The 55,305-nt window shown below is 69.7% G+C and carries 61 protein-coding genes, 1 tRNA gene and 2 pseudogenes (2 of these 64 only partly in view); 32 read left to right on the top strand and 32 right to left on the bottom strand.

The genetic code is table 11. The features are described 5' to 3' along the window. The 5 genes from BLT21_RS14335 to BLT21_RS15710 all read right to left on the bottom strand — a co-directional run. Positions 1-1,106, bottom strand: partial view of a cellulase-like family protein gene (locus BLT21_RS14335; protein ID WP_091503278.1) — the 5' portion only. 229 nt of this gene lie to the left of the window's left edge; 1,106 of the gene's 1,335 nt are visible here — the first part of the coding sequence; it begins with the start codon at positions 1,104-1,106; the stop codon falls past the left edge of the window. Positions 1,107-1,110: 4 nt separating this feature from the next. Further along, the gene (locus tag BLT21_RS14330) at positions 1,111-2,049 is read right to left on the bottom strand and encodes a carbohydrate ABC transporter permease (protein ID WP_091503276.1); all 939 of its coding nucleotides are present in this window, start codon (positions 2,047-2,049) and stop codon (positions 1,111-1,113) included. Then, on the bottom strand, positions 2,043-2,936 hold the full coding sequence (locus BLT21_RS14325; RefSeq protein ID WP_091503274.1) for a carbohydrate ABC transporter permease: 894 nt from the start codon (positions 2,934-2,936) through the stop codon (positions 2,043-2,045). Before BLT21_RS14325 ends, BLT21_RS14330 begins: the two co-directional genes overlap by 7 nt. A 64-nt stretch (positions 2,937-3,000) precedes the next feature. After that, on the bottom strand, positions 3,001-4,320 hold the full coding sequence (locus BLT21_RS14320; protein ID WP_091503272.1) for an ABC transporter substrate-binding protein: 1,320 nt from the start codon (positions 4,318-4,320) through the stop codon (positions 3,001-3,003). A gap of 126 nt (positions 4,321-4,446) precedes the next feature. Further along, positions 4,447-4,608 (bottom strand): hypothetical protein, encoded by a 162-nt coding sequence (locus BLT21_RS15710; RefSeq protein ID WP_176786926.1) that lies wholly within the window; start codon positions 4,606-4,608, stop codon positions 4,447-4,449. A 212-nt stretch (positions 4,609-4,820) separates the two neighbouring features. Here BLT21_RS15710 and BLT21_RS15705 point away from each other — a divergent pair, with 212 nt between their 5' ends. After that, a complete protein-coding gene (locus tag BLT21_RS15705) occupies positions 4,821-5,198 on the top strand; it encodes a hypothetical protein (RefSeq protein WP_176786925.1) in 378 nt (125 codons plus the stop codon). A 41-nt stretch (positions 5,199-5,239) separates the two neighbouring features. Here BLT21_RS15705 and BLT21_RS14310 read toward each other — a convergent pair whose 3' ends face one another. After that, the gene (locus BLT21_RS14310) at positions 5,240-5,695 is read right to left on the bottom strand and encodes a DUF805 domain-containing protein (RefSeq protein ID WP_091503270.1); all 456 of its coding nucleotides are present in this window, start codon (positions 5,693-5,695) and stop codon (positions 5,240-5,242) included. A 130-nt stretch (positions 5,696-5,825) separates the two neighbouring features. Between BLT21_RS14310 and BLT21_RS15900 the strand changes: the two genes are divergently transcribed. Together BLT21_RS15900 and BLT21_RS15895 are read left to right on the top strand one after the other, a co-directional pair. After that, the gene (locus BLT21_RS15900) at positions 5,826-6,869 is read left to right on the top strand and encodes a hypothetical protein (protein ID WP_256336092.1); all 1,044 of its coding nucleotides are present in this window, start codon (positions 5,826-5,828) and stop codon (positions 6,867-6,869) included. Continuing rightward, the gene (locus BLT21_RS15895) at positions 6,866-7,249 is read left to right on the top strand and encodes a GntR family transcriptional regulator (RefSeq protein WP_256336091.1); all 384 of its coding nucleotides are present in this window, start codon (positions 6,866-6,868) and stop codon (positions 7,247-7,249) included. The genes BLT21_RS15900 and BLT21_RS15895 overlap by 4 nt, the downstream gene beginning before the upstream one ends. A 108-nt stretch (positions 7,250-7,357) precedes the next feature. On the opposite strand, the gene abc-f is transcribed toward BLT21_RS15895, so the two are convergent. From abc-f to BLT21_RS14285, 4 genes are all read right to left on the bottom strand, one after another. Then, positions 7,358-9,001, bottom strand: coding sequence for a ribosomal protection-like ABC-F family protein (abc-f, locus tag BLT21_RS14300; protein ID WP_091503268.1), 1,644 nt, complete (start codon positions 8,999-9,001; stop codon positions 7,358-7,360). 61 nt (positions 9,002-9,062) lie between these two features. After that, positions 9,063-9,704, bottom strand: coding sequence for a hypothetical protein (locus BLT21_RS14295; protein ID WP_091503266.1), 642 nt, complete (start codon positions 9,702-9,704; stop codon positions 9,063-9,065). Positions 9,705-9,771: 67 nt separating this feature from the next. Continuing rightward, a complete protein-coding gene (locus BLT21_RS14290; RefSeq protein WP_091503264.1) occupies positions 9,772-9,999 on the bottom strand; it encodes an RNA-binding S4 domain-containing protein in 228 nt (75 codons plus the stop codon). Positions 10,000-10,059: 60 nt separating this feature from the next. After that, positions 10,060-10,701: a hypothetical protein gene (locus BLT21_RS14285; protein WP_091503262.1), complete on the bottom strand. Its 642-nt coding sequence runs from the start codon at positions 10,699-10,701 to the stop codon at positions 10,060-10,062. Between the two features lie 100 nt (positions 10,702-10,801). Here BLT21_RS14285 and BLT21_RS14280 point away from each other — a divergent pair, with 100 nt between their 5' ends. From BLT21_RS14280 to BLT21_RS14265, 4 genes and pseudogenes are all read left to right on the top strand, one after another. After that, positions 10,802-11,581 carry an alpha/beta fold hydrolase gene (locus tag BLT21_RS14280; protein ID WP_091503260.1) on the top strand — a complete coding sequence of 260 codons (780 nt, stop codon included), beginning with the start codon at positions 10,802-10,804 and terminating at the stop codon, positions 11,579-11,581. Positions 11,582-11,656: 75 nt separating this feature from the next. Further along, complete coding sequence (locus BLT21_RS14275; protein WP_091503257.1) at positions 11,657-12,823, top strand: DUF697 domain-containing protein; 1,167 nt, start codon at positions 11,657-11,659, stop codon at positions 12,821-12,823. A gap of 88 nt (positions 12,824-12,911) precedes the next feature. Further along, positions 12,912-13,310, top strand: coding sequence for a DUF6992 family protein (locus BLT21_RS14270; protein ID WP_091503255.1), 399 nt, complete (start codon positions 12,912-12,914; stop codon positions 13,308-13,310). A 581-nt stretch (positions 13,311-13,891) separates the two neighbouring features. Then, a pseudogene (locus BLT21_RS14265) lies at positions 13,892-14,446 on the top strand (tyrosine-type recombinase/integrase); the annotation flags it as partial. 199 nt (positions 14,447-14,645) lie between these two features. Here BLT21_RS14265 and BLT21_RS14260 read toward each other — a convergent pair. Then, a tRNA-Arg gene (locus tag BLT21_RS14260) sits at positions 14,646-14,717 on the bottom strand. Positions 14,718-14,802: 85 nt separating this feature from the next. Here BLT21_RS14260 and BLT21_RS14255 point away from each other — a divergent pair. The 6 genes from BLT21_RS14255 to BLT21_RS14230 all read left to right on the top strand — a co-directional run bounded on the left by BLT21_RS14255 (position 14,803) and on the right by BLT21_RS14230 (position 18,453). After that, positions 14,803-15,441 carry a hypothetical protein gene (locus BLT21_RS14255; RefSeq protein WP_143024996.1) on the top strand — a complete coding sequence of 213 codons (639 nt, stop codon included), beginning with the start codon at positions 14,803-14,805 and terminating at the stop codon, positions 15,439-15,441. A 118-nt stretch (positions 15,442-15,559) separates the two neighbouring features. Continuing rightward, positions 15,560-15,844 (top strand): HesB/IscA family protein, encoded by a 285-nt coding sequence (locus BLT21_RS14250; protein WP_091503251.1) that lies wholly within the window; start codon positions 15,560-15,562, stop codon positions 15,842-15,844. A gap of 107 nt (positions 15,845-15,951) precedes the next feature. Continuing rightward, positions 15,952-16,320, top strand: a complete 369-nt coding sequence (locus BLT21_RS14245) for an SdpI family protein (protein ID WP_091503249.1) — start codon at positions 15,952-15,954, stop codon at positions 16,318-16,320. Beyond that, on the top strand, positions 16,317-16,868 hold the full coding sequence (locus BLT21_RS14240) for a GNAT family N-acetyltransferase (RefSeq protein ID WP_091503247.1): 552 nt from the start codon (positions 16,317-16,319) through the stop codon (positions 16,866-16,868). The genes BLT21_RS14245 and BLT21_RS14240 overlap by 4 nt, the downstream gene beginning before the upstream one ends. Before the next feature lie 217 nt (positions 16,869-17,085). After that, a complete protein-coding gene (locus BLT21_RS14235; RefSeq protein ID WP_091503245.1) occupies positions 17,086-17,553 on the top strand; it encodes a DUF805 domain-containing protein in 468 nt (155 codons plus the stop codon). Positions 17,554-17,709: 156 nt separating this feature from the next. After that, a complete protein-coding gene (locus BLT21_RS14230; RefSeq protein ID WP_091503243.1) occupies positions 17,710-18,453 on the top strand; it encodes an SDR family oxidoreductase in 744 nt (247 codons plus the stop codon). Positions 18,454-18,487: 34 nt separating this feature from the next. On the opposite strand, the gene BLT21_RS14225 is transcribed toward BLT21_RS14230, so the two are convergent. Next, positions 18,488-18,994 carry a tetratricopeptide repeat protein gene (locus BLT21_RS14225; RefSeq protein ID WP_091503519.1) on the bottom strand — a complete coding sequence of 169 codons (507 nt, stop codon included), beginning with the start codon at positions 18,992-18,994 and terminating at the stop codon, positions 18,488-18,490. 78 nt (positions 18,995-19,072) lie between these two features. Between BLT21_RS14225 and BLT21_RS14220 the strand changes: the two genes are divergently transcribed. The 3 genes from BLT21_RS14220 (at position 19,073) to BLT21_RS14210 (ending at position 22,403) form a co-directional block, all read left to right on the top strand. Beyond that, positions 19,073-19,660 (top strand): winged helix-turn-helix domain-containing protein, encoded by a 588-nt coding sequence (locus BLT21_RS14220; RefSeq protein WP_176786924.1) that lies wholly within the window; start codon positions 19,073-19,075, stop codon positions 19,658-19,660. Further along, positions 19,657-20,970, top strand: a complete 1,314-nt coding sequence (locus BLT21_RS14215; RefSeq protein ID WP_256336090.1) for an MFS transporter — start codon at positions 19,657-19,659, stop codon at positions 20,968-20,970. Before BLT21_RS14220 ends, BLT21_RS14215 begins: the two co-directional genes overlap by 4 nt. A 62-nt stretch (positions 20,971-21,032) precedes the next feature. Then, positions 21,033-22,403, top strand: coding sequence for an alpha-amylase family glycosyl hydrolase (locus BLT21_RS14210; protein ID WP_091503237.1), 1,371 nt, complete (start codon positions 21,033-21,035; stop codon positions 22,401-22,403). Positions 22,404-22,499: 96 nt separating this feature from the next. Here the strand turns inward: BLT21_RS14210 and BLT21_RS14205 are convergent, their stop codons facing one another. The 5 genes and pseudogenes from BLT21_RS14205 to BLT21_RS14185 all read right to left on the bottom strand — a co-directional run bounded on the left by BLT21_RS14205 (position 22,500) and on the right by BLT21_RS14185 (position 30,015). Beyond that, positions 22,500-25,919 carry an error-prone DNA polymerase gene (locus BLT21_RS14205; protein WP_091503235.1) on the bottom strand — a complete coding sequence of 1,140 codons (3,420 nt, stop codon included), beginning with the start codon at positions 25,917-25,919 and terminating at the stop codon, positions 22,500-22,502. Further along, positions 25,919-27,460 (bottom strand): DNA polymerase Y family protein, encoded by a 1,542-nt coding sequence (locus BLT21_RS14200; protein WP_091503233.1) that lies wholly within the window; start codon positions 27,458-27,460, stop codon positions 25,919-25,921. The genes BLT21_RS14205 and BLT21_RS14200 overlap by 1 nt, the downstream gene beginning before the upstream one ends. A 1-nt stretch (position 27,461) precedes the next feature. Then, a complete protein-coding gene (locus tag BLT21_RS14195) occupies positions 27,462-28,163 on the bottom strand; it encodes a hypothetical protein (RefSeq protein WP_091503231.1) in 702 nt (233 codons plus the stop codon). Between the two features lie 593 nt (positions 28,164-28,756). Next, positions 28,757-29,443: pseudogene (locus BLT21_RS14190) on the bottom strand (diacylglycerol kinase family protein); the annotation flags it as partial. 35 nt (positions 29,444-29,478) lie between these two features. After that, positions 29,479-30,015, bottom strand: a complete 537-nt coding sequence (locus tag BLT21_RS14185; protein ID WP_091503227.1) for a hypothetical protein — start codon at positions 30,013-30,015, stop codon at positions 29,479-29,481. Between the two features lie 214 nt (positions 30,016-30,229). Here BLT21_RS14185 and BLT21_RS15890 point away from each other — a divergent pair, with 214 nt between their 5' ends. Further along, on the top strand, positions 30,230-30,616 hold the full coding sequence (locus BLT21_RS15890) for a GNAT family N-acetyltransferase (RefSeq protein ID WP_371113457.1): 387 nt from the start codon (positions 30,230-30,232) through the stop codon (positions 30,614-30,616). Here BLT21_RS15890 and BLT21_RS14175 read toward each other — a convergent pair. Beyond that, positions 30,568-31,794, bottom strand: a complete 1,227-nt coding sequence (locus tag BLT21_RS14175) for an epoxide hydrolase family protein (RefSeq protein ID WP_091503517.1) — start codon at positions 31,792-31,794, stop codon at positions 30,568-30,570. The two genes, BLT21_RS15890 and BLT21_RS14175, sit on opposite strands and share 49 nt — an antisense overlap. A 128-nt stretch (positions 31,795-31,922) precedes the next feature. On the opposite strand from BLT21_RS14175, the gene BLT21_RS14170 reads away from it, so the two are divergent. Then, positions 31,923-32,441, top strand: a complete 519-nt coding sequence (locus tag BLT21_RS14170; RefSeq protein WP_256336088.1) for a CGNR zinc finger domain-containing protein — start codon at positions 31,923-31,925, stop codon at positions 32,439-32,441. 11 nt (positions 32,442-32,452) lie between these two features. On the opposite strand, the gene BLT21_RS14165 is transcribed toward BLT21_RS14170, so the two are convergent. Beyond that, entirely contained in the window at positions 32,453-33,208 is a 756-nt protein-coding gene (locus tag BLT21_RS14165; protein WP_091503224.1) for an ABC transporter permease, read from the bottom strand. 1 nt (position 33,209) lies between these two features. Next, positions 33,210-34,133: an ABC transporter ATP-binding protein gene (locus BLT21_RS14160; protein ID WP_091503221.1), complete on the bottom strand. Its 924-nt coding sequence runs from the start codon at positions 34,131-34,133 to the stop codon at positions 33,210-33,212. Positions 34,134-34,203: 70 nt separating this feature from the next. Here BLT21_RS14160 and BLT21_RS14155 point away from each other — a divergent pair, with 70 nt between their 5' ends. Next, positions 34,204-34,854, top strand: a complete 651-nt coding sequence (locus tag BLT21_RS14155; protein WP_091503220.1) for a TetR/AcrR family transcriptional regulator — start codon at positions 34,204-34,206, stop codon at positions 34,852-34,854. Positions 34,855-34,869: 15 nt separating this feature from the next. Here the strand turns inward: BLT21_RS14155 and BLT21_RS14150 are convergent, their stop codons facing one another. From BLT21_RS14150 to BLT21_RS14140, 3 genes are all read right to left on the bottom strand, one after another. Further along, on the bottom strand, positions 34,870-35,367 hold the full coding sequence (locus BLT21_RS14150) for an HNH endonuclease (protein WP_091503218.1): 498 nt from the start codon (positions 35,365-35,367) through the stop codon (positions 34,870-34,872). A gap of 314 nt (positions 35,368-35,681) precedes the next feature. Next, a complete protein-coding gene (locus BLT21_RS14145) occupies positions 35,682-36,410 on the bottom strand; it encodes a M23 family metallopeptidase (protein ID WP_256336086.1) in 729 nt (242 codons plus the stop codon). 407 nt (positions 36,411-36,817) lie between these two features. Beyond that, entirely contained in the window at positions 36,818-37,516 is a 699-nt protein-coding gene (locus tag BLT21_RS14140) for an iron-dependent transcriptional repressor DtxR (protein ID WP_091503214.1), read from the bottom strand. 124 nt (positions 37,517-37,640) lie between these two features. Here BLT21_RS14140 and serC point away from each other — a divergent pair, with 124 nt between their 5' ends. Beyond that, positions 37,641-38,753 (top strand): phosphoserine transaminase, encoded by a 1,113-nt coding sequence (gene serC / locus BLT21_RS14135; RefSeq protein WP_091503212.1) that lies wholly within the window; start codon positions 37,641-37,643, stop codon positions 38,751-38,753. Between the two features lie 75 nt (positions 38,754-38,828). On the opposite strand, the gene BLT21_RS14130 is transcribed toward serC, so the two are convergent. Both BLT21_RS14130 and BLT21_RS14125 read right to left on the bottom strand, forming a co-directional pair. Beyond that, on the bottom strand, positions 38,829-39,533 hold the full coding sequence (locus BLT21_RS14130; RefSeq protein ID WP_091503210.1) for a DUF3027 domain-containing protein: 705 nt from the start codon (positions 39,531-39,533) through the stop codon (positions 38,829-38,831). Then, positions 39,517-39,900 (bottom strand): cold-shock protein, encoded by a 384-nt coding sequence (locus BLT21_RS14125; protein ID WP_091503209.1) that lies wholly within the window; start codon positions 39,898-39,900, stop codon positions 39,517-39,519. The genes BLT21_RS14130 and BLT21_RS14125 overlap by 17 nt, the downstream gene beginning before the upstream one ends. Before the next feature lie 113 nt (positions 39,901-40,013). On the opposite strand from BLT21_RS14125, the gene BLT21_RS14120 reads away from it, so the two are divergent. From BLT21_RS14120 to BLT21_RS14110, 3 genes are read left to right on the top strand one after another with little or no spacing between them, the layout of a single operon-like run. Further along, entirely contained in the window at positions 40,014-40,289 is a 276-nt protein-coding gene (locus BLT21_RS14120) for a multidrug ABC transporter ATPase (protein ID WP_091503207.1), read from the top strand. Position 40,290: 1 nt separating this feature from the next. After that, on the top strand, positions 40,291-42,018 hold the full coding sequence (locus tag BLT21_RS14115) for a helicase-associated domain-containing protein (RefSeq protein ID WP_091503204.1): 1,728 nt from the start codon (positions 40,291-40,293) through the stop codon (positions 42,016-42,018). 57 nt (positions 42,019-42,075) lie between these two features. Continuing rightward, positions 42,076-43,719, top strand: coding sequence for a DNA repair helicase XPB (locus BLT21_RS14110; RefSeq protein ID WP_091503202.1), 1,644 nt, complete (start codon positions 42,076-42,078; stop codon positions 43,717-43,719). 15 nt (positions 43,720-43,734) lie between these two features. Here the strand turns inward: BLT21_RS14110 and BLT21_RS14105 are convergent, their stop codons facing one another. After that, entirely contained in the window at positions 43,735-44,739 is a 1,005-nt protein-coding gene (locus tag BLT21_RS14105; RefSeq protein ID WP_091503200.1) for a CPBP family intramembrane glutamic endopeptidase, read from the bottom strand. Between the two features lie 88 nt (positions 44,740-44,827). Between BLT21_RS14105 and BLT21_RS14100 the strand changes: the two genes are divergently transcribed. The 3 genes from BLT21_RS14100 (at position 44,828) to BLT21_RS14090 (ending at position 47,717) form a co-directional block, all read left to right on the top strand. Next, a complete protein-coding gene (locus BLT21_RS14100; protein WP_091503198.1) occupies positions 44,828-45,520 on the top strand; it encodes a response regulator transcription factor in 693 nt (230 codons plus the stop codon). Positions 45,521-45,662: 142 nt separating this feature from the next. Beyond that, positions 45,663-47,294: a sensor histidine kinase gene (locus tag BLT21_RS14095; RefSeq protein ID WP_371113456.1), complete on the top strand. Its 1,632-nt coding sequence runs from the start codon at positions 45,663-45,665 to the stop codon at positions 47,292-47,294. A 135-nt stretch (positions 47,295-47,429) separates the two neighbouring features. Beyond that, complete coding sequence (locus BLT21_RS14090) at positions 47,430-47,717, top strand: WXG100 family type VII secretion target (protein WP_091503196.1); 288 nt, start codon at positions 47,430-47,432, stop codon at positions 47,715-47,717. Between the two features lie 54 nt (positions 47,718-47,771). Here the strand turns inward: BLT21_RS14090 and groL are convergent, their stop codons facing one another. The 5 genes from groL to BLT21_RS14065 form a co-directional block, all read right to left on the bottom strand. After that, positions 47,772-49,391, bottom strand: a complete 1,620-nt coding sequence (gene groL / locus BLT21_RS14085) for a chaperonin GroEL (RefSeq protein WP_091503194.1) — start codon at positions 49,389-49,391, stop codon at positions 47,772-47,774. Positions 49,392-49,565: 174 nt separating this feature from the next. Next, complete coding sequence (locus BLT21_RS14080) at positions 49,566-49,769, bottom strand: cold-shock protein (protein WP_091503192.1); 204 nt, start codon at positions 49,767-49,769, stop codon at positions 49,566-49,568. A gap of 121 nt (positions 49,770-49,890) precedes the next feature. Beyond that, positions 49,891-50,475 carry a LytR C-terminal domain-containing protein gene (locus BLT21_RS14075; RefSeq protein ID WP_091503190.1) on the bottom strand — a complete coding sequence of 195 codons (585 nt, stop codon included), beginning with the start codon at positions 50,473-50,475 and terminating at the stop codon, positions 49,891-49,893. Between the two features lie 29 nt (positions 50,476-50,504). Then, complete coding sequence (locus tag BLT21_RS14070) at positions 50,505-50,747, bottom strand: DUF3263 domain-containing protein (RefSeq protein WP_091503188.1); 243 nt, start codon at positions 50,745-50,747, stop codon at positions 50,505-50,507. Between the two features lie 9 nt (positions 50,748-50,756). Further along, on the bottom strand, positions 50,757-51,752 hold the full coding sequence (locus BLT21_RS14065; RefSeq protein WP_091503186.1) for a DUF2332 domain-containing protein: 996 nt from the start codon (positions 51,750-51,752) through the stop codon (positions 50,757-50,759). A gap of 66 nt (positions 51,753-51,818) precedes the next feature. Here BLT21_RS14065 and msrB point away from each other — a divergent pair, with 66 nt between their 5' ends. Beyond that, positions 51,819-52,226: a peptide-methionine (R)-S-oxide reductase MsrB gene (msrB, locus tag BLT21_RS14060; RefSeq protein ID WP_091503184.1), complete on the top strand. Its 408-nt coding sequence runs from the start codon at positions 51,819-51,821 to the stop codon at positions 52,224-52,226. Beyond that, entirely contained in the window at positions 52,223-52,759 is a 537-nt protein-coding gene (locus tag BLT21_RS14055; RefSeq protein ID WP_091503182.1) for a nitroreductase family protein, read from the top strand. The genes msrB and BLT21_RS14055 overlap by 4 nt, the downstream gene beginning before the upstream one ends. 9 nt (positions 52,760-52,768) lie before the next feature. On the opposite strand, the gene BLT21_RS15700 is transcribed toward BLT21_RS14055, so the two are convergent. Continuing rightward, positions 52,769-52,990, bottom strand: coding sequence for a helix-turn-helix domain-containing protein (locus tag BLT21_RS15700; RefSeq protein ID WP_176786922.1), 222 nt, complete (start codon positions 52,988-52,990; stop codon positions 52,769-52,771). A gap of 105 nt (positions 52,991-53,095) precedes the next feature. On the opposite strand from BLT21_RS15700, the gene BLT21_RS14045 reads away from it, so the two are divergent. The 4 genes from BLT21_RS14045 to BLT21_RS14030 all read left to right on the top strand — a co-directional run. After that, positions 53,096-53,461, top strand: coding sequence for a helix-turn-helix domain-containing protein (locus tag BLT21_RS14045; protein WP_176786921.1), 366 nt, complete (start codon positions 53,096-53,098; stop codon positions 53,459-53,461). Continuing rightward, a complete protein-coding gene (locus tag BLT21_RS14040; RefSeq protein ID WP_218125826.1) occupies positions 53,451-53,879 on the top strand; it encodes an ImmA/IrrE family metallo-endopeptidase in 429 nt (142 codons plus the stop codon). Before BLT21_RS14045 ends, BLT21_RS14040 begins: the two co-directional genes overlap by 11 nt. A gap of 123 nt (positions 53,880-54,002) precedes the next feature. After that, a complete protein-coding gene (locus tag BLT21_RS14035; RefSeq protein ID WP_256336103.1) occupies positions 54,003-55,025 on the top strand; it encodes a 3-oxoacyl-ACP synthase III in 1,023 nt (340 codons plus the stop codon). A 41-nt stretch (positions 55,026-55,066) separates the two neighbouring features. Then, on the top strand, positions 55,067-55,305 hold the beginning of the coding sequence (locus BLT21_RS14030; RefSeq protein ID WP_256336085.1) for an alpha/beta fold hydrolase. It continues 2,410 nt past the right edge of the window; 239 of the gene's 2,649 nt are visible here — the first part of the coding sequence; its start codon is at positions 55,067-55,069; its stop codon lies off the right edge, out of view.

The raw sequence follows: 55,305 nt of genomic DNA, 5'->3' as shown, positions 1-55,305 counted from the left end.
CCCTCGCCGACGACGGCCGGGATGCCGCGGCGACGCGACCACGCGGCGAGCGCCGTGACTCGCGAGCCGATCTCGCGCAACATCTCTTCGCGGTAGAGCCCGTAATGGTTGTAGAGCCAGCGATCCCACAGGTCCGGGTCGACCCAGTCGTATCCGTAGATCTGCTGGTCGGTGATGACGGTCGCCTCGAACTTCCAGTCCGCCGCACGGCCGTACTCGGCGAACGCCGGTGCCTCGGCGACGAGCAGCGCCCGCATCCCCTCTCCTGGGAAGCCGTCGGTTCCCTCCGCACGGATGTCGATGCGTCGCTGCAGTGCGTCGAGCACGCCGTACGCGTAGACGTGCAGCTGTCCGACCTGGAACCGCTCGGACAGCGCCGCGAGGTCGAGGAAGGGGGCCTTGCCGTAGCTCGCGGTAACGAGGTGACCGGGGTGCGCCGCTCGGACCCGATCGAGGGCATCGTCCCCGCCGTCGTCGAAGGCGGGGACGATGGAGAAGTCGACCTCGTTGTGCAGTTCGGCGAACGCGATCGTGTCCGCCAGCCCGGCCGCCTCGATCTCGTCGAGCATGCGGATCGTGGCCGACGCGAGCAGGTCGTAGCGCTCGGTGAGCGGTACGGCGTCGATTGCGCGGAACCACTGCTCGTCCGCCGCGAACGCGGGCGACTGCTGGTACTCCCAGCTGGCCAGGATGACGACGATGCCGCGTTCGCGAGCGCCGCGGAGCAGGTCGAAGAAGCGTCGGCGCAGGTCGAGCCGGTAGCCGCCCGGCACGTCGTACCAGCGGGTGCCGTTGCCGAACACCTCGCCGTGCGGCGACCGTCCGAGTCCCTCGATCGCGAGGTCGCCCGCGAGCTCGTCGAGTCCGAGGCCGCCGAACAGCAGCAGCGGCGCGGCGCAGATGCGGATGGCGTTGTAGCCGCGGTCGACCGCCTCGTCGAGCGCCGCGTCGAGGTGGGCGTAGGGCTCGCCCACACCGGCCCGGGTGTACCACGAGAAGTCCCACAGCGTGATGGTCAGGCGCGGCGGCAGGTGAGCGGGCACCGCGCCCGTGAGGCCGCGGGTGTCGGGGGCGGGGTCGTGTCCGGAACCGAGGTAGCGGGTCATCGGGTCATCCCTTCGTCGCGCCGGCGGTGAGACCGGCTCGCCAGAATCGTTGCAGACCGGCCATCACCACGATGAGCAGCACGGCCGACACCGCCGCTCCCGTGACGACGAGCTCGTAGTAGAGCGGGGCGCGCTGCGTCTGGCCGTTCCACAGCATGAGCCCGAGGGTGACCGGGAACGTCCGGGCGTCGTTGAGCATGACGAGCGGCAGCAGGTAGTTGTTCCAGATCCCCACGAACTGGAAGAGGAACACCGTCACGAGCGCGGGCGCCATCATGCGCGTCGCCATGGTCGCGAAGATGCGCACGTCGCCGGCCCCGTCGAGTCGCGCCGCCTCGATGACCTCGTCGGGCACGCCCGCCGTCGCGTAGATGCGGCACAGGTACACGCCGAACGGGCTGACGATGCTCGGCAAGAGGAACGACCAGTAGGTGCCGGTGAGGCCCACGGCGTTGAACATGAAGTACGTCGGCAGCGCGATCACCGTGGCGGGAACGAGCACGCCGCCGAGGATCATCGCGAAGACGGCCTCGCGCCCGGTGAAGGCGTACTTCGCGAACGCATAGCCTGCCGCGCCGCTGAGGATCGTCGCGATCAGCGCGCCGAGGCCCGAGTAGAACAGGCTGTTGAGCAGCCACTGCGTGTAGATGCCGCGGTCGGTGGTGAAGAGGTTCTCGAGGTTGGTCAGCGGCTGCGGCGCGTCGCTGAACCACAGGCCGAACGACCCGAACAGGTCGGCGTTGCTCTTGGTGGCGGCGAAGAGCACCCACACCACGGGCAGCGCGAAGTACACGAGCGCCGCGACGAGCACGGCCAGGGTGGGCAGCGAGCCCCAGAACCCACCGACCGGCCCGCCCGCGCTCGGGCGGCGGGTCGCACGTCGGCCCGGGCTCTGCTCCGTGGTGACCGACCGGGTGGATTCGGTGACGGGTGCGATCACCATGCGCGGTTCCCCTTCCGGTTGACCAGCCGCAGGAAGACGAACGAGAACACGAAGGCGATGACCGCGACGATGACGGCCATCGCGGCGGCGAGGTTCGGGTTGCTCTGCGTGAACGCCTGGTTGTAGGCGGCGAGGTTCGGCGTGTAGTCGGTGTTGATGGCGGTCGTGAGCGGACGGAGCACGAGGGGTTCGACGAACAGCTGCAGCGTGCCGATGATCGTGAAGACGGTGGTCAGCACGAGCGAGGGGCGCAGGAGCGGCAGCTTGATCTCCCACACGATGCGCCACTCGCCCGCGCCGTCGATGCGCGCGGCCTCGTACAGGTCGGCAGGCACCGCCTGCAGCGCTGCGATGAGCACGAGCATGTTGTAGCCGGCGAAGGTCCATATGCCGATGTTCGCGATCGCGAACATGACGGTCCCGGAGTCCAGCGGCGCGGCCGAGATGCCGACGGCGGAGAGCCCCTGCAGGATCGGGCTCGTGCTGGGCACGTACAGGAAGCTCCACAGCAGCGAGGCGATGACGCCCGGGACGCCGTAGGGCATGAAGAAGGCGACCCGGAAGAACTGCGGCCAGCGGGCCTTCGTCGATTCGAGCAGCAGGGCCAGCACCGCCGAGAGCACGACCATCAGCGGCACCTGGATCAGCGCGAAGACCGCGATGCGTCCGAGGCTCGAGACGAACGCGGGGTTGGCGAGCGCGCGGACGTAGTTGTCGAGACCCACGAACAGCGTCTCGGGCGCGCCCAGGCCGAGACCGCTCGCGCGCACCGAGAACAGGCTCTGGACGATCGCCCAGACGATGGGGGCGACGTAGAAGACGGCGAACGCGATCAGGAACGGGCCGAGCAGCAACAGCAGCGGCAGGCGGCTTCGGGTGGTGTGCATGGGGATTCCCTTCGGGCACGGCCGAGCGGGGCGGACGGCATCGCTGCCGTCCGCCCCGACACGGTCAGTCGGCGACCGAGATGCCCTTCGCGGTCATCTCCGCGACCATCCGCTCCTGCACCGCGGCGTAGGCCTCGGTCAGCGGGGTGCCCGACTCGACGGCGGCGCCGACCTCGTCGAGCAGGCTCGCGTTGAGGGCGTCGACGAGCGGCGGCCATTGCCAGTCGCGCGCGACCTGGTCGCTCGACTCGGCGAAGACGTCCCAGATGTCCTGACCGCCGAAGAACTCGAAGACCTCCGGGGCCGACTGGATCGAGGGGATCGCGTCGACGTCGGCGATCGCGGGCCAGCCCGCACCGTTCTCGGTGAGCAGGCTCACGCTGTCGAGGTTGCTGTTGAGCCACAGCGCGAACTCGGCCGCCTGCTCGGGGTGGGCCGACCCCTTCAGCACGACGTTGGCAGAACCGCCCGACCAGCTCGCGGAGCGGGGGTTCGCCTCATCCCACTGCGGCATGAGCCCCACCGACCACGCGCCGGCGGTCTCGGGAGCGTTGTTGCGGATGATCGCGTCGGCCCACGAGCCGCTCATCCACGACACGATGCGTCCGGCCTGCACGTCGGCGAACCACTCGCTCGAGAGGTCGGCCTGCACCTTCACCAGGTCCTCGTCGATCAGGCGCTGCCAGTACTCGGCCATGCGGAGCGTGTCGGGGTTGTCGATCGCGACCTTCCACGCGTCGCCCTCGACCTGGAACCAGGGCTCGCCCGCCTGCTCGGCGAGGCCCTCCATCCAGGCGGCCTGATTGGGGGCGAATGCGGCGATGTACCGGTCGGGGGCGGTGGCCCGTACGGCGACGGCAGCGGCGTAGAAGTCGTCCCATGTCGCGGGGGCTTCGGTGATGCCGGCCTCGGCGAAGACGTCCGAGCGGTAGTACAGCCCCATCGGACCGGCCGCCTGCGGGATGCCGTACACGCGGTCGTTGAAGGTGGTGGCCCCGATCTGCCAGTCGGCGAACACGTCGACGTCGTCGCCGACGTAGTCGGTGATGTCTTCGAGGGCACCGTTGAGCAGGAAGGTCGGCATCTGGTCGTATCCGACCTGCGCGACATCCGCGGGGTTGCCGGCCTGGACATCCGAGAGCATCTTGGCGTAGCCGCCCTCAGCGCCGGAGACGATCGTCTGCAACTCGACCTGGATGTCCTCGTGCTGCTCGTTGAAGAGGTCGACCGCCTGGTCGATCCCAGGCACCCAGGTCTGGAAGGTGAGGGTGACGGGTCCGTCGTCGGCCGGGCCGGAACAGGCCGCGAGCGGCGCGATGACGGCGACCGTGACCGCAAGAGAGAGGAGGCGACGACCGCGGAGCCGCCGGGGAGGAGTAGACATCGATGCCCCTTTGCATGTGTGTGATGCGAGCTGCTCGGGTAGCAGCCGGATCTCACACGCTAGGGCGACGGCCGACCGCTCGACATAGCGGAACGAGCGTCACACCTGGACGATTCGACGAATCGGTCAGGCCTCGAGCACCTCGTCGCCGCCCACCTCGGCAGAGAAGTCCACGCGGATGAGCTCGCCCGCGGCGCCCTCATCGCGGCCGTCGCGGCGCAGTGCTGCTCCGGCCCCCATCGCCTGCAGGCGATGCAGCGCCACGGCACGGGCGAACGGGTCGGACACGGCGGGCGCTCTTTCGTCGGGGGCGGAGGGCGGGGCGGCGGATGCCGTCGACGTCAGCTCGATCATAGGCGCGGCGCGCCGAGAACGACCCGCGCGCGGCCGGCGCGAATCGCGCATACGCGAATCGGGGGGTTTGTGCTAGTGGCTCTTGCCTGCTGGGCCGCGGTGCGAGAGTGACGACTGGAGAACACCCCGACCGAACGGAGTCCCCCATGTCCGACGCCAACGCCACTCCCACTCCCGATGTCGAGTCCACCGATCAGGCGACGACGGCGGACGACGGCTCACAGAGCTCCCAGGGCCTGACGCGAGCTGCGTCGCGCGCGGTGCACGGTGTCGCGGACGCGGGAAAGAACGTCGTCCACAAGGCGCAGGAAGCGGCCAAGGGTGCACTGCCCGACGCGGTGCCCGACGTCGCAGACAAGATCGTCGACGCCGCGGCCGGCTTCGCGACGGCACGGATCGATCAGAACGTCGCGATCGCCGACGGCGTGCTGGGAGTGACACGCGGCACGGGCAAGGCGCTGCGGATCGCCGCTGTCATCGCGGTCGTCGCGGTCCTCGCGGCTCTGATCGCCCGCCGCGCCTAGCCGCGAGACCGTTCGAGGCCGTCGGAGCGGCCGCCGCCGGATCAGCGGGACGGGTCGAATCGCTCACCGTCGCGCTCGCTCCGCGTCGAGAGCAGAATGGCGAGCGCGATCCATCCGAGCACCGGGATCATGATCAGGAAGAACCACATGCCGGTGCGGTTCGTGTCGTGAAGCCGGCGCCAGGTCACCGCCAGCAGCGGCAGAAGCGTGACGAGTGAGAAGGCGAGCACGACGATCTCGGCCGGTCCCTGCACGACGCGCGTGTCGATCGGTCGCCAGTCGCCCGTAGCGAGTCCGCGCACCATCTGCACGAGGATCGGGGCAAGCACGACGACGAGCGTCGGCCACCAGAACTCCGAGCGGCTGGCCCGGCCGGAGAACCGCGCGTAGTTCTGCACGAACCTCCGCGCGGCGACGGTGAACGACGCCCCGGGATAGGGCAGTCCGAGCGGGGGCTCGATGTGACGGTTCGGTGCCCGGTTCGCGTCGCTCGTCATCCGTCGAGGCTACGCGCGCGGCGGCATGGCTTCGTCCCCGGTGAAGAAATACAGCAACCCTCACCCTGTTTGTGCCGCATGACTGATACATTTTGTGCCACACGCAAGGTACAAGCGAGAGGCGCCGTGCATGCTCATCCCTTTTTCGACGGCCTTCGGCCTGCTCGACGTCGCCGGGGCGATCGCCGTGTGGCCCCCGATGTCGTTCGTCATCGGTCTCGTCGCGGCGGCCACGGTGGTGGCGATTCGGGCGAACACGAGCGGCGGCAGCGAGCGCGCGGGACTCATCGGCGCCCGCGGGTCGTCGCTGCGCCGCCGTTACCTCGGTGAGCACGCCACGCTGAGCATCGCCGGGGCCTCCGTCGCGCTCGGCTTCGTCGTCGAGTTCCTCTTCCGCGGATACGTCTGGAACGGGTCCGGCACGTCGTGGTGGCGCGTCGCCGCACCGTTGGTCGTCGCCCTCGTCGGTGTCGCCGCCACGCTCGCCGTCATCCGCACGCGCGGGTCGGGTTCGCCCGAACGTCCGGTGTCGCCGCCGATTCGCCGCTCGTGGATCTCGTTCAGCTCGCGCGGGGCGCTGATCGCGCTCGCCCTGACCGCCGTCGCGGTCGCCGCCACGACGATCGCCGCGGGCATAGCGTCATCCCCGAACGCCGAAGGCGAATGGGTGTGGCTCGTCGTGCCGATTCCGAACGCACCGGATGTCGATCCCCTCCGCGTCACCTTCTACGGCTGGGTCTACGGCGTGCCGGCCCTCATCACCCTGGCACTGCTCGTGATCACCGCCTGGCGCGGTCTCGACCGCAGCGCGGCGCGTTCCTTCCTCCGCCCCGAAGCAGTCGCGATCGAGCGCGCCGCCCGGCGCCGGACCGCCGGCAGCATCGTGATGCTGAGCACGGGCGCCGCCCTGATCGCTCTCGCAGCGGCGTGGCGACTCGTCGGCAACGCCGGGTCGACCACGACCCTGACGATCGAGGACGCGAGCGGTGCTGCGACGTACGACGTCGCCTGGCGGTTCGCAGAGCTCGCGTCACTTGCCGGTGCGGCGGCGCCGATCGTCGAGATCATCGGGCTGTGCTTGCTGCTCGTCGTGGCCGGCTCGCTCGTGCCGAGCGCGGTCGAGGCCGTGGCGCCCGCGCCGGCCACCTCGACCGATGTCGGGTACGCACGGTGACCCTCACCCGTCCGCTGTCCCCCGCCGACGAGGCCAGCCCGTCGCGCGAGATCTACCTGCAGCTCCGCGGGCTCATCGTCTCGGGCATGCTCGCGGCGAACGAGCGTCTGCCGACCGTGCGGCAGACCGCCGCCGACCTCGGCGTCGCTCCCGGCACCGTCGCGAAGGCGTACAAGCTGCTCGAGCAGGAGGGACTCGTGGTCAGCCGCACCGCCGCGGGCACGCGGGTCGCGGAATCCGCCGCGGTCCTCCCCCACGCGGTGCTGAAGCGCATCCGCGACCTGACCGACGAGGCACTGCGCACCGGCACCGCGATCGACGATGTCGTGAGCGTGCTGCGGGCGCAGTGGAACGCCCAGACCGAGCAAGCTGCGAGCTGACCGCGACGACCGCGTCAGAGGCCGCCGCGGACGATGACGATGACGATGAGCAATAGGGTTCGTCGGCCATCCCCTGGTGCCTGACCCCGTCGGGAGGGGTTCGCCCGGTCAGGCCTCGGTCATCCGCCCGCCTTCGATGTGCCAGCGACGGTTGGTGCTCACGGCATCCAGCATCCGCCGGTCGTGAGTGACGAGCAGCAGCGTGCCGTCGTACGACTCCATCGCCTGCTCGAGCTGTTCGATCGCGGGCAGATCGAGGTGGTTGGTCGGCTCGTCGAGCACCAGAACGTTCACGCCGCGCGCCTGCAGCAGCGCGAGACCGGCGCGGGTGCGCTCCCCCGGCGACAGCTCGTCGACCGGGCGGAGCACGTGGTCGGCCTTGAGACCGAACTTCGCGAGCAGCGTTCGGACCTCGCCGGACGCCATCTCGGGCACGAGCGCCTCGAACGCGTCGGCCAGCGGGCGTGAGCCCACGAGCAGCGATCGCGCCTGATCGATCTCGCCGATGCTCACGCTCGACCCGAGTCCCGCCGATCCCTCGTCAGGAGTCTGCCGACCGAGGATCGTGCGCAGCAGTGTCGACTTGCCGGCACCGTTCGGCCCCGTGATGCCGATGCGGTCGCCGGCGTTCACCTGCAACGACACCGGCCCGAGCGTGAACGAGCCCTGTCGGACGACGGCACCGTTGAGCGTCGAGACGACGGAGCTCGACCGCGGCGCGGCGCCGATCGTGAACTCGAGCTGCCATTCCTTGCGGGGCTCGTCGACCTCTTCGAGCCGGGCGATGCGGCTCTCCATCTGGCGAACCTTCTGCGCCTGCTTCTCGCTCGACTCCGTCGCCGCCTTGCGCCGGATCTTGTCGTTGTCGGGGCTCTTCTTCATCGCGTTGCGGACGCCCTGGCTCGACCACTCGCGCTGCACCCGGGCACGCGCGACGAGGTCGGCCTTCTTGCCCGCGAACTCGTCGTACTTCTCGCGCGCGTGACGCCGCACGGTCGCCCGCTCTTCGAGGTAGGCGTCGTAGCCGCCGCCGTAGATGCGGTGGGAGTTCTGCGCGAGGTCGAGCTCGAGCACGCGTGTAACGCTGCGCGCGAGGAACTCGCGGTCGTGGCTGACCAGCACGACTCCCCCGCGCAGGCCGCGCACGAACGCTTCGAGGCGCTCGAGACCGTCGAGGTCGAGGTCGTTCGTGGGTTCGTCGAGCAGCACGATGTCGAAGCGCGACAGCAGCAGGGCCGCGAGTCCGACGCGCGCCGCCTGACCGCCCGAGAGGGATGTCATGTGGATGCCGTCGGCGTCGAGCTCGAGCCCGAGGTCGGCGAGCACGATCGGCAGCCGCTCGTCGAGGTCGGCCGCACCGCTCGCGAGCCAGCGCTCGAGGGCGGTGGCGTACCGGTCGTCGGCGCCCGGGATCGAGGGATCGCCGAGGTCGGATGCCGCGGCATCCATCTCCGCCGTCGCCTCGGCGCACCCGGTGCGGCGGGCGATGTACGCGGCGACGGTCTCGCCCTCGACGCGCTCGTGCTCCTGCGGCAGCCAGCCGACGAACGCATCGGCGGGAGCGAGGCTCACGGTGCCTGCCTGGGGCGCGTCGCGTCCGGCGAGGATGCGGAGGAGCGTCGACTTGCCGGCGCCGTTCGCGCCGACGACACCGACGACGTCACCCGGACTGACGGTGAGATCGACGCCGTCGAAGAGTGTGCGGTGGCCGTATCCGCCGGCGAGGCCCTGAGCGACGAGAGTTGCGGTCACCGGACGATTCTTCCATCTGGCGGGATGGGCGCCGGATCGGTGCGGGATGGTCGGAGGGCGCCTAGCCCCCTCCGAGCGCCGCGTCGCGGGCCGCGCGCCAGGTGACGAGGTAGGGGTAGGCGGTGTTCACGTCGTGGGCGCGGCGGGCCGCGCGGACCGCGGGGGCGAGAAGCGCCGCGTCGCTGCGCTCGTACGCGTGACCGAAGGGCAGCGGAAACCGCGACCGGAAATGGTCCATCCACAACAGGACGAGGTCGCCGTCGTGAGCGAGGACCCCGTTCGAGAACGATCCGCGCTCGTGGCGGACGATGTCCCAGCCGCCACCCTCGCGCGGAACCGCGGAGAAGTCGGGATCACCCATCCACCGCCACGCATCACGGTGACGGAGGGGCGCGCCGATGCGGCCGGCGAGGGCTGCGGCAAGGGCGTCGGGGGTCCAGGGCGCGGGGAAGAACGACGACAGGCTCGCAGTCAGCGCGAGCGGGCTGAGGGGTCCGGCATCCGCACGCCGACGCTCGGCGGCGAGAGCTTCGTTGAGGATGACCGTGTTCGTCGCGGGTGCTCCGGGATCGAGCATGGCGAGGTAGAGCTGCAGCATGTCGAGGTAGCGCCGGTGGTCGGCGGCCGTTGCGAACGGCGGGAGCGGGATGCCGGCGACCGCTTCACGCCCTGCGGGAACGTCAGCATCGAGGAACTGTTCCATCCGGACAGTTTGGCGCAGCCCGTGGAGCTACGCGGCTCGGCGCTCGACAGCGGCGAGACGTGTCACCTCACGGACGGACGCGAGCCCCGCGGCCGTCGAACTCGACGACGTCATCGTGCTGCAGCTGACGTCCTCGCCGCCGGTCGACCTCGCCGTTGACCATGACGAAGCCGTCGATGATGGCCTCCTTCACGTCGCCGCCCGAGTCGAGCAGACCCGCGAACTTCATGAACTGGCCGAGACGGATGCCGTCGCTCCCGATCGAGACGTCGGTGATGCGCGGTGCTTTGGCCATGCGGAAATGCTAGCCGAGCGCGATGCCTGGAGGATCACGACCACCACGGCGCTGACTTGTCTACGCCGCTCGCGCCAACGCGGCAGCGACGGCGTCTGCGGCAACGTTGACGGAAGTCGTGGGGCCGACCATGCTGCCGTGGACGATCGCCCAAACGTTATCGGCGAATGCGTATCCCAGGTATGTACCGAGGCCTTCCGGGATGCCCTTTGAGAACATGGCGATCTCGTCGCGCGTCGTGTGCTCGTACTCGTCGGATTCAGCCAGCGCGCTGACGAGCTCCGATGCCGCTTCCTCGTCGATGTCGAGAACCATGACGGAGAACCCTCCGCCCGTTTCAGGAATGCCGTACGTGCAACCCACCACATCTGCGGCGGTGTCGAACGCGTCTTGTGCCGCAGGCCCCAACACGTCCGGCGCCTCGACGACCTCGAGCGGATCCGGGCCTTCGACCCGATCGTCATTGACGGAAACACGCACCTGCTCGATGCCGATCAGATTTGAGCAGTCCGGGAGCGCGGCCCGCTCCGGGGGCGGCGTGACCCCCGGCTCCGCTGTCGGGCTTACGGCACTGGGCGCGGGCGTCTCGCGGGAGTCGGTCGGCGAGGGGGAAGAGTCCATGTCATCGACCTGACCCGCGCAGCCACTCACCATCACCAGCAGGAATGAGAGCACCGCTACGCGGAGAATGCGTGACGACATGCGTCGACCTTATCGGCGGCGCTCTCACGAACGCATATGCGTTCGGGGCCGACCTGGCAACGGTCTCGGCTGTCGCACCCCTCCGGCTTACGGTGAACCCATGTTGCACTCAATCCGGCAGGGCTCCGGTAAGCCATTGCTCCTGGTTCATGGGCTCGGCTCCAGCAGCGGCAACTGGGCACCGGTGATCCCGGCGCTGGCGGCTGAGCGCGAGGTCATCGCCGTCGACCTCCCTGGTTGCGGCGAGTCCGCGCCGCTCACCGGCGAGACCACGATCGCCACGCTGACGAGTGCCGTCGAGGACTTCATACGCGACGCGGGATTGGGCGACGTCGACGTGGTCGGTAGCTCCATGGGCGCCCGGATAGCGATGGAGATGGCGCGTCGAGGGCATGCCGGCAACACCGTCGCACTGGACCCTGGCGGCTTCTGGAATGACCGTCAGGCGGCGATCTTCGGTGAGAGCATCAAGGCTTCCGTAGCACTGGTGCGCCGGATCCAACCGGCGTTGCCGTTCCTCACGGGCAACGCCGTAGGCCGCACAGCCCTGCTGCTGCAGTTCTCCGCCCACCCCTGGAAGCTGCCGCAGGATCTGGTGCTGCGTGAGCTTCGCGGGTTCAAGACATCGACCAGCCTGGATCCCGCCCTTGATGCTCTGATTCACGGGCCCCGCCAGGAGGGGGCGCCGGCGGGTTCGCTCACGGGCAGGATGGTCATCGGATGGGGGCGGAACGACAGAGTCACTGTTCCGAGCGAGGCAGCGCGGGCGACCGAGCTGTTCCCGGATGCCACGTTGCACTGGTTCGAGAAGTGCGGTCACTTCCCGCACTGGGACCAGCCGGCGGAAACCGCGCGCCTCGTGCTGGACAGCACCGCCTGAGATGCGGCTGAGCGTGGAAGCGAAGCCCGTTCGTACGATGAGCCCGAATCCCTCGATGAGAGGGATGATCGACCTGTGACTGACAAGCGCGACAAGAAGACGCCGAAAGCCTCAGCGGCCGACGAGCGGGCGTTCATCGAGGCGAACTCCGAGGCGAAGTCGCGGTACGGGCGCTTCAACCTCGCCGTCATCGGCGGCACCGGCGTCGGCAAGTCCTCGCTCGTCAACGCGGTGTTCGGCCGTGACCTCGCCAAGGTCGGGAAAGGCCTGCCCGTCACACGAGGCGTGAAGTACTACAGCGATCCCTCTCTCGGCATCTGGGACATCGAAGGGTTCGAGATCGGATCCGCCGCTCCCCCGGCAGACATCCTGCGGGGTCATCTGCGCACGATCTCCCAACGCCCGGCCATCGAGCAGGTCTCCGTCGTCTGGTACTGCGTGCTCTCGCAGCTGCCGCGGCTCACACAGCCCGACATCGACATGATCCGCGAGCTCGACGCCGCGGGGCTCCCCGTCATCCTCGTGCTCACCAAGGTCGATTGGTCGAAGAACCCGATCACGGGCAAGCGCAGCGCACCGGACGACGTGACCGAGTTCCAGGAATGGCTCGAAGAGCCCGTCGACGGCGAGGGGCGGCCGATCCACATCCCGATTCAGCGCGTCATCCTCACCTCCACCGCCGGCAAGCACGGGAAGGGCAAGGGGCACGGCCTCGGTGAGCTCGTGGCCGAGACCCTGACCCTCTCGCCGGACAACGAGAAGGACGCCTTTCGCATCGCGCAGAGACTCAACCTCCCGTGGAAGCGCGAACTCGCCCGCCCCGTCATCACCGGTGCCGCAGGAGCCGCAGCGGCAGCCGCGGCGGTTCCCGTTCCGGTTGCCGACGCCGTGGTTCTCGCGCCGATCCAGCTCGCGATGATGGGCCGAATCGCGGCGATCTACGACCTCGAGCTCACCACGATGATGTCGGCGGGAGCCCTCGCTCAGCTCGGCGTCCAGATCAGCGGACAGGCGCTGGCACGGAGCTTCCTCAAACTCATCCCCGGTGCCGGGAGCGTGATCAACGCGGGAGTCGCCTTCGCCCTCACCGCCGCCACCGGCGAGGCCTGGCTGCGGATGTGCGAGAACGTGCACACCGGCAAGATCGACGTCTCGAAGGTCACCGATTCGTGGGGCGACTACGCACCCGGGTTGCTCGAGGTCGTACGCAAGATGGCGGAGCGGCGCGTGCTGAAGCGCTGACGCGCTGGTGGTGCGGCTGAGTCTAGGTCGCCGGCGGGTGGGACGACAGTGGCGGGATGCCGCGGCCCCGCCGCACCATGATGGGTCCATGAGCTCCGCGCGCACCGTGACCCGCACCGTAGTCCGTCGGCTGACGCGGTGGGGCACGGCAGCCGTGCTCGTCGGTGGCGCATTCGCGCTCCCGCGACGCACGCGCGGGTTCGGAGTGCAGACCCTGATGTGGGGCGCGATCGACCTCACGCTCGCGGCGGTCACCCGTGGGAGGGATAAGGTCTCGCACGCGCAGACCCTGCGCCGCATCCTGCTCGTGAACGCCGCACTCGATGCCGGCTACGTCGCCGCGGGCGCCCATCTCGCCGTCCGTACGCCGACGCTCGGCGGCCGCTTGCGACCCGCCGACGCGCGCGGCCACGGCCTGGCCGTCGTGCTGCAGGGGGCGGCGCTGTTCGTCATCGATTTGAGCGCCGCCCGGCGCCTCCGGCGCTGACGCTCGGTCAGCCTCGACGATCGGCCCATTCCGCTCGGGCCAGCTGGCGCAACCGCCGAAGCACGTGCGAGTGCGCCGGCGGTCCACGCGGACGGAATGCCGATCCTGCCGTGTCGCCGCCTTCCGGCCTTGATAGAGACAACTCCGCGACTCTTGATCGCGCCCGCTCGGCACACATCTCGGCTCGGGCATCGCCGCCCGTCGGCGCGTCAGCGATCCGTCGGAGAGCTTCGAGCGCTTCACTGACGCGCCCCGCCGCGGCGTACAATTCGGCGAGCGCCGCGAGCGCACGCGTGTCCCCCACCTCCGCTGACCCCGCGCTCCGGCGAAACGCCACCTCTGCGCGCGCCGCGCCACCACCCAGAGGAGCGGGCGTCGCCAGATGCCACCGCCCGATCAGGTAGTTGGCCACCGAGTGATCAGGGGCCACACTGAGCACCTTCTCCAGCCTGCGACGCAGCACAAGGCTCGACAGCACTCGCGCCGAGAGAGGACGGCGTGCCAGCACGAGACCCTGAAGACGGGATCGCTGAGCGAGCAGATCGTGAGACCCGGGGGCGACCACGGTTCTCACGCTCACCTACACCGGCTTGCGCTGGGGAGAGGCGACGGGGTTGCGGGTGCGCAGCGTGAACCGGCTGCGCAAGCGCTTCGTCATCGAGGAGAACGCGGTGATGATCGGCTACGAGATTCATGTCGGCATGCCGAAGACGCACGAGAAGCGCTCGGTCCCCTACCCCGATGGCCTCGCCCCGATGATCGAACAAGCCTGCGCCGGCAAGGGCCCGGAAGGATCGCTCTTCGGCGACGGCGTCCACCACATGCGCAACTCCGGCAGCCAGGGATGGTTCGCGAACGCGGTGCAGCGCGCACAGACCGTCGACCCGTCGATCCCCCGGCTCACGCCGCACGACCTCCGCCACACCGCCGCATCGCTCGCGATCAGCTCCGGCGCCAACGTGAAGGTCGTGCAACGGATGCTCGGGCACGCTTCGGCGGCGATGACACTCGACACCTACGCCGACCTCTTCGACGACGGTCTGGATGCCGTCGCGTCACGACTCAACGCCCAGATGCCGCTCGTGGCGTTGCCAGCGGGTCCGCAGACACGCTACGTATTGCCGACCCGACTGTAGAGAGCAGATTGCTCAATTTCTCGTCGACTTCGAAGCCACGCGAAACACGCCGATTTGGCGTTCGGGGACGCCGGATGTCGCGCTTTGCCGGGCTCTGTTTCCATTCACAGCGTCTACAAATGCGGGCAAAAGCGGGCAAAACGCGATCCTGAGAGGTCTGACCACGGAAGAAATACCTGGTCATGGGCAAAAGAGAGTGTGCCCCTGGAGGGATTCGAACCCCCGACCCGCTCCTTAGGACGGAGTGGCTCTTCCACTGAGCTACAGAGGCAAGGCATGCCAAGTCTAGACGGCCGGGGGCGGCCGCATCCCGCCCCTCCTCATCCCTGGCGCGCCCCAGCCCTATGCTGACCGACGTGACCCGAGACACCCCAGCCACCGCGCCAACGCGCAGGCCACTGCGGACGGCGCTCGGGCTCCTCGCCGCCTTCGTTCTCTTCTCCGCCGCGATGGCCGCCTGGATCGGTGGACTCATTGCGTTCCACGCGCTCGGTATTCCGATGCAGGGCGACGAGTGGCTCGGCTGGGTGCTCGCGGCGCTCGTCGCCGTCGCGGTGTGGCCGCTCGCGGGACGGCGAGCGCACCGCGAGTTCTGGGCTCACCAGCACCACGGCGCCACGCCACCGAGAGTCTCCGTGACGACACCGGATCGCGTTCTCCGCATGCTCGTCATGGTCGTCGGTGCGGCGGGTCTCGTCGCGCTGTGCGGGCCGAGGAACATCACCCTTGCGCTGGCCGAGGCGTGGCAGATCATCGCTCCGGGCGGACGGTCGTCGAGCGCACTTCTGCAGCTGATCGGTCTGCTGCTGTGCTTCGTGCTGATGGTTCCGCCGATGCTCATCACCCAGCGGAGCCTCCGCCGCACCCCGCGCGATCACCCGGATCGTCTCGGTCTCGAACTTCGCCAGAACTGGTACGTCTCGGCGGCGACCGCGTGGGTCTGCTGCCTGCTGCTCGGGCTGATCGTGAGCTTCGTCCTCGCCCGAAGCTTGTGACGCATCGCACGCTCCCCGAACCTTCCGAATCCCCTGGGAGTCACGGCCCAGGTTTGCGTTCGGCCCGGATTCTCGGAATCGTGGCGGGCTCCGCAGCAATCCACGGAAGGAGAGCTTCATGCTCACGCTCACCGAGAACGCCGCCACCGCGGTGAAGAACCTCACCGCCCAGATCCCCGCCGAGACCGGCGGTATCCGCATCAGCGACTCCGGCTCCCCCGAGACCGGCTTCGCCCTCGCCCTCGCCGAGGCTCCCCAGAGCGAGGACGCCGTCGTCGAAGCAGACGGCGCACGCGTGTTCGTCGACCCGGCCGCAGCGCTCGCGCTCGACGACCGCGTGCTCGACGCCCAGGTCGACGGAGAGGGCGCGATCAGCTTCGCGCTCGGCGTCCGCGCCGCCTGACACCCCGAAATCTCGAGAGCCCCGACAGCCGCCTCCTCAGCCCGGCTGCCGGGGCTCTCGTCTGTCCGGCGGCGGCACGTCACGTCGCCCCCGATATGGTCGAAGTGATGGAAACCGATCTCATCGCTCGCATCGTCCTCTTCATCACGATGGGCGGCTCCGGCGCCGCGATCATCTGGATGGCGCGGGCCGCGGCATCCGGGAAGCTGAAGCGCAACTCGCTTGCCGGCATCCGCACCCCCACGACCATGGCCAGCGACGAAGCGTGGCTCGCCGCGCACGTGCGCGCGAAGCGCCCCACTCTCGTCGCCGGATACGTCGCCTGCGTGATCGCCGCATGCACCCTCCTACCCATCTCGACGACGGCGCTCACGATCGGCGTCCTCATCGGCGCCGTGCTGATGCTGCTCGTGATGCTGTGGGCGACCCGCGTGGGCACGAAGGTAGCCGTCGCCGTCGCGGACACCGCACGATGAACCTCGCATCGATCGACATCGCGCTGAGCCACGGCGTCTCGCTGCGGTCGATCAGAACCTCGGATGCGGCGCCTCTCGCCGAGGCATACCTGCGCAACAGCGAGCATCTCGCGCCGTACGAACCCCTCCGCACGAACGACTTCCATTCCGAGGCGGGACAGCAGACCGAGATCGCCGCGCTCATCGCGGGCCGCGACGCCGAGACCACGCTCCCCCTCGTGCTGGCAGACGGGTCGCGCATCATCGGACGGATCACTCTCTCCGGCATCGTCCGAGGAGCATTCCAGAGCGGCAACCTCGGGTATTGGATCGATCAGCGCTATGCGGGCCGCGGCCTCATGACGGCTACGGTGAACGAGGTGTCGCGCCTCGCCGCGACGATGCTGGAACTGCACCGCATCCAGGCCGGAACGCTCGTCGACAACGTCGCATCGCAGACGGTGCTGACCCGGTGCGGGTTCGTCGAGTTCGGGCTCGCGCCCGCGTACCTGCGCATCGCCGGGCGCTGGCAGGACCATCGCCTGTTCCAGAAGATCCTGGAGGCGTAAGGCGGGCGCTCCGAGCTAATTCGCCCGCCTCACCTGGCGCCTTGGGCCCTTCTGCGGCGCTAGTAGCGGCGTGGGGGTGACAGGCGAAGGACGCGGACTCTATCGGTCGGACACCGCCGCTGTCACGGCCCGCCCAGCGACGCACACCCGAAACGCCACTACGGGATGATGAAGCGCGCCGCTCCGGCGCCACCGTCGCCCTTTCCTGGAGGAACCCGTGACCTACGCCGCCCCGCAGCCCGCCGCTTCGCACGTCGACCCGCTGTCGCAGCCCCTGTACGGCGCCACGTTCGGCCAGGCGTTCAGCCGGTTCTGGAAGAAGTACGCGACGTTCACCGGTCGCGCGAGCCGCAGCGAGTTCTGGTGGTGGTACCTCGCCGCGTTCCTCGTGACCGCCGTGCTCTACATCCTCGCCGGCATCCTGGGCTTCTCGGGGGCAACCTACAACTCCGCCACCGGCACGACCGAGCCTGGCCCGCTCTTCGGGTTCGGCGCGCTGCTGATCGTCATCTGGCACCTGGCGATCCTCGTTCCCACGATCGCGCTCTCGTGGCGCCGCCTGCACGACGCCAACCTCGCCGGACCGTTCTGGTTCCTCAACTTCATCGCGGGCCCCGGCAGCCTGGCCGTCCTCGTGCTCTGCGCGCTGCCCTCCAACCCCGCCGGCGCACGCTTCGACCGCTGACAGCGGCGCGGCCAGTGTCGTTTCGAGCGCCCGTCTACGGGCGAGGCCGATTCATCTGGCACTTCGCGCCCCCTCACGGTGCTGGCAGCGGCGACTTCTGACAGATGAGACGCCCGAGCACGCGACGCAGCACCGGCAAGGCGACATACTGAGCGCGTGAGAATCGCGATCGCCGGGGCGACCGGCACCGTCGGCAGACATGTTCACCGCTTCGCCTCAGAGCGGGGACACGAGGTGGTGGCGCTTGCGCGGAGCGAAGGGCACGACCTGGTGCACGGGGCCGACCTCGCGCCTGCGCTCGTCGGGGTCGACACGATCGTCGATGTCACCGGAATCCAGACGCTCTCGCGGCACCGGTCGCGGCACTTCTTCGAGACCGTCGCGGGCAACCTGCACCGGGCGGGCACCGCCGCGGGCGTGAAGCATCTCGTGGCTCTGTCGATCGTCGGCATCGACGGCGTCGATGCCTCCTACTACGGCGGCAAGCTCGCGCACGAGCGGGCCGTCGAGCGCGGGCCGCTCCCGCACACCATCCTGCGGGCAGCCCAGTTCCACGAGTTCACCGAGCAGACGCTCGAACGGGGCAAGGTCGGCCCGGTGTCGGTGGTTCCCGCCGCCCGCGTACGCCCGATAGCGGCCGCCGAGGTCGCGGACCGTCTCGTGACGCTGGCCGAGGGCGAGCCGATCGGGCGTGCGCGCGACCTGACCGGTCCGCGTGACGAGCTGCTCATCGACATGACGCGAGCGCTGCTCAATGCCCGCGGCATCCGCCGGACCACGATCGAGATGCGGCTTCCCGGATCGTTCGGTCGAGCGATGTCGTCGGGCCGCCTGCGCGGACACGCGAACGCCGACCGCGGCACCATCACCTTCGCCGATTGGCTCGCCGCGAACGCTTGACGCACGATCACGGCGGGGCTCCGCCCCCGACAGCTCAGGTCACAGACCCACCGCGCGACGCCAGGAACGCCGCGTTCGCCCGCAGCGCGGGCTTGTAGCGCTCGAGCTCGTCGGCATCGACATGGTCGGCGAGAAGCACGAGCAGTCCAGCGAGCGCGTCGTCGGTCCGGCCCGCGGCATGCAGGCTGAGCGCCTCGAACGCGCCGAGCGACACCGACGACGGGAACTCGTCGCGCCCGCGCGCGAAGGCCGCCAGCGACTCATCGACACGTCCGAGATTGCGCAGGGTGCTGCCGTACTGCAACAGGCAGCGCCGACGGATGTCACCCGCGAGCCCTGTGGCAAGCGCGCGCTCGTACAGGCCGACGGCCTCGCTCTCGTCGCCTGCTGTGTCATCGGCGCCGGCGAGCTCGTAGGTGACGCGTGCGTCGTCGGGATGCTGTTCGTGCAGCGGCAGCAGCGCGGCGATGGTCGGCGCCATGTCGTCGCGATCGCGCTCGGCGAAGATCCGGTCGAGCTCGGCGTACAGGTCGTCCACGATGACCATCCTCCAGTGCAGCAGCGCAAGACTAGCACAAGATATGTTGCGCAATATCTCTTGTCCTTCTATCGTGAAGACATGACACCCGACGGCCGGCCCGCCTCCCGACTCGAGAGCGCCACCGCGATGCGCGCGCTCGCACACCCGACGCGACTGCGCTTGCTGACGCTCCTCCGCGAGCACGGGCCACAGACCGCAGCCCAGCTCGGCGATGTCGTCGACGAGGCTCCCGGAACCGTGAGCTACCACCTCGGCAAACTCGCCGCGGTCGAACTGATCGAACCCGCCGAGACACGAAGCTCGGACAAGCGCGAGCGCTGGTGGCAGGCCACCGCGGCCCTCACGAGCTGGGAGCCGTCCGAACAGCTCTCGGATCCGGCCCGACGGGCGGCGTCCGCGTCGCTTGAGAAATCGATCGCGCAGGTCTACGCCGCCCGGTACAGCGAGTACGTCGACGCGATGCCGACCTTCCCGGTCGAATGGGTCGCCGCCGGAACGACCGGCGACCGCACGCTCCGCCTCACACTCGAAGAGCTGAGCGCCATGAAGACCGAACTCGAGTCTCTCGTCGAACGATGGGTCGACACGGCGGCGCGTCGCGACCACGACGACGGCGGGCCCGCTGTGCCGGTCGCACTCGTCTATCAGGCCTACCGCCGGCCGTGATTGCCCCACCGTCGCCGGCGAGCACCGTCGGCGATCCGTCTGGCGACCCCCGACAGCACCGCCGAGCCTCCCGAGCCTTGTATGCGCTGCTGTCGGCGCACGCTGTGTCGCAGACCGGCAACGTCATCACCGCCTTCGCGATCCCCTTCTACGTTTTGTCGACGGGCGGCTCGGGCATCGAGGTCGGCTTGGCTGCTTTCGCCGCAACCACGCCCGTCATCCTCGGTGGAGTCTTCGGAGGGGTCGTCGTCGACCGCGTCGGGGGCCGCCGCACCGCGGTCGTCGCCGACGTCATGAGCGGGGTGACCGTTCTCGCCATCCCCGCGCTCGCCCTGACCGTGGGCCTGCCCTTTTGGGCGCTGCTGCTCATCGTCTTCGCCAGCGGGATGCTCGACACTCCGGGCCAGATCGCGCGCCGCGTCCTACTGCCCGAGCTCACCGCGGCCGCCGGCATCCGGATCGAGCGGAGCGTCGGACTCCTCGACGGATCAGAGCGACTATCCAAGCTGATCGGCGCATCGATCGCCGGCGCGCTCGTCGCCCTCCTCGGGCCGACGATCGCGCTGGTGACGAATGCCGCGGCGTTCTTCATCTCCGCCACCGTGACGCGAGCGATGGTCCCCGCGACGGCAGCCCGCGTGCCCACCGACAGCGACGCCGTCACACAGAACGCACAATCGTCGTACTGGCACGAACTGCGCGACGGGTTTCGCTTCGTCCTACGCGATCCGCTCATGCGACTCATCGTCGGCATGGTGCTCATCACGAACCTGCTCGACGCGGCCCGCGGATCGACCCTGCTGCCGCTGTACGCGAATGCCGAGCTCGGCGGCGCCGCGGCGCTCGCGGTCATCGTCGCGGTCATGGGCGGATGCGCACTGCTCGGCAACATCACGTTCGGATTCGTCGCGCACCGGATGCCGCGGCGCCTGACGTTCACTATCTGCTTCCTCATCGCCGGCGGTCCGTCGAGCGCTGCCTTCGCACTCGCGGCCCCGCTTCCCGTCCTGCTCGCGGTGGTGGCGGTGTCGGGACTTGCGGCCGGCGCACTCAACCCGATCCTCGGCGCCGTTCAGCTCGAGCGCGTTCCCGCTCCCCTGCGCGGCCGGGTCTTCGGGCTGCTGAACGCCGGGACGTGGGCCGGTGTCCCGCTCGGCGCTCTGATGGGCGGAATCCTCGCCGACGGCGTCGGTCTCCTCGTCGCATTCGGGCTCATCGCGGTCGTGTATACGCTCGCGACCCTGTCGCCTCTCGCCGGGGGATCGTGGCATCTGATGGACCGCCGCCGGCCCCGTGACACCGCACCTTAAGCCCCCGGCGGCGTGCTCGCACGTCGTTCCCGGTGGGGGCCCCACTCGTGTTGACTGCCGTGATGAGCAATTGGGCCGAGACCGTCATGTGGTGGCACGTGTACCCGCTGGGCTTCACCGGGGCGCCGATCCGACCCGACGACAGCGACGGCATCGACGATGCGTCGGCGGATGCCGACAACGCGGGCGGGCACGTCGAGCACCGGCTCGGCCGCATCGAGGCGTGGCTCGACCATGCCGTCGAGCTCGGCCTGAACGGGCTGCTGCTGGGGCCGGTGTTCGCCTCGAGCACGCACGGCTACGACACCACCGACTACTTCCGCCTCGACGCCCGCCTCGGCGACGGCCGTGATCTCGACCGTCTCATCGCCGCCGCGCACGACCGCGGCATCCGTGTGCTGTTCGACGGTGTGTTCAACCACGTGGGTCGTGAGCACCCCGCATTCCACGAGCTGGAGAAGCGCGGACCCGAGGCCGACACCGCCGACCTCTTCCGTGTGCGCTGGGACGACTGGCAGACGGGTGATCCGGTCGACGCCGACGTGTTCGAGGGACACGACGCACTCGTCGCGCTGAACCACGACTCCCCCGCCGTCGCCGACCTCGTCGTCGAGGTCATGAACCACTGGCTCGACCGAGGAATCGACGGATGGCGCCTCGATGCCGCTTACGCCGTGCCTCCGGCCTTTTGGGCGCACGTCCTGCCGCGGGTCCGCGCTGCGCATCCCGACGCGTGGTTCCTCGGCGAGGTCATCCACGGCGACGCTCCCCGCATCGTCGAGGAGTCGACGATCGACTCGTTGACGCAGTATGAGCTGTGGCAGGGCATCTGGCACGGCATCGCCGACGGCAACCTGTTCGAGCTGAAGCACGCGATCGAGCGGAACAACGAGCTGCTGCCGGTGTTCGCGCCGCAGACATTCGTGGGGAACCACGACGTCACGCGCATCGCCTCGGCCATCGGCGCGGAACTGGTGCCGCATGCCCTCGCGGTGCTGTTCACCGTGGCGGGCGTGCCCTCGGTGTACGCGGGCGACGAGTACGGCTACGAAGCGGTCAAGGAGGAGCGTCTCGGCGGCGACGATGCGGTGCGTCCCGAGTTCCCCGACGCACCCCCTTCGCCCGACTCGCTGTCGGCGAGCTCGCAGCACATCCTCCGCACGCACCAGCAGCTCATCGCCATCCGCCGGCAGCATCCCTGGCTGCACCGCGCCCACACCGACGTCATCCACATCGACAACACGGCGATGGTGCTGCGGACCGCGACCGGGACGGATGCCGTCGTCACCGCCCTCAACCTCGCCGACGCGCCCGTGACCGTGCCGGTCGCCGATGCGACGCAGCTTCTCGCCGGCGCCGCCGACGACCTCGAGGGCAGCACCGCGTCGCTGCCTGCTCGTGGCTGGGCGGTGCTGTCGGCTCCCTCCTCCTGACGCTCGACCCGACTCGAATGGCTCTTCTCCCGCTCGCGTAGCGACGATTCGCGTCGGGTCGGTGTCCGGCGCCGACGCCGGCGCCGGCGGCCCGGCTCACCGGAAGTCCCGCGACTGGTGCCTCACCCCCACCCGCAGGTCTTCGAACGCGTCGGCGAGGATGTTCACGACGCCCTCGTTCGACCGCTCGAGGATGCCGCGGACGATGAGCGCGGGGCTGTCGCGCACGACCCGGCGGTAACGGTGCCACATGCCCGTCGAGCAGATGACGTTCATCAGCCCGTGCTCGTCTTCGAGGTTGAGGAAGGTGATGCCGGATGCCGTGGCCGGCCGCTGCCGGTGCGTGACGAGTCCGGCGATCTCGACTCGACGGCCGGTTTCGTGCTCGCGCAGATCGGTCGCGGTCAGCACCCCGCGGGCGTCGAGCTGCGAGCGGTAGTGGGTCATCGGATGATCGTCGGGCGAGATGCCCGTCGCCCACAGGTCGGAGGCGAGCACGTCGTAGCTCGACTGATCGGTGAACAGCGGCGGCTGCACGGCGATGAGCGAGTCGGGCAGGTACTCGATCCGGTCCTGCGCGGCCGATCCCGCCAGCCAGATCGCCTCGCGGCGGGTGTGGCCGAAGCACTCGAGCGCCCCCGCGGTGGCGAGCGCCTCGAGCTGCGTCGTGTCGGCGCCCGTGCGCCGCACGAGGTCGCGCATGTCGCGGTAGGGACCGGATGCCTCGCGCTCGGCGACGATCCGCTCGGCGAATCTCTTGCCGATGCCGGTGACCGCGGCGAGCCCCAACCGCACGGCGAAGCCGCCGTCGCGGCGATGCGCCGCCGACTCGTCGGGGGCGGTGATGTCGAAGACCGGCACGGGAGGCTGCTCGCCGAGGCAGCTGTCGAGTCCCGTCGGTCCCGGCCGCCCCGCCTCACCCGACACGGATTCGAGCACGGCCTCGAGCACGGCCTCGGCGCCCGAGAGCTGCAGGTCGGGGCGCCGCACCTCGACCCCATGGCGGCGGGCGTCGGCCGCGAGCGTCGCCGGCGAGTAGAACCCCATCGGCTGCGCGCGCAGCAGTCCGGCGAGGAACGCGGCCGGGTAGTGCAGCTTGATCCACGAGCTCGCGTACACCAGCAGCCCGAACGACAGCGAGTGGCTCTCGGCGAAGCCGAAGTTCGCGAATGCCTGGATCTTCGCGTAGATGTCGTCGGCCTCAGCACCGACGAGCCCGTTCTCGGCCATGCCGTCGTAGAGCTTCTGCTTGAGCGAGTCGATGCGTTCGATGCCGCGCTTCGAACCCATCGCGCGGCGCAGCAGGTCGGCATCCTCTCCTGAGAGCCCGCCGATGACCATGCCCATCTGCATCAGCTGCTCCTGGAAGACCGGCACACCGAGCGTGCGCTCGAGCACGGGCTTGAGCTTCTCGTGCGGGTACGTCGTCGTCTCGTAGCCGAGCTTGCGCCGCACGTACGGGTGCACGGCGCCACCCTGGATGGGCCCGGGTCGGATGAGCGCGATCTCGATCACGAGGTCGTAGAACCGGCGCGGCTGCAGGCGCGGCAGCAGCCCCATCTGCGCGCGGGACTCGACCTGGAACACCCCGATCGAGTCGGCCCGGCACAGCATGTCGTAGACCGCGGCCTCTTCTTTCGGCAGGGTCGACAGCTCGAACACCTCACCCGTCGAGCCCTCGATGAGGTCGAAGCAGTACTGCAGGGCGGCGAGCATCCCGAGGCCGAGCAGATCGAACTTCACCAGTCCCATCCACGCGGCGTCGTCCTTGTCCCACTGGATGACGGTGCGGTCCTGCATGCGGGCGTGCTCGATCGGCACGACCTCGCCGACGGGCCGATCGGTCAGCACCATGCCGCCCGAGTGGATGCCCAGGTGCCGCGGGGCTTTCAGCAGCTCGGCGGCGTAGACGAGCACCCGCTCGGGGATGTCGTGGTCGGGACCGGTGTCGAGAGTCGCCCCCCAGCGCTCGACCTGCTTCGACCAGGCGTCCTGCTGGCCGGGTGAGTGCCCGAGGGCCTTCGCCATGTCTCGTACGGCGTTCTTCGGCCGGTACTGGATGACGTTGGCGACCTGCGCCGCACGCTCGCGGCCATAGGTGGTGTAGACCCACTGGATGATCTCCTCGCGCCGGTCGGAGTCGAAGTCGACGTCGATGTCGGGCTCCTCCTCGCGCAGCGCCGAGAGGAAGCGCTCGAACGGCAGCCGGTAGTAGATGGAGTCGATCGCGGTGATGTCGAGCAGGTAGCAGACGGCGCTGTTCGCCGCCGATCCCCGCCCCTGGCACAGGATGCCGCGACGCCGCGCCTCTTGCACGATGCCGTAGACGATGAGGAAGTAGCCGGGGAAGTCCTTCTGCTCGATGACGGCCAGCTCCCGTTCGATGCGGTCGCGGTCTTCGGGCGGCAGGCCGGGATACTTGCGCGGCACCGCCTCCCACACGATCTGTCGCAGCCACGACATCGGCGTGTGCCCCTCGGGCACGGGGAGCTTCGGCAGGGCGGGCTTGGCCCGGCGCAGGGGGAAGGCGAGCTCGTCGGCGACGGTGACGGTGCGCGCCACGGCCCCGGGGTATCGACGGAAACGCCGTGTCATCTCGGCGCCGGAGCGCAGGTGCGCCCCGGCATGCGACGGCAGCCAGCCGTCGAGCTCGTCGAGCCCGCGGTTGGCTCGTACGGCGGCGATCGCGGCAGCGAGGTGCGCTCGCTCGGGAACTGCGTAGTGCACGTTGTTCGTCGCGAGGATCGGCAGGCCCCGCTCTCGGGCGAGCCCGGCGAGGATGTCGTTGTGCCGCGAGTCCAGCGGCTCGCCGTGGTCGGTCAGCTCGACCTCGACGGCGTCGCGGCCGAAACGCGCCACCAGAGCGTCCAGCTCGGAGGCGGCGGCATCCGCTCCCCGATCGATGAGCGCACGCCGCACCGCGCCCTTGCGGCACCCGGTGAGGATCGCCCACTGTCCACCGGCGATGTCGGCCAGATCGTCGAGTCGGTAGCGGGGCTTGCCCTTCTCGGCTCCGGCGAGCTGTCCCTGCGTGAGCGCGCTCGCCAGCCGGTGGTAGCCCTCTTCGCCGCGGGCGAGCACGAGCAGGTGCTCCCCCGGCGGGTCGGCCTCGTTGCGGGCCGCGCCGACGCGCTGGGGCAGGTCGAGCGACAGCTCGGCGCCGAACACGGTCTTCACGGACAGCTGCTCGGCGGCCTCGGCGAAACGGACGATGCCGTAGAAGCCGTCGTGGTCGGTGACGGCGAGGGCGTGGAGGCCCAGCCGCTCGGCCTCTTCGGCGAGCTCCTCGGGTGAGGATGCGCCGTCGAGGAACGAGTACGACGTGTGCGCGTGCAGCTCGGCGTACGGCACGGCGTCGTCGGGTCGCTCGATGCTCGGCGCCGAATACGTGCCGCGCTTACGCGACCATGCGGGGCTGTCGCCGCCGTCCGCCCCCGGGGGCGCGCTCGGCGCCCGGTTGCCGCTGAGCAGCCGCTCGATCTCGGACCACGGCACCGAGGGGTTGTTGAAGCCCATCAGTCGTACCGCCCCTCGACCGACCATTCGCCGCCATCGCACACCAGCAGCCACGCGGTCTGAGTGGCGTCGACCACCTGGAACCGATGCGCCCGCCGCGCGCGCGCCGCATCCCATTCGCGCTCGATCACCGGCCAGGGACCAGCCCACGAGCGGATGCCGCGCGACCCGGATGCCGATACCAGGGCCGCGGGCGTCGCCGTCAGCTCGCCGCGACCGTCGACCGCCACCATGTCGCCCTCACGGTCGACGACGGCCAGCGGCAGGGCGCGCTCGAACACCGTGGCGGGCAGGGGGTCGGGCATGCTCCCCGGCCAGGGCCGTTCGCGGGAGCTCGTCACGGGCCGGTCGCCCCAGGGCACGAGCACCTGCCGCTCGATGAGCCACCGCCCGCCTCCGACGACGGGGGTCACCACCCCCGTGTGCCCGAGCATCGCCTGCACGCGCGACAGGGCGTGGTGCACCCGCTGCTCGGGACCGGAGCCGAACAGCGAGACGGCGTGATGGGAGGCCGCATCGACCGATTCGGGCTCGATCTTCACCCGTGCGACACCGCTCGTGAGCTTGCCGCTCTCGGCCAGCTGCCATCGCACCCGGTCGACCACGGCGGCGGCGTCGAACGTGCCGGGATGCAGCCAGACGCGGTTGCTGGTCTCGCCCCGGTCGCCGGTGAGGATGACCCGCAGCTCGGTGCAGACGAGATCGACCGCCCCGAGACCGGCGATGAACTCCTCTGCGGCGACCCTCATGCCGAATGCGACCTGATCGGCGAGATCGAGGGGCGGTTCGAACGCGACCTCGCGGTGCAGCTCGGGGGGCGGGGTGCGCGGGACGACAGGGCGGGAGTCGGCTCCGGCTGCGAGCCCGTGCAGTCGGACGCCACGGGGTCCGAACCGCTCGACGAGACGCTCGGGGTCGATCGCGGCCAGATCGCCGAGGGTCTGCACCCCGAGCCGGGCGAACAGGTCGACCGTGTCGTCGTCGAGCACGGCGATCGTCAGCGGCGCCAGGAACTCCGCCGACCGCCCGGCTTCGACCACGCGGATGGGCCGTTCGGGACGCGTGCTCATCCGGGCCGCCTGCTGAGCCGTGAAGGGCCCGTCGGCGACGCCGGCCCGCACGTCGAGGTCGCCCTCGGCCGCCGCGGCCAGCAACGCGCCGGCTGCCTCGGTCTCACCGCCGTAGAAGCGCGCCGGACCGCGCACCCGCAGCGCGCACAACCCCGCCTCGAGCACCTGCACGCCCGGAGCCATCTCTTCGAGGCGGGCGACGATCGGTGCGAACTGCCGGTGGTCTCGCACCGCGTCGGCCTCCGCGACCAGCAGTCCGGGGCATCGCGCCTGCGCGTCGCGTCGCCGCTGCCCCCGGGAGACGCCGTCGGCGCGGGCCGACGCCGAGCAGGCGACGACCATGCCCTTCTCGAACACCGCGATCGGCGCGTTCGCGTCGCCGCCGCTGTCTCGCACGAACGCCACGACCGGCCAGTCGGGCACCCAGACGACGAGGCTGCGCACCGGCGCCTTCACGCTCTGCTCGGTCATGTCAGACCGCCCGGCGCATCGGGATCGGCTCGGCGACCGGCGTGCCCGCGAAGGCGCGCTCGTGCGGGGCGGCCGAGATCGCCCCATCGGGTGCGGGAAGCAGCATCCGCGCCGAGCGGGGCACGGGGAACCGCCGGCTCGACACGGTGACCGTCAGCTCGCGGTCGCTGAGGTAGCCATCACCGTCGCCCAGCCCAGACCACCGCGGATCGGCGACATCGAGCATGGCTTCGGTCTGCGGCCACGGCCCCTGCACGAGCAGCACCGTTCCGCGGTCGCGCAGCCGGCCGGCGAGCTTGGCGATGTCGGAGTCTTTCGCCCGTTCGGGCGGACGCACGGCGACGACGGGGAGCACATCGGCGATCGTCGCGGTGACGGCGAGCCAGCGTGCGCCCGGATCGGGGATCAGCACCACGCGAGACAGATCGACCCCGGCGTGCTCCGCGGCCTCGGCACCGAATCCCGGCATGCCGATCACGCCGCACCACGAGCCGGTCTGCGAGGGCTGCGCGAGCAGCGCGAACAGCAGCGAAGACGACGAGCCGAGCGAATAGGCGGCGCCGGGCCGCAGCCCCCGCCCGGGCAGCAGTCCGGCCAGGGCAGGATGAGTCGGCAGCACCGGAGCGTCGAGGCGGCGCCCCTGCATCCGTTCCATCTGCGCGCGCAGTCGCTGCACGTCCTCGGCGGCAGCGGGATTGCGCATGATCGACCTCACTCAGCAAGGGTAGAACATATGTTCTAGACCATCAATGTCGAGATCGAAGATACGACCGACTTGCGACATCCGCTCCGCGTCGGCGTGAGGCCCGCTACCGCTGCTACCCGTATCCCCCGGGGCTGGCGAAGCGTATGGTCACAAGCATGTGGACAGTACTTGTGATCTTGATCATCGTGTGGGTGGTGCTGTCGATCGTGGGGTTCGCGTTCGAGGGGCTGCTCTGGCTAGGAATCATCGGCGTCGTGTTGACCATCGGAACCCTCGTGTTCGGGATCATCCGGCAGCGTGCGAGACGCCGCCCCTGACACCGGAGCAGTCTCAGGGTCCGGTTTCCGCACACGGATCAGGAGCACGCCAGGACGGACGGTGATGCGCGCAGCAGTGACGTGACCGAAGCTGTCACCGTCGAGCTGCACCACACGCGGAACCTCGAACGTGGCCTCGAATACCCGACCCCGCGCATAGGCGAGCGAGTGGAGCTCCGGAGCCCGAGCAAGGATGCGGCGGGTGAAGCGCGATCGCCGCGCGGCTCCTTGCAGCGTCAGACGGGAACCGATCCCGGCCCATCCGAGCCGGCCGCGCGGTCGCATCATCACCACATCCAAGAACCCGTCATCGATGCTCGCCCGCGGAATGAGCAGCATGTTTCCGGCGAGCGTTCCGCAATTGCCGACGATGACGGTGTGCGCCCGAGCGGTGCGCGACCGGCTCCCGTCGATCCGGTAGTCGATGCGGAACAGCCGGTTGGCAAGGACGGATCGCGCGATCGGCGAGACGTACGCGAGCCACCCGAGATGCTTCTTCGCACGAGCATTCGTGTTGGCAGCCATGTCCGCATCGAGCCCGATCCCCGCCATCACGACGAAAGCGTGCGAGGTCCACTCGCCGTCGGAGTCGCTGAGATCGGCGACAGCCACATCGATGCGCCGCTCGCACCCGGAGAAGGCCGCCGACACCGCCGTATCGAGATCAGCGAGAGCAACGCCCAGTTCACGGGCGAGGAGGTTCCCCGTCCCGGCGGGGATGAGCACGACGGGCACGCCGGTGCCCTGCAGGACCCCCGCCGCGGCACGGACCGTTCCATCGCCGCCCGCGACCAGCACCACGGCCGGCTTGTCGTCCACGGCATCCTGAGCGGCCCCGCGCCCAGAGTCCTCCGCCTGGGTCGGATACCACCGGGTCGGTGCCCAACCCGCCGCGCACCCATGAGCCGTGACGATCTGGCGAAGCCGTTCGACGTCTACTTTTCCGGGATGGAAGACCACCGCCGCGTGGGGTGCGCTCCTCCCCGAATCCTGGCTCACCGAGAGACGCCGCCCCCTACTGCGGACCACCCCTCGATCTGGACGCGGTACGCGTCGGCGCGCTGCCGAGCCGCGTCGCCCTCGACCGGCGGCGCGGTGAAAACCACCGTCTCCGCCAGAGTCGCGACCGCCGCGGCCCGCTCGAGCTCCCGTGCCGCGAACGTGCGTGCGCTGTCGTCCGATGCCTCCCTCTCGCTTCGGACCCGTTCACTGATCTCCGCCAGTCTCAACGCGATCAACTCCGCGAGGCCGTCACGTAGCTCCTCCAGCGTCGTGTTGTGGATCTCCAGACGCCGATCCGAGACAGTCAGCACGACATCGGGATAGCCGGAACGCGCCAACAGCTCGCGTGTGGACCCGCCGAGAACGTCTCGGATCTCCTCTTTCCCCGGACGCCGGGTGAACACCGCCTCCACGGTGTACCGCGCGGGCGGGTCGTCGGTCATCAAGCCGGTGGGAAGCGACCCCACCAACACGGAGTCGAGGCCGAGATTGTGGGTGGAGGGAGCTTCGTGGTGTGAATATGCGCTCATGACCGGACGTTACGCCTCCCAGATGTGAGGCTCACAGGTTGCCGACCGCGAGAGGCCGGGACGGGCTGGGCGTGGCAGGTTGGATCACGTGAACGTTTCCGACGCCCTGCCCGTCACCACGCGCCCCTATCGGGCTGCCGACGCCGCCGCGACGCTCACCGTCTTCACCGAAGCGATCACCCAGACTGCGGCAGCGCATTAAACCGCGCAGCAGATCGAGGCGTGGGCTCAGCCCGGACGTCGCGACCTCCCCTCGTGGAACGATGCCATGAGCGGCCGCGCGACAGTCGTCGCTGTCGCGGGCGAGGAGGTGGTGGGGTTTTCGGACGTCGACGGCGACGGCTACATCGACATGCTGTTCGTCTCCCCGCGGCACCTGCGTCGCGGAATCGCGCGAACCCTGCTCTGTTTCATCGAGCAGCGGGCCCGGTCAGCGGCGACGCCCGAGCTCACTTCCGACGTCAGCATCGCCGCTCGGCCCTTCTTCGAGAGCGTCGGATTCCGCGTCGTCCGCGAGCAGCATCCGGTCAAAGAGGGGGTCGAGCTGACGAATTACCGGATGCGGAAGGCGCTCTCTCCGCCCTCGTCCGCGACACTCTGATTCCCGGCCTTCGCGAGCACGGCGGCGAGCCCCTGCCGCAGATCGTCGACGAAGGCGCCGGGCATCTCGAGCGACGGGAAGTGCCCGCCGCGCTCCGCTTCTCGCCACCGGACGATGTTTCGGAAGCGCTGCGCCGCCCACGGACGGGGGTGCTTCTCGATGTCGTGGGGATACGTCGTGAGAGCGGCTGGCACGTCGACACGGAGGTGGGGGTCGAGCGACTGGTGGCTCTCGAAGTAGATGCGCGCCGCTGACGCACCTGTGCGCGTCAGCCAGTAGAGCGTCACGTTGTCGAGCAGCCGGTCGCGCGTGATGCTCTCGAAGGGGGTGTCGACCGTGTCCGTCCACTCGGAGAACTTCTCCAGTATCCACGCGAGCAAGCCCAGCGGAGAGTCGACCAGCGCGTAGCCGATGGTCTGCGGCGACGTCGCCATGACCTTCGCGTAGGCGAGTCGGTTTTCTTCGAACGCGCGCGTCTCGTCGACCCACCGCCGCTCGGTCGCGTCGAGACCATCGATGCTGAGACCCGGCGGACTTTGCGGCGTGGTCGTGTGCATCCCGATCACATGGCTCGGAAACCGTCCGGCGAGCGCGATCGTGATGGGACCGCCCCAGTCGCCGCCGTGCGCCAGGAACCGGTCGTAGCCCAGGCGTGCCATGAGCTGGATCCACGCTGCGGCGATCCGCTCGGTGCCCCATCCGGATTCATCGGGCTTGTCGGAGTAGCCGTATCCCGGCAGCGACGGCGCCACGACATGGAAGGCCGGAAGGGTCGGCTCGTTCGGCTCTGCGAGGTCATCGATCACGTCGACGAACTCGGCGACACTGCCCGGCCAGCCGTGCGTCATGATCAACGGCACCGCATCGGGGCGCGACGACCGGCGGTGAAGGAAATGGATGCCGAGGCCGTCGACGACCGTGCGGAACTGACCGATCTCGGCGAGACGCCGCTCGAACGGGCGCCAGTCGTAGGCCGTTCGCCAGTAGTCGATGAGGCTGGCGACGTCGGCGAGCGGCGGACCCTGCTGCCAGCGCTCCCGCCCGCCGGCGTCGAGCCGCGTGGTCTCGCGTTCGGGCAGACGGGCCGCGCCCAGGCGCGCACGCAGGTCGTTGAGCTCGGCATCCGTCACCTGCGGAGTGAACGGCGATACCGACTCTGACGGGTGGGAAGCGGTCATGTTCACTCCATTCGTCGCAGCACGCGGGCGCGAACCGTCATAGCCGGTTCTACCAGAGATCCACACCTAATGGAACCGGCTATGGTGGTGCCATGTCAGACGACTTTCCCGAGTTCCGGATCGGCTCGGTGCTGGCGACGAGCTTCACGGGCACGCTGACCGAGCGGCACGGCGCCAGAGTCGAGCGCATTCCCACACCAGCTCGACTGCAGGCCTGGTTCGACGAGTTCGATCTGGCGGTCGCGCAGTGCTCGGCGTCGGACCTCGATCGGGCCTACGTCCTGCGCGAGGCGATCCATGCGGCCGCGACGGCGCGCGCTCAGGATGCGACGTTGCCGCCAGACGCGGTGGCACAGATCAACGAGTTCAGTGCACGCGGCACGGCGAGCTCGGTGCTGACCGATGCCGGCGAACGGCGCTGGCACCTCGGCTCCCCCGCCACGGTCGACGCCGCACTGGGGGTCGTCGCCGCGGATGCGGTGGACATCATCTCCGGCGCGCGACCCGGCGCGCTTGCTCTGTGCGCCTCACCGACCTGTCGTGCGGCGTTCTTCGACGCCAGCAGGAGCCGCACTCGACGGTGGTGCGACATGAACACGTGCGGCAACCACGCGAAGAAGGCCCGCTTACGCGCGAAGCACACATGAGCGGAACGACGTCACACGTCACGCGCTCTGAGGACGACGAGAGCGCCGAGGGTCGTCCCTAGGGAAAAGATCGCCATGATCCCGAGCCCCACCAGCGGCGGCATCCCGCTCGTCGTCGCGACCGCATAAGAGGCCTGGCCAGCCGTCGTGGGCCAATACGTCCCCGCGAACTCACCCAGAGCCCCGGGCATCCCCGGGGCGAGAGCGGGCACGAGAAGCGCGACCGTCACGATGATCGCGAGCGCACCGGAGGAGCTTCGTGTGATGATGCCGAACCCGAGGCCGAGGACGGCCGTGAGAACGAGGTACACGATGGCGCAGGCGATGGCCCGAGCAGTATCAGGATCATCGAGCGCCGACAGGGGCAGACCGGCCGTAGCGAGCGCGGCTTGAGTGGCGCCGAAGCTGCCTGCCACCGCTGCGACCGCGACGACCATGCCGATGAGCGCCGAAACCGCCAGCTTCGACGCCAACAGGGCCCCGCGCCGGGGCACGATGGCGAGGCTCGTGATGATCTGCCCCGAGCCGTATTCACTGGTGATGGCCTGCGCACCGATGGTCGCGAGAAGGATCTGACCGACGAGGATGCCCTTGAAGCTGATGCCGGTGGGGTCGAAATCGGTCGGGAGGGCGGTCTGCCCATCGGCCACGAGCCCACTGACCCCCAGCAGGCTGACCATCACCGTCACGACGACTGCCGAGGCAGCGAGGATCCACGTGCTGTGGACGCTGCGCGCTTTGATCCACTCGGAAGCGAAGAGGTTCATGTCAGGCGGCCTTCTGCTCGATCGTGGTCATGGCGAGAAACGCATCTTCGAGCGAATCCCGAACAAGGGTGAGCTCGAACACCTCGGCGTCGGAAGCGGCGGCGATGCGGCCGACACTCTCCGTCGTCACTCCCGCGACGATGAGGACGTCGGTGCGATCGGCGTCTGCCCGCACCAGGAAGCCGGCTCGCATGAGCGCATCACGCAGGACCGCGACATCCGGAGTGCGCACGCGAACATGCTCGTTCGTGTGCGAGGCGATGAAGTCGTCCAGGGCCTGGTCTGCGAGCAGGCGACCGCGGTTGATGACGACGAGGCGGTCCGCGGTGAGTTGCATCTCACCCATCAGGTGGCTCGAGAACAGCACCGATCGGCCTTCCGCAGCGAGCTCGCGCATCAGGGATCGAGCCCAGCGGATGCCTTCGGGGTCGAGGCCGTTGAGGGGTTCGTCGAAGATGACGATGCCGGGGTCGCCGATCAACGCGGTAGCGATCCCCAGCCGTTGCTTCATCCCCAGGGAGAAGTCGCCGGCCGGCCGGTTCCCCGCTTCAGCCAGGCCCACCAATTCCAGGACCTCGCCGATCCGTCCCCGCGGCACGCCCCCGGCGCGCGCGACGGACGCCAGATGATCCACGGCCGTACGCCGCGGGTGGACGGCACGTGCATCGAGCATGGCTCCGATCACCCGCATCGGATGGTCCAACTCATGCATGCGACGCCCGTTCACGGTCGCGGCGCCGCTCGTGGGTTTATCCAAGCCGAGAAACATGCGGAGGGTGGTGGACTTGCCCGCTCCGTTCGGTCCGAGAAAGCCCGTCACCAGCCCGGGGCGCACGTGGAACGAGAGACCGTCGACGGCGGTGACGGTTCCGTAGCGCTTGACGAGATCGTGAGCTCGGAGAGATACCTCGGTTGTCTTCTGCACGCCAGGTACACTACACCGTGTGGTGTATCCCTGCACTGGTCGGTGTAGAGTTCGGGCTGCGAGGAGAAGGATGACGATGATCGATGCGAGCCCGGTCCGGCGAGGCCAAGAGCAGAAGCGCTCCGCGATACTGACGGCGGCGAGAGAGCTTTTCGTCGAGGTGGGCGTCGAGCGATCGAGTATGGATGCGGTGTCCGCACGCGCGGGTGTGTCCAAGCGCACCGTCTACGACTACTACGGCGACAAGCGGCGGCTCCTGCTCGGAGTCGTCGAGAACGCGGGCGAGACAGCCGTGAGCACCCTCCGCGAGCTGGCCGAGAAGCACCTGCCGGACGCCATCGCGCTCGACGCGCACGGCGGTCTGCACCGGGCCGTGAGCGCGTTCGCTGCCGAACTCGGGGGCTTCCTCGCCACGTCGACGAACTACGCTGCCGCGATCAAGCTGATCTCGGAAAACGAGTCACTCCTGCCCGAGCTCGAGGACCACCCTCTGGACCGAGCGCACGCCGACGTCCTCGCCGAGCGCTTCGCTCACTTCGCGTCCGCGGGCCTGCTCGAGCTCGACGACCCGGGGCTCGCCGCCGAGCATTTCCATGCCCTCACAACGCTCCGGGTTCTCAATGAGCCGGCTCGCCGCCGGACCGATGCCGAGCGGGTTCGACAGATCATGACCGATGGCGCCGACGCGTTCCTGCGCGCCTACGGCCGACAAGCGGAGTAGCGCACGCAGCGACGATCAGGCCGCGAGCGACAGGTAGGGCTCCCAGCGCGGATCGGTGCGTTCGGTGCCCCGCACGGTCCACTGCGGACCGCGCGGCGGCTTCGGCAGCCAGCGCAGCTCCCACCCCATCTCCTGCGGGGTGTGGTCGCTCTTCATGTTGTTGCACCGCAGGCAGCAGGCGACGAGGTTCTCCCACGAGTTGCTGCCGCCGCGCGAGCGCGGCATCACGTGGTCGATGGTCGACGCCGCCTTTCCGCAGTATGCGCAGCGGTGCGCGTCGCGACGCAGCACCCCCCGCCGCGTGACGGGCACTCGTCGCGCATTCGGGATGCGGACGTACCGGGTCAGGACGATGACCGCCGGGCGCTCGTACGTCCCATCGATCCCGAGAACGGGGTCGTGGACGACGTGCTCGACGATCGTCGCCTTGTCGTTCAACACCAGGAGGAGGGCCCGACGGAACGACACCACAGCGAGTGGCTCATACCCGGCGTTCAGTACCAGAGTGCGCATTTCCTGTCCTCACGAACTGCCCTGACGGCTTCAGCGGATGTTCGGTGATCGACGACGCGCACACCGTGCGGGCAGATCCCGCCGGGGTGTGGGCACGAAAAAAGGCGCTGTCATGAAGACAGCGCCTTGAATCACGGCCGAGGCCGCAGTGGTGCACACGATGCCGCAGGACGTAGCGTCCGATCGCATTCACGGTTCGAATGCCTGGTACTGGTCCCATCAGCTCTCCCCTCGGCGTGCGCGAGCGTCGCGTTCAGGGTAATACACCCCCGACCGCTAGAGGTCGCCGGGAGATGAACGGATGGTGCGTGTCGTCAGCCGGCGTTGGCGACGAGCCACGACTCGGCGTTCATGTACGCGCCGTCGACCACGATCTCGAGGTGCAGGTGGGTTCCGAACGCGCGGCCCGTGTCGCCGACCTGGCCGAGCAGCTGACCCGCCGAGACGGTGTCGCCGACCTGCACGGCCCGGGTGCCCCAGTCCATGTGCGCGTAGAGGCTGGTGACGTTGGTGCCGTTGATGTTGTGGGCGACCTTGACGTAGACACCCCAACCGGGGCCGCTCTCGCTCGACGCGACGACGGTGCCGTCGGCGACCGAGTAGATCGGCGTGCCGCGGTCGGCCATGTAGTCGGTGCCGCGGTGACCGGCGTACGGGGTGCCGAAGTTGTTGAACGACATCAGCGGCCGGCGCACCAGACCCGAGCCCGGGGCGACGAGCGGAATCGACTGACTGTACGAGGCGGTCGAACTGCTCGCAGAGATGCGGTTCGCGAGGGCTTCGGCGGCGGCCTTGGCGGCTGCCTCCTCGTCCTTCTTCTTCTGGATCTCTTCGGGCGTGGTCGCTGTGAAGCCGCTGCGGTCGAGGGCGGCGGGTGCGACCTCGGACGCCACGACGATCGACTGCGCGTTGTTGGCAGCGACCTGCTGCAGCGTCATGGCATCGGCCGACGTGCTGCGGACCGCAGCGAAGGCCGGGATCGCGACGGTGGCGACGAGACCGACGACGGCGGCGACCGTGAAGGTGCTGCGGACGGGGTTCACGCGACCGCGACGGCGGCGTGCGGCTCGGTTGTCTGCGGGTGCGACCTCACGGGATTGCCTCTTCGCTACCGAGAAACGGCGCGGGGCACGCAGAGCGCGACCAGAGCGGTCGGGATTCGTCGTGTCGACCTCGGGTACGTCTACCGACGAATCGTTGTGTTCAGCCAAATCAGTCCTCCGGCGCCTCTGCGCGGTGGTCTGCGCTGGCTCGTCGATACTGCGTGACGATGCACGCGACGTTTCGGGTGTCACCGCGTGGACGACGAGCCGAAGAGGCAATCCAGGCGGCGGTCTCGGGCGGGCTTCTCGCCTGAAGACTTCTCGAGGCTACCGGAAGGTAACGAATAAGTCACGCTGTGGTCGCCTTACCCACCCGACGCTCAGACTCGCCGGCGGGCGGACCGCCGTCAGTCGCGGCGCGTGAGGAAGATGTGCGAGGCGACCTCGACCGGCAGCTCGAGACCCTCGTCGGTGCCGTCCATCTGCACGAGGACGTACCCCTCGGAGAACTGGAAGGTGCCCTCGCCCCCCGGGACGACTCCCGCGGCGCGCAGCTGCTGCAGCAGTTCGGGGTCGACCTGAGCCGGCTCGGCGAGGCGACGAACGGTGCCCTCGATGGGTCCGCCCGTCTCGTTGAGCAGGCGGACCAGGCCGACGACGCCGTCGTCGAAGGTGCGCGCCGGCACGTCGCCGAGCTGGTCGAGACCGGGGATCGGGTTGCCGTACGGCGACTCGGTCGGGTGGCCCAGCAGCTCGATGAGGCGGCGCTCGACGAGCTCGCTCATCACGTGCTCCCAGCGACACGCCTCTTCGTGCACGTACGCCCAGTCGAGCCCGATGACATCGCTCAGCAGGCGCTCGGCCAGACGGTGCTTGCGCATGACGTCGACGGCCTTCTGCCGACCGCTGTCGGTCAGCTCGAGCGAACGGTCCTCCGAGACGACGACGAGACCGTCGCGCTCCATGCGGCCGACGGTCTGCGAGACGGTGGGTCCGGAGTGGCCGAGACGCTCGGAGATGCGGGCGCGCAGAGGGACGATCGCCTCTTCCTCGAGTTCGAGGATGGTACGCAGATACATCTCTGTCGTGTCGATGAGATCGGTCATCACAGCCCTTGTCGTACGCGCGGTTGGAAGGGTTCCAGCCTATCCGCTGGTGACGACATCGGAGGCTGCCCTTACCTCCGCCCCGTGGCACGGCGACCCCGGGCGTCGCCCCTAGAATCGGCTCATGGCGCACGTCACCCTGCCCCGAGACATCCTTCCCCGCGACGGCCGCTTCGGCTGCGGCCCCGCCAAGATCCGTCCGGAGCAGGTCGCTGCCCTGTCGGGTCCCGGCTCGATCCTGCTGGGCACGTCGCACCGCCAGTCGCCCGTGAAGAGCCTGGTCGGCCAGGTACGGTCCGGCCTCTCCGATCTGCTGCGGCTGCCCAACGGATACGAGATCATCCTCGGCAACGGCGGATCGACGGCGTTCTGGGATGCCGCGGCGTTCGGCCTCATCGAGAACCGCAGCCAGAACCTCGTCTTCGGCGAGTTCGGCGGGAAGTTCGGCACCGCCGCCTCCGCACCGTGGCTGCAGGCGCCCGACATCCGCAAGGCCGCGCCCGGCTCGAGCATCGCCCCCGAGGCGGTCGAGGGCGTCGACGTCTACGCCTGGCCGCATAACGAGACCTCGACCGGCGTCGCCGCTCCGGTGCGCCGCGTGGCCGGCGACGCGGGCGCCCTCACGGTGATCGACGCCACGAGTGCCGCGGGCGGGATCGACTTCTCGGTCTCGCAGTGCGACGTCTACTACTTCGCCCCGCAGAAGAACCTCGGCTCCGACGGCGGCATCTGGTTCGCAGCGGTCTCCCCCGCGGCGATCGAGCGGATCGAGCGGGTCGCGGCCTCGGGCCGTTACATCCCCGAATTCCTCAGCCTCAAGAACGCGCTCGACAACTCGCGCCTGAACCAGACGCTGAACACCCCCGCCGTCGCGACGCTCTACCTGCTCGACAAGCAGCTCGAGTGGATCCACAGCAACGGCGGACTGCAGTGGGCCGCCGACCGCACCGCGGAGTCGTCATCGGCGCTGTACGACTGGGCCGAGGCGTCCGAGCACGCGACGCCCTTCGTCGCCGACACCGCCGACCGCTCGCCCGTGGTCGTCACGATCGACTTCGACGACTCGGTCGACGCCGCAGCGGTCGCCAAGAGCCTGCGGGGCAACGGCATCGTCGACACCGAGCCGTACCGCAAGCTCGGCCGCAACCAGCTGCGCATCGCGACGTTCGTGTCGATCGAACCCGAGGACGTGCGTCAGCTGATCAAGTGCATCGACTACACGATCGAGCGCCTCTGAACGGGTTCCGCCCGTGAGACGAAGAACGGATGCCGCATCGCGCGGCATCCGTTCTGTCGTCCGGGCTGAGTTCGCTCAGCGCTCCCAGAGCGATTCGTCGTGGTCGGACTCGTCGTCGTCCTCGTCGGACTCGTCGTCGTCCTCGTCGTCCTCGGTGCCATCGGAAGCACCGGCGTCGAGAGCGTCGATGTCGACCCCGTCGACGTCTCCCGCGTGCGTCACCGCGGTGCTGCCGTCGGCGAAGGACTCGTCGTCGACGTCGTCGTCCTCATCGACGTCGTCGTCCTCATCGAGGTCGGCGTCGTCATCGAGGTCGGCGTCGGCCTCGTCATCCTCGTCGTCGGCGTCGTCCTGCGCCGCGGCCTGCGCCGCCTGATACTCGGCGAGACGCACCGCCCAGGGCACCCAATCGGGAGCGAGCAGGGCGCCGGCCGCGGGAAGCAGCTCGACCTCGAGCACGGTCGGCTCGGCGTCGGGGACGACGGCGACGCTGACGGTCCAGAGCCATCCCGGGTAGCCGGCGAGACGGTTGGCGAAGCGCAGCGAGACGACGCCGTCGGGCTCGACGACGTAGTCGACGGGGTCGCCGACGGTCGCGAGCGGCGTGATCTCACCGAGTGCGGCGAGAGCCAGGTCGTGCGCGGCGATCAGCCGTTCGTCGGCGGCCATGGGAGCGACCGTCTCGGGCGCTCCTGTCTCGCGCGCCGCAGCCTCCGGCGCGTCCACGGCAGCGGTCTCGTCCGACGTCGCAGCGTCGGCGGGCTCAGGCGTCGAGGTCATCGGCGACCTTGCGCAGCACCGCGGCGATCTTCTTGCCGTGACCCGCGCTGGGGTACCGGCCGCGACGGAGGTCGGCGCCGATGCCGTCGAGGAGCTTGACGAGGTCCTCGACGATGATCGCCATGTCGTCCGCGGGCTTGCGGTTGCGCTTGCTCAGGCTCACGGGAGCCTCGAGGACGCGGACGGCGAGGGCCTGCAGCCCGCGCTTGCCGTCGGCGACCCCGAACTCCAGGCGCGTGCCGGGCTTGAGCGACTCGGTGCCCGCCGGAAGAGCCGTGGCGTGCAGGAAGACGTCCTGGCCGTCATCGGAGGAGATGAAGCCGAACCCCTTCTCGTCGTCGTAGAACCTGACCTTGCCGGTGGGCATGTGCGTACCTCGCTGTCACGGCCCGCGTCTCGCGGGCAGAACGGAATCCCGGGGACGTCCTGCTCCCCGGCATCCAGCCTACGTCACCGCCGTGAAGCGCTACGCTGATGCGGATGAGCACGCGCAGCACGGGTGATGACCTTCCGGTCCGCCGCATAGACCGCATTCTCGCGTTCATGTCGCTGGGGCTGCTGATCCTCGCGATCGTCTGCTTCTTCGCCATCATCATCGGCACGGCGACGGGCATGGAACAGGCCGACTTCGGTGCCGGCGCGTGGCCGACCGTCAGTGCGATCGTCTGGATCGCCCCGCCCATCGCCTTCGCCCTGCTGCTGACGGTGCTCATCATGACCTTCATCCGACGGGGCCGGGCCAACAAGGGCCGGTGACGTGACCCCCGTCGACGCACGCGCTCTCGCGACCTGGCTCGCCGCGTCGGACGACGACGCCCTCATCGACCTCCTGCGCCGACGCCGCATCCCGCCCGAGGCCGCCTGGTCCGACTTCTTCGATGCCGCGGAGGCCCTGCTCGACCCCGCCGCGGTGGCCAAGGCCGCACCGTTGCTCTCGCGGCCGCTCGTCGAGGCGATCGACCTCGCCGTCGAGGCGGATGCCCCCGTGCCTCCCGGCGACGAGCGCGCGCAGCTGACCCGCCTCGGTCTCGTCTCACCCGACGGCGTGCCGTACGCAGGTGTGACGGCCGTCTGGGGCGACCTTCCCCGCCCCGCCGCGTCCTCCACCGGTTCGCGGCACGCGGAGCCCGAAGACGACGCGCAGCTCGCCGAGCAGGCCTTCACCGCGCTCTCGTCGCTCGCCGACGTCCTCTCGCTCGCCGGCCCGGCGCCGCTCGGACGCACCGGGGCGGGCACGCTCGGGGCGGGCGACCGCCGCCGGCTCATCGATGCGGGCGCGGTCGCCGACCCCGATGCCGCCGACCTCGTCATCGCCATCGGACTCGACGCCGGGTTGCTCGGTCCGATCGACCGCGAGTGGCGGGTGACTCCGGAAGGCGGCGCCTGGCTGCTGCGCGGGTCGGTCGACCGGTGGGCCACGGCCGCGCGGCGGCTGCGTGACGCGCTGCCCGCCGCGCTGCGCACCTCATCCGGCGGATGGCTGCCGCTGACGCACTGGCACGGGGCGTACCCGCTCGACCCGCAGTGGTCCGCTCGCGCGGACCGGCTGCTGGCCCAGTGGCGGTTCTGGGCGATCGTCGACGGATCGGGGCGACCCGCCGGCTGGGCCGAGGGGTTCGCGACCGGGCGCGACATCGATCTCGCCGCCCTGCAGGAGCGCCTGCCGGGCGAGGTCGACCGCATCTTCCTGCAGAACGACCTGACCGCCATCGCCCCCGGCCCTCTCGAGCCCGCGATCGATGCGCGCCTGCGCCGGGCCGCACGACGAGAGTCGCGGGCGCAGGCCTCGACCTACCGCTTCTCGGCCGAGTCGATCGGTGCGGCCCTCGCCGCCGGCGAGGACGCCACCGCCCTGGCCGAGTTCCTCACGAGCATCTCGCTGACGGGGATGCCGCAGCCGCTGGCCTACGAGCTCGAACGGGCGGCACGCCGCCAGGGCCGGCTCCGCGTGGGTATCGACGCGCAGGGGCGCACCCAGGTCACGGCATCCGAGCCCGGCATCCTCGACACCCTCGCCGTCGATCAGGCGCTGCGCCCGATCGGGCTCGTGCCCGACGGCGATCGCCTCGTCAGCCGCAGCTCCGTCGACGCGGTGTTCTGGATGCTGAGCGATGCGCGATACCCCGTCGCCGCTGTCGACGAGGCGGGCGACGTTCAGGTGCTCGATCGCGCGCGCCTCGTCGACCCCGAGCAGCAGTCTGCGGCCGAGGAGGGTGATGACGTATACCGGGCGCTGGTGAACCGCATGCGCGCAGCCCACTCGTCCGACGACGCGGATGCGGCCTGGCTCGGGCGCGAGCTCGAGCAGGCCGTGAAGGCCCGCTCCGTCGTGACGGTCACCGTGCGACTCCCCGACGGAACGACCCGCGACTTCGTGCTCGAGGCGACCGGTCTGGGCGGCGGGCGCCTGCGCGGCCGCGACCGCGCCTCGGACGTGGAGCGCACCCTCCCGGTCTCGAGCATCGTCTCGGCACGCCTGTCCTGAAAGCTCGGGGGGGCTGCGCAGGCCGACGCCCATCGAGCACCGGTACGATTGCTCGTTATGGCTGATGGCCCCCTGATCGTCCAGAGCGACCGCACCGTGCTGCTGGAAGTCGCCCACCCGAGCGCCGAGGACGCGCGCCACGAGCTGGCGATCTTCGCCGAGCTGGAGCGCGCCCCCGAGCACATCCACACCTACCGCATCACCCGGCTGGGGCTGTGGAATGCGCGCGCGGCCGGGCACACCGCCGACGACATGCTCTCGACGCTCGACCGGTGGTCGCGGTTCCCCGTGCCCCCGTCGGTGTCGACCGACATCCGCGAGACCGTCACACGCTACGGACGTCTGGTGATCGAGCGCGACGACGAGGGCACGCTGATCCTCCGCTCGACGGACGCCGCGGTGCTGGCCGAGGTCACGAAGAACAAGCGCATCCAGCCGCTGCTCCTCGGCCACCCCACGCCCGACACCTTCGTCGTCGACGCCTGGGCGCGCGGTCAGATCAAGCAGGAGCTGCTGAAGATCGGCTGGCCCGCCGAAGACCTCGCCGGCTTCACCCCGGGCACGCCCCACGAGATCGAGCTGGACGAGGACGGCTGGACGCTGCGCCCCTACCAGCGCAAGGCCGTCGACATCTTCACCGAGGGCGGATCGGGCGTCGTCGTGCTCCCCTGCGGCGCGGGCAAGACCCTCGTCGGGGCCGCGGCGATGGCCGACACCAAGACGACGACCCTCATCCTGGTCACCAACACCGTCAGCGCCCGCCAGTGGCGCAACGAGCTGCTCAAGCGCACGAGTCTGACGCCCGAGGAGATCGGCGAGTACTCCGGCCAGTCGAAGGAGGTCAAGCCGGTCACGATCGCGACCTACCAGATCCTCACGGCGAAGCGTAAGGGCGAGTACGCCCACCTCGCGCTGCTCGATGCCCTCGACTGGGGACTCGTGGTCTACGACGAGGTGCACCTGCTCCCCGCCCCGGTCTTCAAGCTCACCGCCGATCTGCAGGCGCGGCGGCGCCTCGGCCTCACCGCGACGCTCGTGCGCGAAGACGGGCGCGAGGGCGACGTGTTCAGCCTCATCGGCCCGAAGCGGTTCGACGCGCCATGGAAGGAGATCGAGGCCCAGGGCTTCATCTCCCCCGCCGTCTGCTACGAGGTGCGCGTCGACCTGCCGGCATCCGACCGGCTCGAGTACGCGGCGTCCGCCGACGACGAGCGCTACCGCCTCGCAGCGACCGCGCACGCCAAGATCGGGGTCGTCCGCGACCTCGTGGCGAAGCACCCCGGCGAGCAGATCCTCGTGATCGGGCAGTACCTCGACCAGATCGACGTGCTCGCCGACGCACTGGGGGCACCGAAGATCACCGGATCGACGCCGGTCGACGAGCGCGAGGAGCTGTACGACGCGTTCCGCACCGGCGAGATCCCGGTGCTGATCGTCTCGAAGGTCGCGAACTTCTCGATCGACCTCCCCGACGCGTCGGTCGCGATCCAGGTGTCCGGCTCGTTCGGCTCGCGACAGGAGGAGGCCCAGCGTCTCGGGCGTCTGCTGCGGCCGAAGTCGAACGGCCACACGGCGAGCTTCTACACCCTCATCGCGCGCGACACCGTCGATCAGGACTTCGCGCAGAACCGGCAGCGCTTCCTCGCCGAGCAGGGATACAGCTACACGATCCTCGACGCCGAGACCCTCGAGGCGGCCTGACCGACCGGAGCGCCGTCAGGGCTTGGTGAGGTCGGGCGTCGGCTCGCCCGGAAGCGGCACGGTGGCGGTCGGCGTGGGCATGGGCACCGGTGCGGGCAGCGGTGCCCGCGGCAGCGCGTAGGTGCGCACGATCGGGCGCCGCCGCAGCACGTACTCGACGGCTGCGCAATAGCCGCCCAGCAGCAGCACCGAGCTCGCGAAGCTGACCCAGCCGACATCCGTCGCCGACGGGTCGGAGAGCCCCGCGAGACCCAGCAGGAATGCGAGCAGGTTGTTCACGATGTGCACCGCGATCGCAGCCTCCAGGCCCCCCGTGCGCCATGTGAGCCACCCCGCGGCGACGGCGAAGAGTCCGACGGCGGCCTGACCCACCGGGTCGTAGAGGTGCCCGATCACGAAGAGCGGCACCGGCAGCAGGATCGCGAAGAGCGGATGCCGCAGCCACCGGCCGATGGACTGCATGAGGTAACCGCGGAAGACGTACTCCTCGGCCGTCGCCTGCACCGGTACGAGCAGCAGCACCACCAGCAGGCTCAGCCATACCGTCGCCCCGGCGGCCGGCGTGATCGTGGCCGCACTGTCGTCGGCGGGGAGGAACGCGGTCGCGAGCGTCACGATCACCGCCATCGCCACGGCGAGACCGGAACAGACGAACAGCCAGCGCCACCGCAGACGCCCGTAGACCGCCGAGGCGAAGCCGACGCGGCGGCCGTTGACGATGAGCGAAGCGAGTAGGTACGCAGGCAGCATGAGCGCGATCGAGCCGAGACCGATCAGCAGCGACAGCGGGCTCGCCACGTCGAGCGCCCCGGCATCCTGCAGCACGCCGTCGAGGGCCCGTGCGACGTCATCGCTCGTAAGAGAGACGAGGACCGCGACGAGCGAGACCGCCAGCACCATGACGACGTAGAACGCGACCCCGAGCGCGCCCACCGCGAGCGGCGTCCACCATCCCGAACGGCGGCGCGCGAACACGAGCCGATGGAATGCGAGACGGTCGGAATCGATCGGACGCGGCATGCCTCCATCCTCTCGCGGCCCCTACCAGGTCGACGACCGACGGCGCGATATCCAGCAAACCGATGGATTCCGGTGCCAGTATGGCCGTATGACAGCACCGCGCATCCTCGTCGTGGACGACGAACCGAACATCCGTGACCTGCTGATCACCGGGCTGAAGTTCGCCGGCTACCAGGTCCGCGCCGTCGGCAACGGCGCTCAGACGATCTCGGCCGTGCTGGAGGAGGAGCCCGATCTCATCGTGCTCGACGTCATGCTGCCCGACATGAACGGCTTCAGCGTCACCAAGCGGCTGCGGGGCGCCGGCTACACGGCTCCTATCCTCTTCCTCACCGCGAAGGACGAGACCGAGGACAAGATCGAGGGGTTGAACGCCGGCGGCGACGACTACGTCACCAAGCCGTTCAGCCTCGACGAGATCGTCGCCCGCATCCAGGCGATCCTGCGCCGCACCATGCAGGCCGACGAGGAATCGATCATCCGCTCGGGCGAGCTCACCATGGACCAGGACACCCACGACGTGCAGGTCGGCGACGTCTCGATCGACCTCTCGCCCACCGAGTTCAAGCTGTTGCGTTACCTGATGCTCAACCCCAACCGGGTGCTCAGCAAGGCGCAGATCCTCGACCACGTCTGGGAGTACGACTTCAACGGCGACGCCGGGATCGTCGAGAGCTACATCTCCTACCTCCGCCGGAAGATCGACCCGCACTCCTCCGAGCCGCTGATCCAGACCAAGCGCGGCTTCGGGTACATGCTCAAGGCCGACAAGTCGGCCTGACCCGCGGGAGCGCAGACGCCTGAGCGATTCCGCGAACGACGGCGTCACCCGCTGGTGGCGCGGCATCAGCCTGCGCACGAAGGTGACGGGCGTCATCGTCACCCTGCTCGCCATGGGCCTGATCGCCGCGGGCGTGGGCACCATGGTCTTCCTGCGCAATGCGCAGGTCGCCGCCCTCGACGGGAGCCTGCGCTCGCTCGCCCCCACCGATCTGGCGAGCACCGTCATGGACGTGACCGTCGTCGACGGCATCGCACTCTTCGAGGAGAAGGCCTCGGCTCCGCCGACCAACTTCGTCGTCGCCATCTACAGCTTCGAGGGTGAGCTGGTCGCGGTTGCGGGCGGCTCCGGATCCGTTCGCCCCGAACTCCCCGAGACCTTCCCGCTCGATCGCACCGTCGTGAAGGGGACCGAGCCGTTCGAGCTCGCCGCTGAAGGCGGGACGGGCACGTTCCACGCGAGCGCCGACGTGCTGCAGCCCGAGGGGTCGCGGGAGAGCTACACCCAGCTGGTGGCACTACCGCTGACGGGCGTCACCCAGACGGTCGCGAACTTCATCAGCATCTACACCGTCATCGCCGCGCTCATCCTGATCGCGGGAGCGCTCGGCACCCGCTGGCTGGTGACCCTGACCTTCCGCAGCCTCAGCCAGGTCGAGGACACCGCCATGACCATCGCGGCGGGCGACCTCAGCCAGCGCATGGGCGACATCTCGCCCGGCACCGAGGTGGGGCGCCTGAAGATCGCCATCAACGCCATGCTCGACCGCATCGACACGGCGCTCGCCCAGCGCGACGCGACCGTGCAGCAGATGCGGCGGTTCATCGGCGACGCGAGCCATGAGCTGCGTACACCGCTCGTGACGGTGCGCGGCTACGCGGAGCTGTACCGCATGGGCGCCATCACCGACGCCGAGCACACCGCGCAGTCGATGGACCGCATCGAGAAGGAGGCCGTCCGCATGAGCGGTCTCGTCGAGGACCTGCTGGCCCTCGCCCGGCTCGACGAGCGCCGCGACCTCGTCGTCGCCCCCGTCGATCTGCGCCCCATCGCACGCGACGCAGCGCTCGACACGCGTGCGGCCGCGCCCGAGCGCGAGGTGTCGGTCATCGAGTTCACCGACGAGACGCTGACGCTCGAACTGCCGTCCGACGACAAGCCCGGGCCCGCCGGCCGCCGCAGCGCCGGCCGCGGCCGGACCGGGCCCTCCCTGCCGCGCCTGCGGCGTCGCCCGCGCGATGAACGCAGCGCCCGCTCCACCGCCGGGGCCCGCCCCGACGACGAGCGCCCCGCGGATGCGGCCGCCGACGGCCCGCCGTTGCTGCAGCCCGCTGAGCCGCCTCTCGTGCCGGTGGTGCTCGGCGACGAGAACCGCATCCGCCAGGTCGTCGCCAACTTGATCGGCAACGCCCGCCGGTACAGCCCGGCCGGGACGCCGATCGAGATCGCCGTCGGCCTCGACCGGCACGCGCGCATGGGGTGGATCTCGGTGATCGACCACGGCGAGGGCATCCCCGAACCGCTGCGCGAGAAGATCTTCCAGCGGTTCTGGCGCGCCGACACCTCGCGCACCCGAGAGACCGGAGGGTCGGGGCTCGGCCTGTCGATCGTGGCGTCGATCGTGGAGGCACTGCACGGGTCGATCGACGTCCAGGGCACGCCCGGTGGTGGAGCGACCTTCCGCGTCGCCTTCCCCCTCGCCGACCGGCGCGACGCGGCGGAGCACCTCTGGATCGCGACACAGCCCCTGCCGCGCCTGCGCGACGACCGCTGAGCCACGGGCCGCCGTCCGCTCCTCCCCTGTCGCCGACGGACGGCCAGCCTCCGCGGGGCCGCGTCGACACGGTGCCCGGGCTCCCCAGAGGCCCTAACGTGACGTCATCCCTTCGGATACGACGCAAGGAGCTATATGGCCATCTTCTCCATCGACAGCGACGCCGTGGCCGGAGCCACGGCAGCCATCCGCACGACGGCGGGACGCATCGAGAGCGACACCGGCGCGATGATGGCGCAGCTGACCCAGCTGCAGGGGTCGTGGACGGGCAGCGCCGCGGTCGCGTTCCAAGGCGTGGCCGAGCGCTGGCGAGCGGCCCAGCGCGAGGTCGAGGCGGCCCTGGGCGACATCGGCTCGGCGCTGGACGCAGCCGGACAGCAGTATCTGCACGCCGAGGCCACGGCCGCGGGCATGTTCCGCTGAACCGGGAAACGAAGAACGGCCCCTCCCGAAGGAGGGGCCGTTCTTTGTGATGGATCAGAAGTCCATGCCGCCCGTGGGGTCACCAGCCGGAGCGGCGACCTTCTCGGGCTTGTCCGCCACGACCACCTCGGTCGTGAGGAACAGGCCGGCGATCGAGGCTGCGTTCTGCAGCGCCGAGCGCGTGACCTTGGCGGGGTCGATGATGCCCTGTGCGAACAGGTCGCCATACTCGCCGGTCGCAGCGTTGAGGCCGTGACCGACCTCGAGCTCGGCCACCTTGTTGGCGACGACACCGGGCTCGAGACCGGCGTTGAGGGCAATCTGCTTGAGCGGAGCCTCGATCGCGACACGAACGATGTTCGCGCCGGTCGCCTCGTCACCCGTGAGCTCGAGTCCGGCGAACGCGTTCTTGCCGGCCTGGATGAGCGCGACGCCACCACCGGCGACGACACCCTCTTCGACGGCCGCCTTGGCGTTCCGGACGGCGTCCTCGATGCGGTGCTTGCGCTCCTTGAGCTCGACCTCGGTCGCGGCTCCGGCCTTGATGACGGCGACGCCACCGGCGAGCTTCGCGAGGCGCTCCTGGAGCTTCTCGCGGTCGTAGTCGCTGTCGGTGTTGTCGATCTCGCGGCGGATCTGGGTCACGCGGCCCTCGAGCTGAGCCGAGTCGCCGGCACCCTCGACGATCGTGGTCTCGTCCTTGGTGATGATGACCTTGCGAGCGCGGCCGAGCAGGTCGACGGTCGCGTTCTCGAGCTTGAGGCCCACCTCTTCGGTGATGACCTGGCCACCCGTGAGGATCGCGATGTCCTGCAGCTGAGCCTTGCGACGGTCGCCGAAGCCGGGAGCCTTGACGGCAGCCGACTTGAAGATGCCGCGGATCTTGTTGAGCACCAGCGTCGCGAGAGCTTCGCCCTCGACGTCCTCGGCGATGATGAGGAGCTCCTTGCCCTCCTGGATCACCTTGTCGACGATCGGCAGAAGGTCCTTGATGTTCGAGATCTTCTGGTTCGCGATGAGGATGTACGGGTCCTCGAAGACAGCCTCCTGGCGCTCCGGGTCCGTGACGAAGTAGGGGTTCAGGTAGCCCTTGTCGAAGCGCATGCCCTCGGTGAGCTCGAGCTCGGTGCCGAAGGTGTTCGACTCCTCGACGGTGACGACGCCTTCCTTGCCCACCTTGTCGATGGCCTCGGCGATGAGCTCGCCGATCGACGCGTCAGCGGCCGAGATGGATGCGGTGGCAGCGATCTGCTCCTTCGACTCGACCTCCTTGGCGTCGGCGAGGAGCTGGTCGGTGATGGCCTTGACGGCCTTCTCGATGCCCTTCTTGAGCGAGATGGGGTCGGCGCCGGCTGCGACGTTGCGCAGACCCTCGCGCACGAGCGCCTGAGCGAGCACGGTCGCGGTGGTGGTTCCGTCACCGGCGACGTCGTCGGTCTTCTTGGCGACCTCCTTGACGAGCTCCGCGCCGATCTTCTCGTACGGGTCGTCGAGCTCGATCTCCTTAGCGATCGAGACACCATCGTTCGTGATGGTGGGGGCGCCCCACTTCTTTTCGAGCACGACGTTGCGACCGCGCGGGCCGAGCGTCACCTTGACGGCGTCGGCCAGGATGTTCAGGCCGCGCTCGAGGCCACGGCGGGCCTCCTCGTCGAAAGCGATGATCTTTGCCATGTGTGTGTCGTCCCTCCCGGACGGTGGAGAACAGTCTTTAGCACTCGACGAATGCGAGTGCTAAAGCCATTCTGGCACTCGCCCATGGGGAGTGCAAGCCACGCGACGCGGTCATGACGCACGAACGACAGAGCGCGCCGCGATTCGCGGCGCGCTCTGTCGTGACGAGGTGGTTCAGGCGACGACGCGCACCGACTCGGCCTGCGGACCCTTCTGTCCGGTACCGACGGTGAACTCGACGGCCTGCCCCTCTTCGAGGACGCGGAAGCCGCTCATCTCGATGTTGGAGTAGTGGACGAAAACGTCCTGACCCTCGTCGACGGTGATGAAGCCGAAGCCCTTCTCGGCGTTGAACCACTTGACGGTTCCCTGTGTCATGCGAATCTCCTGATGCTGTGCGACAGCGTCATCGTATGCAGGGGATTTCGCGAGATGACGCGGTTCCGGCCACTGTTGACATGGCCGCATCGAGAACTTCACGCGCGTGAAACACGCGGGCTCACTCGCCGCCGTCGCCGCCCTGCAGCCGGTCCGCACCGAGCACGATCGTCAGCTGTTTGCCGGGGGTCCCGTCCTCGTTCGTCGGCCCCGGGTAGGCGTCGCTCATCTCGATCGCAGCGCCGCCGACGACCTCGGCGAGCCCTCGGGCCGCCCCCTCGTCGTCCGCAGTCAGGTAGTAGATCGTGGTCGTCGCGAAATCCTGGGTGCCGGCCTCGCCCGCGTCGACGACATCCGAACTCCATCCCGCTCCCACCACGGTGTCGCGGACGGAGTTCGCGAGGCCGCGCTCCGTCGTGGCGTTGAGGATCAGGACCGGGTACGACGTGTCGATGACCGGCTCGGCGTCGACCGTGGTCTCCGCAGCGGGGGCCGACGACTGCGACGTCGGGAACAGAGCGATCCGGCCGGTGACGAGCAGTGTCCCGAAGATCCCGACGGCGACGAGCACGAGCACCGCGGCCGCGGCCCAGAACAGGAGCACGGCCGGTCGCAGCCGTGGGTTCTCGGCGCGGTGGGCGCCGACCCGGACGGAGTCGGCGGGCAGCTCGTCGAAGCGGTCCTTCGGGTATGTCGTTGTCGGCACGGGGGAATGCTATCTGCCGAACCTCGGCGTCACATGGCAGCGCGGTCGGTGCGCGACCGCTCTGCAGCGGCTCGCATCCGTCGGAGCCGATGGACGAGCATCGGGTCGTACGAGAGCGCGTCCGTCGACTCGATGACCCGCCCGAGAAGCTGGTAGTAGCGCGCCGGACTCAGCGACAGCTCCGCGCGCACCGCCTCTTCTTTCGCACCGCTGTGCGCACCCCAGCGCGCCTCGAACTCGAGGAGCGAGCGATCACGATCGGAGAGGGCCACGACCCCACGCTACGACCGGATGTGCTTCGCGCCGGGACGCCACTCCCACCAACGCCCGAGCGGATCGGCGGCCGCGTCGATCTCACCGTCGAGGGCGACCGCGAAGCCGTCGGGCCAGTCGGCGGAGCCACCGCCCACCCACGCATCGTGGGTGGCCGGTGCGTCGATCGTCAGCCAGCGCCCGAGCCGCCGAGCGGTCTCGATCACCTGCCCGCGCGGCTCCCGCGGGATGTGGACCAGGACGCCCGGAGTGGTGATCACCAGCGTGGCGTCCGCCGGGGCCAGGGCGGCCACCTCGGGCAGGAGCGAGAGGGCATCCCCCGCGAACAGGTTCGGCGGATCGACGGCGGCGATGTCGGCCGCGGCACGGATGCGCTCGGCCCGGCCGCTCTCGCCCGGCCACACCAGGCGGGCGAGCCAGTCGACGTCTCGGGGGCGGCGCACGTCGAGCGGCGCGAGGTCGATGCCGGCGCGCCAGACGACATCGGGCAGTCGCACCCGCGGCATCCGCTCACCGCGCACCGCACTGACCAGTTCGACGGCGGTCTCCCCCGACGCCGGGTCGAGGCGCGTCTCCCCCGCCTCACCGACGTACCGATACGAGTACCGGTCGGGATACAGGCAGAGGCCCGCACTGGCTCCGACCTCGAGGAGGGCGATGGGGCCGTCGATACGCGACAGGGTGGGCAGCAGCACGGCGCACCGCAGCGGTTCGTTCGTCTGCACCGATCGCGCGCGGGTCTCGGCGACGACCTCGTCGGCGTTCTCGATCACCCACGCGGCCCACGCCTCGGCGTCGACATCGCCCGACCCGAGCAACCGGCACACCGCGAACACCAGGGGCGGCTGACGACGCGTCGCGGGCAGGCGCGCGAGCACGTCCTGCAGCGCGGGCTCGTCGACGACACGCTGGGCCCAGTCGGCGTAGAGGTCCGATCGCCCCGGGGCCTCTTCGCGGGCGAAACGCCGGTAACGCTCGATGACGGCGGCGGAGTCGGCGGACATGCTGCCATTCTCCGGGAACATCGACCCCCGCCGTCGAGTTGAATAGGACGAGGCGAAGGAGCAGACATGACTTATTCCGTGAACAAGACCGACGACCAGTGGCGCGACGAGCTCAGCCCGGAGCAGTACGCCGTCCTGCGTCAGGCCGGCACCGAGCGCGCGTGGACGGGCGAGCTGCTCGACGAGAGCCGCGCGGGCCTCTACGCGTGCGCCGCGTGCGGCGCCGAGCTCTTCCAGAGCGGCACCAAGTTCGACTCGCACTGCGGGTGGCCGAGCTTCTACGAGTCGGTGCGCCCGGAGGCCGTCGAGCTCATCGAGGACCGCTCGCACGGCATGGTCCGCACCGAGGTGCGCTGCGCCAACTGCGGGTCGCACCTCGGACACGTCTTCCCCGACGGGTTCGGCACGCCCACGGGCGACCGCTACTGCATGAACTCGCTGTCGCTGTCGTTCACGCCCGAGCAGGGGAAGTGACCGGCGCCTTCGAGGCTGCTCGAGACCGCCGGTCGTGGTCGAAGGTCACCGACGAGGCGCCGACCCATGAGGAGCTGGTGCGGCTCGTGTCCGCCGCCGGACGCGTGGCGGACCACTCCTCGTTGCGTCCGTGGCGCCTCATCGAGATCCGGGGCGACGACCGCGTGCGACTCGGCCGGGCACTGAACAAGGCCGAGGGCAAGAAGGGCGAGTCGACGAAGCCGTTGCGCGCACCCCTGCTGATCGCCCTCGTCGCCAGCTACAGCACGAAGAGCAAGGTGCCGCGCTGGGAGCAGGAGGCCGTCGCCTCAGGGGTGGCCCACGTGCTCAGCCTGCTCCTCGACGAGGCCGGATGGGGTGTCTTCTGGCGTACCGGAGGGGCCACGCGGACGAAGGCGGTCGCGAAGGCGCACAAGCTCGGCAAGCGCGAAGAACTGCTCGGATGGCTGTACGTCGGCGGCAAACCGGAGGGCCGCGACTCGGGCCGTCGTAAGACGGTCGACGGCGAGGCGTTCCTGACCGCTATGCCCTGACGCCCGAGGTCAGGTCGGCGGGTGCGCGCTGGAACGGAACGGACGCCGGGCGAGGCGGCTGTCGTCGAGCAGCTCGGTCATCTCGACGTCGAGCGCCGCGGAGATACGCGCCAGCTCCTCGATCGACATGGGCGACGGACGGCGGATGTGCAGACGCCGAGCAAGCGTTCGCATCGGGATGCCGGTCGCCTCCGCCAGCCACTCCTGCGTCCGCCGCTCGTCGGCGAGCACTGCTCGAATGGACCGGGCTACCCGGACGCTTAGCAAACCGTCTGCCATATGGCAACAGTATTGACCATGCTTGCCACATGGCAACACCTTTGCCAAACTTGGCACGTGCCCACAGGAAAGACCCCGCAACCCGGTCCGCTCAGTCATCACGTCGCCCGATTGCTCGCCGCCGAGATCTCGCGCCGCGGGCTGCGCCAGACCGATATCGCCGCCGCGGCCGGCATGTCGTCCTCGCAGCTGTCGCGCGTGCTGTCCGCGAAGAAGGTGTTCACGATCGACCAGCTCGACTCGGTGTGCCGCGCCGTCGGCGTGCCCATCGCGCAGGTCGTCGTGATGCCGGAGGACGGCCGCCGACGCAGCCGCCCGGCGGCCGATATCTCCCGCATCGATGTCGGACCCCCGCGCGATACTCAGCGCGCGGTGGCGAAAGCGCCGCACGACGACCGCGGAGGGGACGACGGTGACGGATGACGAACTTCTCAGCACACTCGACCTGCTCGGCGTCCGTCTGATCTTCGCCGATCTGCCGCCCGACCGTGACGGCGAGTACCGTCACGACGTCCGTCTCGTGCGGCTGCGCCCGGGCATGGCACGTCGGCTGCACCGGTCGGTACTCGCCCATGAGTGCGCACACGCCGTCCACGGCGACGTCCCGCTGAGCGATCCCCACCATGCCGAACGGCAAGAGTCGCGGGCCGACGAGTGGGCGGCGCAGATGCTGATCCCGGTCGACGACTACGCGCGAGCCGAGGCGCTCCACGCCGGCCACGTCGAAGCCATGGCCGTCGAGCTCGACGTCACCGTCGATCTCGTGCAGGCGTTCCAGCGCATCCTGCGCCGCGCGCGGGCCGAGCGCACCTCCCGGGCGTGGACGAGCGTCGGCGGGTAGCACAGCACCCGCATGCAGCCGACCGCATGAGCGGAGACGTAAAATCGACGGATGCCCGGATGCGCCTTGAGCGCTGGTCGGAGGCAGACGCCGAAGACCACCGGAGACACCGCGGGAGTCGCATTGCACGGAAACGCCACCACTCGTTACGACGACGTCGCCCTTCTGTCGGTCGCGAGTGTCCTCCCCTCGCGGGTCACCACATCCGATGCGATCGAGGAGCGATTGTCCGGCGTGCTGCGAGACCTGCGCCTCAAGCCGGGTCTGCTGCGCCGCGTCGCGGGAGTCAACGAGCGACGCAACTGGGGCGTGGGTGAGTCCTCCGACGACGCGACGATCCAGGCGGGCCGGCGAGCGCTCGACGAGGCGGGCGTCCGCCCCGACCAGATCGGGCTGCTGATCAACACGTCGGTCTCACGCAAGCACCTCGAGCCCTCCGTCGCGGTGCGTCTGCACCACGGACTGGGCCTTCCGACCTCGGCGATCAACTTCGACGTCGCCAACGCCTGCCTCGGCTTCATCAACGGCATGACCCTGGCGTCCGGCATGATCCAGTCGGGCCAGATCGACTACGCCATCATCGTCAACGGCGAGGACGCCGACGAGATCCAGGTGAACACCGTCGACCGTCTGAACCGCGGCGGTCTCGACCGCGAAGGCTTCATGAGCGAGTTCGCCTCGCTCACGCTGGGCTCGGGCTCGGCGGCGGCCGTGCTCGGCCGTGCGAGCGCCCACCCCGAGGGGCACCGCATCGTGGGCGGCGTGACCCGAGCCGCGACGCAGTTCCACGAGTTGTGCGTCGGCAGCGTCGACGGCATGTTCACCGATGCGAAGGCGCTGCTCAAGGGCGGCCTCGCGCTCGTCGTCGATGCGTGGAAAGAGGCGCAGTCGACGTTCTCCTGGTCGTCGATGAACCGCTACGTCACCCACCAGGTCTCCTCGGTGCACACGAACGCGATCGTGAAGGCCGTCGGACTCGACCGGAAGCGCGTTCCGGTGACCTACCCGACCCTCGGCAACGTGGGTCCGGCATCCATCCCCATCACCCTGGCCGCCGAGCAGGCGACGCTGCGCCGTGACGACCGCGTGCTGCTGATGGGCGTCGGATCGGGCCTGAACACGAGCATGCTGGAGCTCGCCTGGTGATCCCCACGGTGCCGGAGAGCCTGCCCGGAGTCGAGAGCGGCGTGTCGACCACACGCGTCGTGGCGGGAGCGGGGGCAGACGCTGGCGCAGCACGCCGGTGGCACCTGCTCGACACGGGCGCTCTCCTCGAACGCGAGGGCATCGCGCCCGTCGGGACGATCGTCGCCGTGCACGGCAACCCGACCTGGTCATATCTCTGGCGCGGTCTCGTCGCCGCCTCACTCGATCGCGCCCGCCGCGGCGGCACGGCCTGGCGGGTGGTGGCAGTCGATCAGCTCGA

The organism is Microbacterium sp. cf332 (genome assembly GCF_900102175.1).
In the GTDB taxonomy this organism is placed as follows: domain Bacteria; phylum Actinomycetota; class Actinomycetes; order Actinomycetales; family Microbacteriaceae; genus Microbacterium.
The sequence above is the reverse complement of the archived record's forward strand: the minus strand, read 5'-3'. Positions and strand labels throughout refer to the sequence as shown.

Coding starts and splice junctions, on each gene's coding strand:
- BLT21_RS14330 (WP_091503276.1), bottom strand. CDS start 2,049: ATGGTGATCGCACCCGTCACCGAATCCACCCGGTCGGTCACCACGGAG.
- BLT21_RS14325 (WP_091503274.1), bottom strand. CDS start 2,936: ATGCACACCACCCGAAGCCGCCTGCCGCTGCTGTTGCTGCTCGGCCCG.
- BLT21_RS14320 (WP_091503272.1), bottom strand. CDS start 4,320: ATGTCTACTCCTCCCCGGCGGCTCCGCGGTCGTCGCCTCCTCTCTCTT.
- BLT21_RS15705 (WP_176786925.1), top strand. CDS start 4,821: ATGTCCGACGCCAACGCCACTCCCACTCCCGATGTCGAGTCCACCGAT.
- BLT21_RS14310 (WP_091503270.1), bottom strand. CDS start 5,695: ATGACGAGCGACGCGAACCGGGCACCGAACCGTCACATCGAGCCCCCG.
- BLT21_RS15900 (WP_256336092.1), top strand. CDS start 5,826: ATGCTCATCCCTTTTTCGACGGCCTTCGGCCTGCTCGACGTCGCCGGG.
- BLT21_RS14295 (WP_091503266.1), bottom strand. CDS start 9,704: ATGGAACAGTTCCTCGATGCTGACGTTCCCGCAGGGCGTGAAGCGGTC.
- BLT21_RS14290 (WP_091503264.1), bottom strand. CDS start 9,999: ATGGCCAAAGCACCGCGCATCACCGACGTCTCGATCGGGAGCGACGGC.
- BLT21_RS14285 (WP_091503262.1), bottom strand. CDS start 10,701: ATGTCGTCACGCATTCTCCGCGTAGCGGTGCTCTCATTCCTGCTGGTG.
- BLT21_RS14280 (WP_091503260.1), top strand. CDS start 10,802: ATGTTGCACTCAATCCGGCAGGGCTCCGGTAAGCCATTGCTCCTGGTT.
- BLT21_RS14270 (WP_091503255.1), top strand. CDS start 12,912: ATGAGCTCCGCGCGCACCGTGACCCGCACCGTAGTCCGTCGGCTGACG.
- BLT21_RS14250 (WP_091503251.1), top strand. CDS start 15,560: ATGCTCACGCTCACCGAGAACGCCGCCACCGCGGTGAAGAACCTCACC.
- BLT21_RS14245 (WP_091503249.1), top strand. CDS start 15,952: ATGGAAACCGATCTCATCGCTCGCATCGTCCTCTTCATCACGATGGGC.
- BLT21_RS14240 (WP_091503247.1), top strand. CDS start 16,317: ATGAACCTCGCATCGATCGACATCGCGCTGAGCCACGGCGTCTCGCTG.
- BLT21_RS14220 (WP_176786924.1), top strand. CDS start 19,073: ATGACACCCGACGGCCGGCCCGCCTCCCGACTCGAGAGCGCCACCGCG.
- BLT21_RS14210 (WP_091503237.1), top strand. CDS start 21,033: ATGAGCAATTGGGCCGAGACCGTCATGTGGTGGCACGTGTACCCGCTG.
- BLT21_RS14205 (WP_091503235.1), bottom strand. CDS start 25,919: ATGGGCTTCAACAACCCCTCGGTGCCGTGGTCCGAGATCGAGCGGCTG.
- BLT21_RS14200 (WP_091503233.1), bottom strand. CDS start 27,460: ATGACCGAGCAGAGCGTGAAGGCGCCGGTGCGCAGCCTCGTCGTCTGG.
- BLT21_RS14195 (WP_091503231.1), bottom strand. CDS start 28,163: ATGCGCAATCCCGCTGCCGCCGAGGACGTGCAGCGACTGCGCGCGCAG.
- BLT21_RS14185 (WP_091503227.1), bottom strand. CDS start 30,015: ATGAGCGCATATTCACACCACGAAGCTCCCTCCACCCACAATCTCGGC.
- BLT21_RS14175 (WP_091503517.1), bottom strand. CDS start 31,794: ATGACCGCTTCCCACCCGTCAGAGTCGGTATCGCCGTTCACTCCGCAG.
- BLT21_RS14165 (WP_091503224.1), bottom strand. CDS start 33,208: ATGAACCTCTTCGCTTCCGAGTGGATCAAAGCGCGCAGCGTCCACAGC.
- BLT21_RS14155 (WP_091503220.1), top strand. CDS start 34,204: ATGACGATGATCGATGCGAGCCCGGTCCGGCGAGGCCAAGAGCAGAAG.
- BLT21_RS14150 (WP_091503218.1), bottom strand. CDS start 35,367: ATGCGCACTCTGGTACTGAACGCCGGGTATGAGCCACTCGCTGTGGTG.
- BLT21_RS14140 (WP_091503214.1), bottom strand. CDS start 37,516: ATGACCGATCTCATCGACACGACAGAGATGTATCTGCGTACCATCCTC.
- serC (WP_091503212.1), top strand. CDS start 37,641: ATGGCGCACGTCACCCTGCCCCGAGACATCCTTCCCCGCGACGGCCGC.
- BLT21_RS14130 (WP_091503210.1), bottom strand. CDS start 39,533: ATGACCTCGACGCCTGAGCCCGCCGACGCTGCGACGTCGGACGAGACC.
- BLT21_RS14125 (WP_091503209.1), bottom strand. CDS start 39,900: ATGCCCACCGGCAAGGTCAGGTTCTACGACGACGAGAAGGGGTTCGGC.
- BLT21_RS14120 (WP_091503207.1), top strand. CDS start 40,014: ATGAGCACGCGCAGCACGGGTGATGACCTTCCGGTCCGCCGCATAGAC.
- BLT21_RS14110 (WP_091503202.1), top strand. CDS start 42,076: ATGGCTGATGGCCCCCTGATCGTCCAGAGCGACCGCACCGTGCTGCTG.
- BLT21_RS14105 (WP_091503200.1), bottom strand. CDS start 44,739: ATGCCGCGTCCGATCGATTCCGACCGTCTCGCATTCCATCGGCTCGTG.
- BLT21_RS14100 (WP_091503198.1), top strand. CDS start 44,828: ATGACAGCACCGCGCATCCTCGTCGTGGACGACGAACCGAACATCCGT.
- BLT21_RS14095 (WP_371113456.1), top strand. CDS start 45,663: ATGGTCTTCCTGCGCAATGCGCAGGTCGCCGCCCTCGACGGGAGCCTG.
- BLT21_RS14090 (WP_091503196.1), top strand. CDS start 47,430: ATGGCCATCTTCTCCATCGACAGCGACGCCGTGGCCGGAGCCACGGCA.
- groL (WP_091503194.1), bottom strand. CDS start 49,391: ATGGCAAAGATCATCGCTTTCGACGAGGAGGCCCGCCGTGGCCTCGAG.
- BLT21_RS14080 (WP_091503192.1), bottom strand. CDS start 49,769: ATGACACAGGGAACCGTCAAGTGGTTCAACGCCGAGAAGGGCTTCGGC.
- BLT21_RS14065 (WP_091503186.1), bottom strand. CDS start 51,752: ATGTCCGCCGACTCCGCCGCCGTCATCGAGCGTTACCGGCGTTTCGCC.
- msrB (WP_091503184.1), top strand. CDS start 51,819: ATGACTTATTCCGTGAACAAGACCGACGACCAGTGGCGCGACGAGCTC.